Annotated in this window: 40 protein-coding genes, 1 tRNA gene and 4 pseudogenes; 28 read left to right on the top strand and 17 right to left on the bottom strand. The window is 41.5% G+C overall.

Going from position 1 to position 42,018, the window contains the following annotated elements; translation table 11 throughout:
- Window positions 1–318: 318 nt before the first annotated feature.
- Together O9324_RS08675 and O9324_RS08670 are read left to right on the top strand one after the other, a co-directional pair.
- Window positions 319–606: a BrnT family toxin gene (locus tag O9324_RS08675; RefSeq protein WP_288139967.1), complete on the top strand. Its 288-nt coding sequence runs from the start codon at window positions 319–321 to the stop codon at window positions 604–606.
- A complete protein-coding gene (locus O9324_RS08670; protein WP_288139966.1) occupies window positions 584–808 on the top strand; it encodes a hypothetical protein in 225 nt (74 codons plus the stop codon). Before O9324_RS08675 ends, O9324_RS08670 begins: the two co-directional genes overlap by 23 nt.
- Before the next feature lie 642 nt (window positions 809–1,450).
- Here O9324_RS08670 and O9324_RS08665 read toward each other — a convergent pair.
- Window positions 1,451–2,002 (bottom strand): REP-associated tyrosine transposase, encoded by a 552-nt coding sequence (locus tag O9324_RS08665; RefSeq protein ID WP_288139965.1) that lies wholly within the window; start codon window positions 2,000–2,002, stop codon window positions 1,451–1,453.
- Between the two features lie 374 nt (window positions 2,003–2,376).
- Here O9324_RS08665 and O9324_RS08660 point away from each other — a divergent pair, with 374 nt between their 5' ends.
- The 6 genes from O9324_RS08660 to O9324_RS08635 all read left to right on the top strand — a co-directional run bounded on the left by O9324_RS08660 (window position 2,377) and on the right by O9324_RS08635 (window position 5,272).
- The gene (locus O9324_RS08660) at window positions 2,377–2,652 is read left to right on the top strand and encodes a hypothetical protein (protein ID WP_193955894.1); all 276 of its coding nucleotides are present in this window, start codon (window positions 2,377–2,379) and stop codon (window positions 2,650–2,652) included.
- Window positions 2,653–2,659: 7 nt separating this feature from the next.
- Window positions 2,660–2,869 (top strand): DUF2283 domain-containing protein, encoded by a 210-nt coding sequence (locus O9324_RS08655; RefSeq protein ID WP_260442120.1) that lies wholly within the window; start codon window positions 2,660–2,662, stop codon window positions 2,867–2,869.
- Window positions 2,870–3,315: 446 nt separating this feature from the next.
- Window positions 3,316–3,510, top strand: a complete 195-nt coding sequence (locus tag O9324_RS08650) for an NAD(P)H dehydrogenase subunit NdhS (protein ID WP_002766960.1) — start codon at window positions 3,316–3,318, stop codon at window positions 3,508–3,510.
- 2 nt (window positions 3,511–3,512) lie between these two features.
- On the top strand, window positions 3,513–4,187 hold the full coding sequence (locus O9324_RS08645; RefSeq protein ID WP_287735881.1) for an HAS-barrel domain-containing protein: 675 nt from the start codon (window positions 3,513–3,515) through the stop codon (window positions 4,185–4,187).
- Window positions 4,188–4,778: 591 nt separating this feature from the next.
- Entirely contained in the window at window positions 4,779–4,994 is a 216-nt protein-coding gene (locus tag O9324_RS08640; RefSeq protein WP_287628234.1) for a hypothetical protein, read from the top strand.
- Window positions 4,991–5,272: a type II toxin-antitoxin system RelE/ParE family toxin gene (locus O9324_RS08635; RefSeq protein ID WP_287628232.1), complete on the top strand. Its 282-nt coding sequence runs from the start codon at window positions 4,991–4,993 to the stop codon at window positions 5,270–5,272. The genes O9324_RS08640 and O9324_RS08635 overlap by 4 nt, the downstream gene beginning before the upstream one ends.
- Window positions 5,273–5,329: 57 nt before the next feature.
- Here the strand turns inward: O9324_RS08635 and O9324_RS08630 are convergent, their stop codons facing one another.
- On the bottom strand, window positions 5,330–5,665 hold the full coding sequence (locus tag O9324_RS08630; RefSeq protein ID WP_288139964.1) for a hypothetical protein: 336 nt from the start codon (window positions 5,663–5,665) through the stop codon (window positions 5,330–5,332).
- 294 nt (window positions 5,666–5,959) lie between these two features.
- Between O9324_RS08630 and rpe the strand changes: the two genes are divergently transcribed.
- Window positions 5,960–6,667, top strand: coding sequence for a ribulose-phosphate 3-epimerase (rpe, locus tag O9324_RS08625; RefSeq protein ID WP_287628230.1), 708 nt, complete (start codon window positions 5,960–5,962; stop codon window positions 6,665–6,667).
- A 48-nt stretch (window positions 6,668–6,715) separates the two neighbouring features.
- On the opposite strand, the gene hisN is transcribed toward rpe, so the two are convergent.
- On the bottom strand, window positions 6,716–7,522 hold the full coding sequence (gene hisN, locus O9324_RS08620) for a histidinol-phosphatase (RefSeq protein ID WP_288139963.1): 807 nt from the start codon (window positions 7,520–7,522) through the stop codon (window positions 6,716–6,718).
- A gap of 338 nt (window positions 7,523–7,860) precedes the next feature.
- On the opposite strand from hisN, the pseudogene O9324_RS08615 reads away from it, so the two are divergent.
- From O9324_RS08615 to hypF, 3 genes and pseudogenes are all read left to right on the top strand, one after another.
- A pseudogene (locus tag O9324_RS08615) lies at window positions 7,861–8,119 on the top strand (hypothetical protein).
- 52 nt (window positions 8,120–8,171) lie between these two features.
- Entirely contained in the window at window positions 8,172–8,846 is a 675-nt protein-coding gene (locus O9324_RS08610; protein ID WP_287628227.1) for an ATP-dependent Zn protease, read from the top strand.
- Between the two features lie 49 nt (window positions 8,847–8,895).
- Window positions 8,896–11,160 (top strand): carbamoyltransferase HypF, encoded by a 2,265-nt coding sequence (gene hypF / locus O9324_RS08605; RefSeq protein ID WP_288139962.1) that lies wholly within the window; start codon window positions 8,896–8,898, stop codon window positions 11,158–11,160.
- A gap of 240 nt (window positions 11,161–11,400) precedes the next feature.
- On the opposite strand, the gene O9324_RS08600 is transcribed toward hypF, so the two are convergent.
- Window positions 11,401–11,691, bottom strand: coding sequence for a hypothetical protein (locus O9324_RS08600; RefSeq protein WP_002766975.1), 291 nt, complete (start codon window positions 11,689–11,691; stop codon window positions 11,401–11,403).
- A gap of 484 nt (window positions 11,692–12,175) precedes the next feature.
- Here O9324_RS08600 and O9324_RS08595 point away from each other — a divergent pair, with 484 nt between their 5' ends.
- Complete coding sequence (locus O9324_RS08595) at window positions 12,176–13,906, top strand: diflavin flavoprotein (protein WP_288139961.1); 1,731 nt, start codon at window positions 12,176–12,178, stop codon at window positions 13,904–13,906.
- 72 nt (window positions 13,907–13,978) lie between these two features.
- Here the strand turns inward: O9324_RS08595 and O9324_RS08590 are convergent, their stop codons facing one another.
- The gene (locus tag O9324_RS08590; RefSeq protein ID WP_002766976.1) at window positions 13,979–14,461 is read right to left on the bottom strand and encodes a PIN domain-containing protein; all 483 of its coding nucleotides are present in this window, start codon (window positions 14,459–14,461) and stop codon (window positions 13,979–13,981) included.
- On the bottom strand, window positions 14,448–14,732 hold the full coding sequence (locus O9324_RS08585; RefSeq protein WP_002766977.1) for a UPF0175 family protein: 285 nt from the start codon (window positions 14,730–14,732) through the stop codon (window positions 14,448–14,450). Before O9324_RS08585 ends, O9324_RS08590 begins: the two co-directional genes overlap by 14 nt.
- A gap of 292 nt (window positions 14,733–15,024) precedes the next feature.
- Here O9324_RS08585 and O9324_RS08580 point away from each other — a divergent pair.
- Together O9324_RS08580 and bchH are read left to right on the top strand one after the other, a co-directional pair.
- Window positions 15,025–15,306 (top strand): annotated as a pseudogene (locus O9324_RS08580) (flavin reductase family protein); the annotation flags it as partial.
- Window positions 15,307–15,687: 381 nt separating this feature from the next.
- Window positions 15,688–19,353 (top strand): magnesium chelatase subunit H, encoded by a 3,666-nt coding sequence (bchH, locus tag O9324_RS08575; protein ID WP_288139960.1) that lies wholly within the window; start codon window positions 15,688–15,690, stop codon window positions 19,351–19,353.
- Window positions 19,354–19,608: 255 nt separating this feature from the next.
- Here the strand turns inward: bchH and moaC are convergent, their stop codons facing one another.
- Complete coding sequence (moaC, locus tag O9324_RS08570) at window positions 19,609–20,109, bottom strand: cyclic pyranopterin monophosphate synthase MoaC (protein WP_288139959.1); 501 nt, start codon at window positions 20,107–20,109, stop codon at window positions 19,609–19,611.
- A 43-nt stretch (window positions 20,110–20,152) separates the two neighbouring features.
- On the opposite strand from moaC, the gene O9324_RS08565 reads away from it, so the two are divergent.
- Window positions 20,153–20,226, top strand: a tRNA-Arg gene (locus O9324_RS08565).
- Window positions 20,227–20,417: 191 nt separating this feature from the next.
- Window positions 20,418–21,731, top strand: coding sequence for a tetratricopeptide repeat protein (locus tag O9324_RS08560; RefSeq protein WP_353851694.1), 1,314 nt, complete (start codon window positions 20,418–20,420; stop codon window positions 21,729–21,731).
- 15 nt (window positions 21,732–21,746) lie between these two features.
- Here O9324_RS08560 and O9324_RS08555 read toward each other — a convergent pair whose 3' ends face one another.
- The 4 genes from O9324_RS08555 to O9324_RS08540 all read right to left on the bottom strand — a co-directional run bounded on the left by O9324_RS08555 (window position 21,747) and on the right by O9324_RS08540 (window position 23,013).
- Complete coding sequence (locus tag O9324_RS08555) at window positions 21,747–22,160, bottom strand: type II toxin-antitoxin system VapC family toxin (protein WP_002766983.1); 414 nt, start codon at window positions 22,158–22,160, stop codon at window positions 21,747–21,749.
- On the bottom strand, window positions 22,157–22,420 hold the full coding sequence (locus tag O9324_RS08550; RefSeq protein ID WP_002766985.1) for a hypothetical protein: 264 nt from the start codon (window positions 22,418–22,420) through the stop codon (window positions 22,157–22,159). Before O9324_RS08550 ends, O9324_RS08555 begins: the two co-directional genes overlap by 4 nt.
- A 60-nt stretch (window positions 22,421–22,480) precedes the next feature.
- Complete coding sequence (locus tag O9324_RS08545) at window positions 22,481–22,732, bottom strand: hypothetical protein (RefSeq protein WP_002774365.1); 252 nt, start codon at window positions 22,730–22,732, stop codon at window positions 22,481–22,483.
- 86 nt (window positions 22,733–22,818) lie between these two features.
- The gene (locus O9324_RS08540) at window positions 22,819–23,013 is read right to left on the bottom strand and encodes a hypothetical protein (protein ID WP_194033199.1); all 195 of its coding nucleotides are present in this window, start codon (window positions 23,011–23,013) and stop codon (window positions 22,819–22,821) included.
- A gap of 228 nt (window positions 23,014–23,241) precedes the next feature.
- Between O9324_RS08540 and O9324_RS08535 the strand changes: the two genes are divergently transcribed.
- Together O9324_RS08535 and O9324_RS08530 are read left to right on the top strand one after the other, a co-directional pair.
- On the top strand, window positions 23,242–23,400 hold the full coding sequence (locus O9324_RS08535; protein ID WP_228008570.1) for a type II toxin-antitoxin system RelE/ParE family toxin: 159 nt from the start codon (window positions 23,242–23,244) through the stop codon (window positions 23,398–23,400).
- Window positions 23,397–23,726 carry a helix-turn-helix transcriptional regulator gene (locus O9324_RS08530; RefSeq protein WP_288139957.1) on the top strand — a complete coding sequence of 110 codons (330 nt, stop codon included), beginning with the start codon at window positions 23,397–23,399 and terminating at the stop codon, window positions 23,724–23,726. Before O9324_RS08535 ends, O9324_RS08530 begins: the two co-directional genes overlap by 4 nt.
- 138 nt (window positions 23,727–23,864) lie before the next feature.
- Here O9324_RS08530 and O9324_RS08525 read toward each other — a convergent pair.
- Together O9324_RS08525 and O9324_RS08520 are read right to left on the bottom strand one after the other, a co-directional pair.
- Window positions 23,865–24,233: pseudogene (locus O9324_RS08525) on the bottom strand (DUF5615 family PIN-like protein).
- Window positions 24,224–24,472, bottom strand: coding sequence for a DUF433 domain-containing protein (locus O9324_RS08520; protein WP_002743172.1), 249 nt, complete (start codon window positions 24,470–24,472; stop codon window positions 24,224–24,226). Before O9324_RS08520 ends, O9324_RS08525 begins: the two are co-directional and overlap by 10 nt.
- Before the next feature lie 280 nt (window positions 24,473–24,752).
- On the opposite strand from O9324_RS08520, the gene O9324_RS08515 reads away from it, so the two are divergent.
- The 4 genes from O9324_RS08515 to O9324_RS08500 all read left to right on the top strand — a co-directional run bounded on the left by O9324_RS08515 (window position 24,753) and on the right by O9324_RS08500 (window position 29,680).
- Window positions 24,753–25,841, top strand: a complete 1,089-nt coding sequence (locus O9324_RS08515; protein WP_288139956.1) for a tetratricopeptide repeat protein — start codon at window positions 24,753–24,755, stop codon at window positions 25,839–25,841.
- 307 nt (window positions 25,842–26,148) lie between these two features.
- On the top strand, window positions 26,149–26,325 hold the full coding sequence (locus O9324_RS08510; RefSeq protein WP_288139955.1) for a type II toxin-antitoxin system MqsA family antitoxin: 177 nt from the start codon (window positions 26,149–26,151) through the stop codon (window positions 26,323–26,325).
- Window positions 26,326–26,399: 74 nt separating this feature from the next.
- Window positions 26,400–29,399: a tetratricopeptide repeat protein gene (locus O9324_RS08505; RefSeq protein WP_502846578.1), complete on the top strand. Its 3,000-nt coding sequence runs from the start codon at window positions 26,400–26,402 to the stop codon at window positions 29,397–29,399.
- Window positions 29,400–29,509: 110 nt separating this feature from the next.
- Window positions 29,510–29,680 carry a hypothetical protein gene (locus tag O9324_RS08500; RefSeq protein ID WP_287628103.1) on the top strand — a complete coding sequence of 57 codons (171 nt, stop codon included), beginning with the start codon at window positions 29,510–29,512 and terminating at the stop codon, window positions 29,678–29,680.
- A gap of 19 nt (window positions 29,681–29,699) precedes the next feature.
- On the opposite strand, the gene O9324_RS08495 is transcribed toward O9324_RS08500, so the two are convergent.
- The gene (locus tag O9324_RS08495) at window positions 29,700–31,208 is read right to left on the bottom strand and encodes a serine/threonine-protein kinase (RefSeq protein WP_288139954.1); all 1,509 of its coding nucleotides are present in this window, start codon (window positions 31,206–31,208) and stop codon (window positions 29,700–29,702) included.
- 661 nt (window positions 31,209–31,869) lie between these two features.
- On the opposite strand from O9324_RS08495, the gene cruF reads away from it, so the two are divergent.
- Both cruF and cruG read left to right on the top strand, forming a co-directional pair.
- Window positions 31,870–32,784 carry a gamma-carotene 1'-hydroxylase CruF gene (gene cruF, locus O9324_RS08490; RefSeq protein ID WP_288139953.1) on the top strand — a complete coding sequence of 305 codons (915 nt, stop codon included), beginning with the start codon at window positions 31,870–31,872 and terminating at the stop codon, window positions 32,782–32,784.
- Window position 32,785: 1 nt separating this feature from the next.
- Entirely contained in the window at window positions 32,786–33,976 is a 1,191-nt protein-coding gene (gene cruG, locus O9324_RS08485) for a 2'-O-glycosyltransferase CruG (RefSeq protein ID WP_288139952.1), read from the top strand.
- A gap of 311 nt (window positions 33,977–34,287) precedes the next feature.
- On the opposite strand, the gene O9324_RS08480 is transcribed toward cruG, so the two are convergent.
- Complete coding sequence (locus tag O9324_RS08480; protein WP_287628107.1) at window positions 34,288–35,292, bottom strand: glycoside hydrolase family 10-like protein; 1,005 nt, start codon at window positions 35,290–35,292, stop codon at window positions 34,288–34,290.
- Window positions 35,293–35,689: 397 nt separating this feature from the next.
- Window positions 35,690–36,124, bottom strand: coding sequence for a peroxiredoxin (locus O9324_RS08475; RefSeq protein WP_002761836.1), 435 nt, complete (start codon window positions 36,122–36,124; stop codon window positions 35,690–35,692).
- A gap of 197 nt (window positions 36,125–36,321) precedes the next feature.
- On the opposite strand from O9324_RS08475, the gene O9324_RS08470 reads away from it, so the two are divergent.
- Complete coding sequence (locus O9324_RS08470) at window positions 36,322–38,118, top strand: N-acetylmuramoyl-L-alanine amidase (protein WP_288139951.1); 1,797 nt, start codon at window positions 36,322–36,324, stop codon at window positions 38,116–38,118.
- Window positions 38,119–38,719: 601 nt separating this feature from the next.
- Window positions 38,720–40,816 carry a phosphate acetyltransferase gene (gene pta / locus O9324_RS08465; RefSeq protein ID WP_288139950.1) on the top strand — a complete coding sequence of 699 codons (2,097 nt, stop codon included), beginning with the start codon at window positions 38,720–38,722 and terminating at the stop codon, window positions 40,814–40,816.
- A 235-nt stretch (window positions 40,817–41,051) separates the two neighbouring features.
- On the opposite strand, the pseudogene O9324_RS08460 reads toward pta, so the two are convergent.
- Window positions 41,052–41,258 (bottom strand): annotated as a pseudogene (locus tag O9324_RS08460) (IS200/IS605 family transposase); the annotation flags it as partial.
- A gap of 168 nt (window positions 41,259–41,426) precedes the next feature.
- Here O9324_RS08460 and O9324_RS08455 point away from each other — a divergent pair.
- The coding region (locus tag O9324_RS08455) for an RNA-guided endonuclease InsQ/TnpB family protein (RefSeq protein WP_288139949.1) at window positions 41,427–42,018 on the top strand (592 nt) is incomplete at its 3' end.

Raw genomic sequence — 42,018 nt, 5'->3', positions numbered from 1 at the left:
GCGATCGCTGATCTTGTAGGGTGCGTTAGGCGGCGATAATCTCTGGCAAAAAAACAAATTAACAATCCGCCGTAACGCACCAACTTCACCATTAAACCGGTGCGTTACGCTTTCGCGCTTCGCACCCTACGATTCATGTTTCTGTTTTAGTGCGATCGCCGATCTTGTAGGGTGCGTTAGGCGGCGATAATCTCTGGCAAAAAAACAAATTAACAATCCGCCGTAACGCACCAACTTCACCATTAAATTGGTGCGTTACGCTATCGCTAACGCACCCTACGATTCTGTTTAGGGGGAGATTGAACTAGAATTGAGTTTATGAACTTACAATTTGAGTGGGATAACGCCAAGGCAAAACTTAATCTCAAAAAGCATGGCATCAATTTTGAAGAAGCCAAGGCTGTTTTTCGAGATCCTTTAGCCTACATTTTTGATGATGAGTGGCATTCGGTCGGTGAAAAACGAGAAATTATTATCGGACACGATGACAAGAATCGTCTTTTAGTAGTTTGTTTTACTGAAAGAAATCAAATGATTCGTATTATCAGCGCACGTTTAACAACCAAAAAAGAACGACAAGACTATGAAAAATATACAGGATTCTGAAACCAAACAAAATTTACAAGATGACCTACTTCCTGAATATAACTTTGATTATACTAAGGCTCATCCTAATCGTTTTGCTTCTCAGGTAAATGAAATAAAAATAACTGTCACCTTAGAACCAGATGTCGCTAAAGTTTTCAAAAATTCTGAAGATGTAAACAAAGCACTGCGAGCTATCTTATCCGCTATCCCTGAAAAATAAGATCTTGTAGGGTGCGTTAGGCGGCGATAATCTCTGATAAAAAACTCAAATTAACAATCCGCCGTAACGCACCAACTTCACCATTAAATTGGTGCGTTACGCTATCGCTAACGCACCCTACGATTCATGTTTCTGTTTTAGATCTTGTAGATTTATGTTTTTGTTTGAGCGCGATTGCCGATCTTGTAGATCTTGTAGGGTGCGTTAGGCGGCGATAATCTCTGACAAAAAAACAAATTAATAATCCGCGCCCCACGCACCAACTTGATTATTAAACCGGTGCGTTAGCGATAGCGTAACGCACCCTACGATTCATGTTTTTGTTTTAGTGCGATCGCCGATCTTGTAGGGTGTGTTAAGCGGCGACAATCTCTGACAAAAAAAACAAATTAATAATCCGCGCCCCACGCACCAACTTGATTATTAAATTGGTGCGTTACGCTATCGCGCTTCGCACCCTACAATTTATGTTTTTGTTGGCGGCGATTATCTCTGATAAAAACAAATTAATAATCCGCGCCCCACGCACCAACTTGATTATTAAATTGGTGCGTTACGACGGATTGCTAGATCTAAGCAAAAGCAAAGATTATTACCGTCTAACGCACCCTACATTTTATTACTAGAATATTGATAATTAAATCACTCATCCCAAATTGCTGTTGGTATTTCTTTTATTCCATCGCTCCCCCAATTAGGCGGATAAATTCCCTGAGCAATAAACCGATGGATGCTTGAAAACTGCCAATCTTGCGGATTCGCACATAATTCATGTTTTACGGGATTATAATGAATATAATCACAATGCAGAGCAAAATCTATTTCATCTCGAAGCAAATGTTCCCAATAGCGACGCTGCCAAAGATTGCGCTCTCTTCGGTTTATTCGTGACTGAGAAACTTCTCGGTTAATACCTAATTGTTCTGCATAATGCTTGGTGACATACGTTTTAATCAATCGCAATCTCAGAGAAAAATCTTTATCTTCTGGTGGCAAAGTTAACAAAAAATGAAAATGATCTGGTAACAAAACAAAAGCATCAATTGAGAAAGGATGTTTTTCTCTTACCTTTTCAAGAGCTTCTCTGAGAGCCTTCCGTCCAATTTCACTACAGAGCCAGGGTTCACGGTGATAAGTAACTTGGGTAATAAAATAAGTACCGCCAGAAACATTAGGTCTTCTATAATTAGGCATTGTTCTATCTTTAATATATCTCTTTGGTGGTGCGTTACGACGGATTGCTAGTCTAAGTAAGAGCAAAGATTGTCGCCGTCTAACGCACCCTACATTTTACTCTACTGACCAAAAAAACAAATTAATAATCCGCGCCCCACGCACCAACCTTATCATTCTGTGTTACCGAATAAGATATAATTGGGAAGGTGAAAATAGCGCAGTCACCGATCTTGTAGGGTGCGTTCCCTGATGCAACCCTTGTTACTCCATTCGTTTTATGATGGGGAACGCACCACCAAACACGGAATATTCGGTGGATTACGGTGTTGGGGGGTTGGGAAGGAGAATTTAGATTAAAATAGATAACAGATAATTAGCAAAGTCTGCTCATAATGCCGAATATTATCTGGTCAGATTACTTACAATACCGAGCCAAACTGAGAGGATTTGAACTTGCTAAAATAGAAGAGATTCTCAAATACTCTGGAGAAAGGTACTACGATACTGAAACGGGTCGTCTTATTGCCGTAGGCAAGCATGATAATCGTTTAGTAATTATTCCTTATGAATACGATGATAATTTTATAACTCCTGTCACCATTCATGCGACAACACGCCAACAAATTCGATTTCGCCTAACAACTGGGAGATATACTATCCATGAGTAACCCTAAAATGAGATACTTTGAACAAGAAGACATTCTTCATTTAACTATTTCTGATGAACCAGAAGCTAAAAGTGTAGAAATTAATCCAAATATTACCGCTGAACTTAATGATTTAGGAGAATTAATTGGCCTAGAGATTACTAATGCTAGTTCTTTTATCCGAGATTCAATTTTAGAGTCAACCCAAGGAAAAATATTAAATTTGTCCCCCCAATGACTTGTTAAGTGCGATGCCGAAGGCACTGCCTAGCAGTACGCCGATCTTGTAGGGTGCGTTAGACGGCGATTATCTTTGATAAAAAACTCAAATTAACAATCCGCACCCCACGCACTAACTTTATTATTAAATTGGTGCGTTACGCTTAGGAATGGCTCACCCTACGAGTTAGTGCGCTCGCCTGTAGCTGGGGTTGAGGGTTGAATAGAGCAAATTATAAATTATTAAAGCAAAATCGATGAGAACCATTCCCTTAACTTTAGAACAGCTTATTTAAGCAGTACAACAATTGTCGCCTGATCAACGAATTGCGATCGCCTGATCGGGTAGAGAACAGGGACGTATTGCCTAAGACGGATAACAGAAGATAGAGGTAAGTCACGACTCCCTGATCACTAATTTTTGATAAGCTAAGAGACAGTAATTATAATTTCGTCGTCAATCCTATGATTTTGCCAGGTAGTACCGTTCGAGTCAGCAATCCCGATGATACCTACTATAAATTTGAAGGTTTAGCCCAGCGTTTAAGCGATGGGAAAGTAGCCGTTCTTTTTGAGGGGGGCAACTGGGATAAGTTAGTCACCTTTAATCTCTCGGAATTAGAAGAAGTAATTATTGCCCCCGCTAAAGGCAAAAAATAACCATGCGTCCACCCTTACCGCAATTGGCTACGGATAACCGCCATCCCGATCATATCGCCGAAGTTATCGAGACGACGACGACCGAGTTTTTAGCGCAATGTTTGGAACCAGAGGAGTTAAACTTTCCTTTTATGCCTGCTTTTGGTAGTTGGGTAAAAGCCTACGATGAAGAAACGGGTAATAAGATTTTTGGGATTGTCACCTTTGCCACCACTGCACCCATCGATTCGGTACATCGCGCTAGAGCTTTGGGGTTATCTTTGGCTGAATTGCGGGAACAACAGCCGCAGATTTTCGCTATGTTAAAAACGGAATTTCGGGCAACTATTGTCGGTTTTGAAACCCTGCCTGGACAATTTAATGGCAATGGTGCCGGGCGAGGTTATATCTATCAATATATTCCTCCCCGGCCCCCACAAATTCATCAGGCGGTTTATCAATGTGAGTCGTTAGAAGTGGTTTATTTTAGTGAACAATTAGACTTTTTACGAATTTTATTACAGGTCAAAAATACTCCCGTAGAAGCTTTGGCAGCTGCTTCTATCCGTCAGATGTATCAATTGCGTCAAGCCGATCGACAATGGTTAGTGAATGTGGGCAGACAGTTAAGTGTTTTACTTAAGGATGATTATGATCGCTTGCGTTATATTCTCAGTCAAATTCATATTCACGCTTAGATGATGGCGTTGTCAGATCAGAAGAGGAAAGATGCAATGCTCCGGTGCTGATTCGGAGCATCTTTCCATTTGACAAAGCCGATTGTCGGGCTAATTCATGAATTAGCCCTACGCCGATTGTCGGGCTAATTCCACTGCTAAATCGAGCGACTCTTGTTCCCCACTTAAGCCCAACTATCGGCACTATTCGTTCATTAAACACTAATTGTCAAGATGCCATGTAATCTTTCCTCTCAAAGTAATTTCAGTTCCGGTGCTGATTCGGAGCATCTTTCAATTTGACAACGCCAAAAATGGGTTCTTCGTTACTTGGTATGGTTCTATAGAGTGGCATAAATCGACTAAATCCTTATCTGGTAAGAGACTTAATTGATTAGAACGTAGGTTGGGTTGAAGTATGAAACCCAACGCTCGCTCATGTTACGCTACCGCTAACCCATCCTACAAATAATTGTGCCTCCCTACTTAGTTAGTTCTAAATAGTTGACTAGACAAAAAATGTCGATATAATGAATGGTTATGCGGTAACTCTCGCTATTTTTAGCCTTGATTGTAAATTCTAGATAGTTTAATTGATCGCCCCTTAAGAAAATGGCAATACAAACAACCTTTGCAGAGATTCTAGAAGCAGCCGAGCAACTTCCCCTTGAAGATCAAGAAAATCTCATTCATATTTTACAGAATCGTCTTCGAGATCAAAAAAGAACGGAATTGGTTAGAGGTGTTCAAGAAGCTCAACAGGAATTTGCACAAGGTCAATGTCAACCCCTGACATCTGAACAAATCATGGAGGAAATCCTTTCGTGAATTTTGTTTTATTACGCTCGAATATATTTATTAGAAATGCTCGAAAAATTGTGAAAAAACAGGCTTTTTTAGTTCAAAATCTCCAAGAAACTTTAGCTTTATTATCCGTAGATCCATTTCAACCTCGATTAAGAACACACAAATTAAAAGGGGAGCTTAAAGACTCTTATGCTTGTAGTGTCGGCCATGATTTAAGAATTGTCTTTAAATTCGTTGAATATGAGCAGAAACAGGCAATTCTTTTAGAGTCAATTGGGACTCACGATGAAGTTTATTAGTGCGGATGATTATTGCGCTCAGTTTGGAGAAACCGAACCAGAATCAAGATAAAAAACCTAAGATGCGTCATTAACAGATATTTCAGCTTTTTTGAGTGCAATTTGCCATTCTAAGTCAGCTATTTCTCGATCGAGTTCAACAATTTCACTATTAACTTGCTTTAAATCGGCGATAATTTCTTGTTTACTGCGTTTTCTACCGTAGATAGCCAGTTCATCCTCTTGTAATTTCTCAAGGATAGAGTCTAGGGAAGCGGTTAAATCGGCTGAGGGATTGTCCATAATACCTAAACGCATTAAGACCTGTACTGCTTTGAGAACGTCTTGCTGATAAGCTTCTCTAGAGGGGTAATCTTGGGGGTTTTTGAGATTTAAAGCGTCAATGATATTCATATTCGAGGTTATGAAGGTTAAATGCGAAACTGTGATTATGTCACATTTATATAGCTTAAGTTTCTAATAAATTCCCTAACAGGGATGGCAATATATTTTATTTTAGAGTAGAAATGATTGATTGTCAGTAGCGGTTATTGCTATACAACAATCACAAATTTTTGTCTGTTACAATTTATACAAAATGCCCTGGGATTACCCCGCCTGAAAACTCAAATCCGATTAGTGATCACTGGTCACTGATTGCTGATAAGATTGTTACGAAAATATAAACACGAAATTCTATAGTTAGCCATGACCCAAAACGGAAGCTCGAAGTCGATCGTAGTCTCTCCCTCGATCCTATCGGCGGATTTTAGTAAATTAGGAGCCGATATCGAGGCTGTGGATAAGGCAGGAGCCGATTGGATTCACGTTGATGTGATGGATGGTCGTTTTGTCCCGAATATCACCATTGGACCCCTGATTGTCTCCGCTATTCGTCCCTATACGAAAAAACCTTTAGATGTGCATTTAATGATCGTGGAACCGGAAAAATATGTGGCTGACTTTGCGAAAGCTGGTGCTGACATTATTTCTGTTCACGCTGAACATAATGCTTCTCCCCACCTCCATCGTACTCTTTGCCAAATCCGCGAACTCGGTAAACAAGCGGGTGTGGTATTAAATCCCTCCACTCCCTTAGATTTAATCGAATATGTGCTGCATTTGTGCGATTTAGTCTTAATTATGAGCGTTAACCCCGGTTTTGGTGGCCAGAGTTTTATCCCAGAAGTTGTCCCAAAAATCCGTCAATTACGCCAAATCTGCAATGAAAAAGGCTTGGATCCCTGGATTGAAGTGGATGGCGGCTTAAAACCGGCTAATACTTGGCAAGTTCTCGAAGCGGGTGCTAATGCGATCGTAGCAGGTTCGGCGGTATTTAATGCCCCTGATTACGCAGCGGCGATCGAAGGTATCCGTAACAGCAAACGTCCCCAACCTCAATTAGCCACCGTTTAATTGCCGCAGGGGTGGGTTAGCTGTTGATTAATTATCTTAGTATTTGCACTAACCTACTCTGCTGATTTGTTCTAAAACCTGCCGCCATAAACCCGAATTAGAGACGGCTAAAACTTCGCTAGAATCAGCTTGTAGGGGATTACCTGACCAATCGCTAATTATTCCGCCCGCACCTTCAATAATCGGGATTAAAGCACAAAAATCGTAGTATTTCAGGTCTGATTCTAGGATTACCATCGCCATGGCAGTGCAGCCAGTGGCTAACATCATATAGTTATAACAATCACCCCCAAAAGCGCTACGTTTACAGACGCTTTGCATCTGACGAGCGATCGCTTGCTGTCGTTCTGTGATAAACATTAAGGGAGTGGTGGAGGCTAAACAGGCATTTTTTAAGGCAAGTTCCCGATCTTGACAGTAGGGATTAACAATCATCTGGTTATTATAAAGACTCGCTTTTCCCTTCACTCCTAACCAGCGATCGCCTAAAATCGGTTGATCGACAATTCCTAAAATCGGTTGATTTTCTGCCACTAGGCCGATTAAAGTCCCAAAAATCGGTAATCCCTTGACAAAAGAGGATGTGCCATCGATCGGATCCAATACCCAATAACGACCACTTTGGGAGGGAATATTGGTTCCTTCTTCCCGAATAACCCCATCTTCGGGTAATTCTCGCCGAATAATCGCCACCATCGCCTCCTCAGCTTCTTGATCGGCGATTGTTACTATTGAGGAAACTTGATCGAGTTTGGTTTCGGTTTCTAGATGAGGCTGCCGAAAATAGCGCCGGATAATCTCTCCAGACGCGTCCGCTAATTGATGAGCTAGTTGGATAGTGCGATCGATATTCATGAGCGGAAACAATACAGCAGAATTTAGAAGACAGGAGACAGGAGTAGGGAGTGGGGAGGTGGGGAAGTGGGGGATTTAGCGGAAATTTCCCGATCACCCTCAATCCCTATTGCCTCTTGGATAGTGCGATCAATATTCATCAATAAAAGTTATCCATACAGGAAAACGATAATGTTTATTTATGGTAAAGGGAAGTGGGGAATTGGGGAAGTGGGGGAAATTTCCCTATCACCCTAAATCCCTATTGCTGCGTCGAACCTAGAACTATCAATGGGGAACAGCTTGATTTTGACTCCATCTCAAGACGAGAAAAAATTAATCTATTAGGAGTTTAGCTGATGACGGCTTTTACGGAAAATGACCTAAAAAGGTTAGAAGATTTGATTATCAATGGACAAAAAGCGATCGAAACTCGTTTAACCTCTTTGGAGAGTGGACAAAAAGCGATCGAGAATAGCGTCGGAGAGATCAAAAGAGAAATTCAAGAAAATCACGGGTTTAAATGAAAGAGTGCAACTCATCGAGGCATCCGTGGGAAAAATACCCGATTTAGCCGAAAAAATTGGGGAAGTAAAAAACTGGATTCGGGGAAAATAAAACTAGGCAATGTAACATAGTATTAAGCATTTGTATCTTTTTATTAATTTTTATGGAACAGACAGCCTTAAATCTGATCGCGATTACCGTTTTTTCGATCACTCTTTCCGTATTTGTCACTCCTTTGCTGTCTATTTCGCCTTTTGTCCCCGCTTTGGCTACTTTTAGCCTCTTGGGATTAGTTACGGTTGATACTCTCACCTTTAATAACCGGGGCGTGACTTTACTACTGGATGCTCTTTCTCCCAGTAAACACCGTCAAAGAGTTATTCACCACGAAGCCGGACATTTTCTCACCGCTTATATTTTAGGCATTCCGATCGCCAGTTATAGTTTGACCGCTTGGGAAGCCTTTCGTCAAGGCCAGGAGGGAGTCGGCGGTGTTCAATTTGAACTAGCAGATTTAGAGCAAAAAGTCAAGAACTTTACCGATTTTCCCGCTTTTTTAGAGAGAATTTCTACGGTGTGGATGGCGGGAATTGCTGCCGAAACCTTAGTTTATGGTAAAGCGACAGGGGGAGAAAGCGATCGATTTTATCTGCAATCGGCCTTAAAATTAGCGGGGGTTCCTGAGAATAATTATGCTCAAAAAGAGCGCTGGAGTTTATTACAGGCAAAAACTCTTTTAGAAAAACAACAGACTGCCTATCAAGCTTTAGTGATAGCTATGGAAAAAAGGGCCAGTGTGGAAGAATGCTGTCGGGTGATTAGTGAAAGTTTAGTATAACGGGAAAAGTAATCAGGGATAGATTTGATGATTTCTCCGTTAAATTTTTATGAATAATCAGAGCATTCAATCCGATCAGCGATTAGCTTTAATTGTGCGCGGAGCAGTACAAGGAGTCGGTTTTCGTCCTTTTGTTTATCGATTAGCAACGGAATTAAACCTAACTGGTTGGGTGAATAATACAGCAGCGGGAGTTTTTATTGAAGTCGAGGGCGATCAAGAAAAACTAGAAACTTTTTTGACTCGATTATCTTTAGAAAAACCCCCTCGATCGCTAATTGAAAATATTGAGGCTCAATGGTTAAATCCTGTCGGTTATCAAAACTTTAGCATACGCCAGAGCAGCGGCGGTAAAAAAAATACAATTGTTCTGCCCGATTTAGCCACTTGTCCCGATTGTTTAGCCGATATTTTTGACCCAAATAATCGTCGTTATCGCTATCCTTTTACTAACTGCACTAACTGCGGCCCTCGCTACAGTATTATCGAGAGTTTACCCTATGATCGCAGTGCCACAACCATGAGGGGTTTTAATCAGTGTCCCCAATGTCAAAGGGAATACGAAAACCCTCTGGATCGCCGTTTTCATGCCCAACCGAATGCCTGTCCTCGTTGCGGACCCCAAATCAGTCTTTTAGACAGTCAAGGCTCTGTATTAGCGGAAAAAGATCAAGCTTTAATCGCCACCGCTAGAGCAATTAAACAGGGAAAAATTATAGCGATCAAAGGGTTAGGAGGATTTCACCTAGTTGTCGATGCAAGAAATACGGAAGCAGTGCAAAAATTGCGACAACGTAAACAGCGACCGGATAAACCTTTTGCCGTGATGTATCCTAATCTTGAGTTAGTGAAAAACCACGGTTATGTCTCTTCTTTAGAATCCCAATTATTGCAGTCTCCTGCTGCGGCAATTGTCCTGATTAAACAAAGAAAAAATTATCTTTCTGCTGCCGTTTCTCCGGGTAATCCCTATCTAGGAGTCATGTTCCCCTATACTCCCCTACACCATCTTTTATTAGCAGAATTAGGCTTTCCTATTGTGGCAACCAGTGGTAATCTAGCCGATGAACCTATCTGTATTGAGGAAAAAGAAGCTTTAGAAAAATTAGGAACCATCGCCGATTTTTTTCTAGTTCACAATCGTCCCATAGTTCGACCAGTGGATGACTCTATTATCAGGGAAATGGCAGGAAAAGCGATGATTTTGCGGCGAGCGCGGGGATATGCTCCCTTTCCCGTTAAAGTTAATGAGGGAGATTTTCCCCCGATTTTGGCCGTGGGAAGTTATTTTAAAAATACCGTGGCTATCTACCAAAAAAATCAAGTTTTTATCAGTCAACATATCGGCGATTTAGATACAGTTAATGCTGTTAATCATTTTGAAAATATCCTCGATAGTTTAAAAAAATTATACGATTTTGCACCCGAAGTTATTGCCTGTGATGCTCATCCAGAATATCTAGCAACTAAGTACGCTTATAGCTTAAATTTGCCCGTTATTCCCATTCAACACCATTACGCTCACGTTTTATCCTGCATGGCAGAACATCAGCTACAACCTCCGGTTTTAGGGGTTGCTTGGGATGGAACGGGATACGGTTTAGACGGCACAATTTGGGGGGGAGAATTTATCCATATCACTGCCGATTCTTGGCAGCGAGTCGCCCATTTTAAACCCTGGCCATTACTGGGAGGAGAAAAAGCGGTTAAAGAACCCAGACGAGTAGCTTTAGGATTACTAGAAGTTATGGAAAATACTGATAGGATAAAATCAGCTTTTAGTGAACAGGAATGGTCGATTTTTAGGCAAATGTTAACAAAAAAAGTTAATTGTCCTTTAACTTCTAGTGTCGGGCGTTTGTTTGATGGTGTGGCGGCGATTCTAGGTTTATGTTATCAATTAAGTTTTGAGGGACAAGCAGCAATGCAGTTAGAATTTGCCCTTGAGGACATTAAAACGGAGGAATATTATCATTTTTCTTTGTCCGCCGACTCCCCCACAGTTATTGATTGGAATCAGATAATTTTAGGAGTTGTTGAAGATTTAGAAAAACAAGTACAAATCGGCATAATTGCCGCTAAGTTTCATAATAGTTTATGTGAGATTATTGTAGAAATTGCTCAGAAAATAGGTAGAGAAAAAATTCTCCTGACGGGAGGCTGTTTTCAAAATCGTTATCTGACGGAAAGAACAATTAATCGCCTACAAGCTTCGGGATTTCAACCCTACTGGCAGCAAACTGTTCCCACTAATGATGGTGGTATTAGCCTTGGTCAAATTATCGGAGCTTTTTCTCAACTTAAACAGTTCTAGATAAGTAGGTGGGTGGAATTAAATATAAGATGAACGTAGGTTGGGTTGAAGTATGAAACCCAACGCCCGATTATGTTACGCTACCGCTAACCCATCCTACAAATAATTGTGCCTCCCTACTTAGGACAAAATTAACTTCTTGGTTAGGACAGGCAAGAGGTAGTTATAAACCACAGAGACACAAAGAACACAGAGAGCCGATTTTTTTCTAGACTGTTGGGATTGTCGAAAATTGAGATTTTAGCTTAAACGATGCCACTCGACGATTTTATTGCCTACTTTCAAAATAATTGCTTGACCTAAACCCAGTTCTTGTGTCACATTAACTAGATGGGCGAAATTTTGATGAGTGATTGCTAGTCCCTGCAAACAGGCTAGAAAATCGAGACAGAGAACCGTAGAAAATTCCCAAGTTTGTCGGTAAACACGGCAATTATCCGGTAAAAAAGCCACAAGAGTGCGAAAATGACTCAAAGCGGCTTTCTCAAAATTGGCGCTAGTGCAGTCAAAAGACGAGTGCTGATAGCTCATAAAAACTTTGCCTGATAGGGAGAGAGCAGGGTTTCCCCCAGACTAGCACTTCCCTTCTGGGGATCACCTTCCCTTTAGAATTTCTCAATAGACTGGCAAATCCCCCCAGAGGAGTATTCTTACCCGCGAACAAATTGCTAGAAGCTAGGTTTCTTCCCGGAGATGGTGTACTTTAGATATTGATGTCCTTCCGGCTGGCAAGATAACCTGTAAATTTCCCCACTCGTCCCTAGAACGTAGGTTGGGTTGAAGCATGAAACCCAACCCCCGATTATGTTACGCTACCGCTAACCCATCCTACAAATAATTGTACCTCCCTACTTAACCTGTAAATTTCCCCACTCGTCCCCAGCGATAAAAGGCTGTATTTAGTTAAAAATCAAGTGTTGACTTTGATGCCAAACTTGCCTAGTAAAAAATGATGACAGCCTCAAGTTGCCGCTTAACTAATTGACTACTTAACTGATAACTGGTAACTAAGATTATGAATAATGCAATTGTCAAACCGAGAGATGTACAAGTAGCACCGATTGCCGTCGATACTTTTGTTTTTCGTTCCCGCACTTGGGACCGGTTAAAATTCGAGATCGAATACGGATTACAAAAGGGAACCACCGCCAATAGTTATCTGATTAAAGGTGAAAAGGTCGCTCTTTTTGATCCACCAGGGGAATCATTCTCGGCCATATTTTTAGAGGCTTTAACTAAAAGAATCGACCCGAAAACTATTGATTATATTATCCTCGGTCACGTTAACCCCAATCGTGCCGTCACCCTCAAGGCACTTTTAGAAATTGCGCCTCAAGTCACTTTTGTTTGTTCCAATCCGGGGGCAATTTCCCTGAAAAAAATTCTTGAAACCGAAGCATTAAATCTGTTGGTTGTCAAGGGGGAAGAAATATTAAATTTAGGAGCAAACCATCAATTAGAATTTATCCCCACTCCTAACCCCAGATTTCCCGATCAACTCTGTACCTACGACAGCAAAACCGATATTCTCTACACCGATAAATTATTCGGAGCGCACGTTTGTGGCGACCAAATTTTTGATGAGGGTTGGAGCGTTTATAACGAAGATCGGCGTTATTATTTTGATTGTCTCATGGCTCCCTATGCCAGCCAAATTAGCAACGCTTTGGAGAAATTAGCCGCTAAATCGCCCTTATTTTATGCTGTTGGTCACGGTCCTCTGGTGCGTTACGGGATGCACGAATTGACCCTTTCCTATCAACAATGGTTAGCAGTACAAAAGTCCCAAGAGTTGACAATCGCCCTGATTTATGCTAGTGCCTACGGCAACACCGCCACCCTCGCTCAAGCGATCGCCATGGGGATCACGAAAGCGGGAGTAGCAGTGACGGCGATTAATGCCGAGTCCGCCGAACCGGACGAGATCAAAACGGCGATCGAAAAAAGTGTCGGTTTTATCTTTGGTTCCCCCACTTTGGGAGGACACGCACCGACTCCCATCCAAACCGCCTTGGGGATTACCCTAGCAAATGGCGATAAAAGCAAGCTGGTGGGGGTTTTTGGCTCCTACGGTTGGAGTGGGGAAGCGGTGGATCTTTTGGAAGGTAAATTCCGGGATGGCGGTTATCGCTTCGGTTTTGAGCCAATTCGGGTTAAATTTAAACCCACGGAGGCAATTTTAAAGACCTGTGAGGAAGCGGGAACCGATTTCGCTCAAGCAGTCAAAAAAGCTCGCAAAAGCAGACAACCGAAAACTAATGTTAACCAATCCCAAAGCGATCGGCGATCGCAAGCCCTGGGCCGTTTGGTGGGTTCTCTCTGTATCGTCACCTGCGAATTGGGAGAATTGCGCGGTGCCATGTTAGCCTCTTGGGTATCGCAAGCGACGTTCACTCCCCCCGGATTGACTATTGCCGTAGCGAAAGAACGAGCGATCGAGTCTCTGCTTTATAGCGGTACGCCTTTTGTCCTTAATATCCTCCAAGAAGGTCAACATTTGGCTTTAATGAAGCATTTTCTTAAACCTTTTACTCCAGGAGAAGATCGTTTCGCTAATATCGAAACCACTAAAGCTGAGAACGGTGGGCCGATTCTAGCCGAAGCGCTCGCTTATCTGGAATGTCGGGTAGAACAACGAATGGAATGCGGTGATCATTGGCTGCTTTATGCGATCGCAGAAAAAGGCAAGGTTTTACACCAGGGTTTAACCGCCATCCATCATCGCAAATCCAGCAGTTATTATTAACTCATGGTGACGGGCAAGGGATCGCAAAAAACAAGGGTTTCGGCCGATCCCGAAAGTGAACAATACTCTCCCCTATCCTTCTGCTACTGTTTGTAAAACAAGATCAATAAATTTCTGGCTGTAGTATATGCCTTGTTGTTGCATCGTTTCTATGTAAGGTTTGACTGCAGCGATCTTTCCCAACTGTTTTGCTTTAATTAAAATACCGATCGAACCTGTAATTGGAATATTGAGAGATTTACACACCTGACGAGCAGCTAATTCATCGATAAGCACTAAAGAGGCTTTTTGTTCTAGTGCAAGGACGATGACTTCTGATTCTCCTCGATCTAGAGTCGGTAATAGTAAGGAAACCTGCTGTTGAGAGGCGATTTCTCGGACAGAAATCCACTGTTCTCGTAATAGATCGATCGAGCCAGTTTTGTCTTGATCGTAAGTGCTGATTTCAAGAGCTACTGCCTTAGGAATAACGATGCTTTTAACTATTTCTTGTAAAAGACCGAGTTGACCAATTCGCGCAAAAGCGATGAGGGGAGTAGCGTTACTTACAATCATCAGGCTCCAGTTTTTCTATTCCCTTTAATTCAACCGCTAACGCCGATTCGTCATAATCAAACAATACAATCCCTTTTTTAGACAAAATATCCATAAATTCTAGGCGATTAATTCTCGCTAATTCCGCCGCTTTTCCTAAAGAAAGTCGCTTTTCTTGAAAATAATAAATAGCGGCCAGAAGTTTAATTTCTTGACCGAGTTCATCAATTCCTATTTTTAAAGCGGCAAGAACATCGGGAGAAAATTCTAGATTTAATGTTTCATTTTTCATTCTAAGTACCTAGTTAAAAATAAAGTTAACTTTAGAGACAAGGGAACTCCGGAACAGGGAACAGAAGGGTTTCTGACTTTTTTTAAGATGTCTCTTAATTATTACAGCTTACAGCGTTTCTCATAAGGATGGCAGCAATTCTCATTTTGAAACGATTTTGCGTTGTTTCAGCGATCTAGAGATTCGTTAAGAATTATTAACCCCTCTAGGTGCAAGGGTTTTAATGTCATGAAACCTTAAAATGAGAATTGCTGATAATACCTCCCATCGACTCTACCCACTTTATATCCATTTTGTCCTTAATATCCGGCAAGAAGGACAACATATAGCTTAAATGAAGCATTTTCTTAAACCTTTTACTCCAGGAGAAGATCGTTTCGCTAATATCGAAACCACTAAAGCTGAGAACGGTGGGCCGATTTTGGCCGAGGCGCTCGCTTATCTGGAATGTCGGGTGGAACAACGAATGGAGTGCGGTGATCATTGGCTGCTTTATGCGATCGCAGAAAAAGGTAAGGTTTTACACCAAGGTTTAACCGCCATCCATCATCGCAAATCCGGCAGTTATTATTAATTTGTCGTTATGATCATTTCAGGGGGTGTTTTCAGGCAGGATAACCCACCCTGATTGGTCTAATCTAATACTAAATCAGGCTACATATCAGGATAGACACTCCCGCAAGTGCAGTGACTCTTAAATTATTACAGATGTATCAGCGGCTGCGTGTAAGCATCCCACCGAAAAACTAATGCGCGGGGGGTTTGGGGGCGGCGCCACGCCCCCAACGGGGGGTTTGGGGGGTAGAACCCCCCAAAGGCTTGGATTGAGTGATAAAATCGCAAGTAATACGGCCATCCGTTGAGTATAAGCTACATATCAGGAGAGGCACTCATGCAAAAGGGGGAATAAATAATCAGTTTTTAATAACCAGATTTAGTATAAAAATATATTCTTATGAAAAGCATTGTTTTAATTGTTGGCTTTGAAACCTTTAACACCAATTTATATCGGCAATCGGGCCTGTTGGCTAGTTCTAAATGTCCCGATTTAGAAGTAAAAGTATTCAGCGATAAATCCTTGACTAGCGAACCGGAAATAGTCGAGCAAGCTTTAGCCACTGCTGACGTTTTTTTTGCTAGTTTGATCTTCGATTACGATCAAGTTACTTGGCTGCGGCAACGAGCGGCACAGATTCCCATTCGCTTAGTTTTTGAGTCTGCTTTAGAGTTAATGAGTTTAACCCGTTTGGGAGAATTTGCCATCGGGGATAAACCCAAAGGAATGCCAAAACCAATTCAATTTATCTTGAGTAAATTTTCCAGTGGCAAGGAAGAAGATAAGTTAGCCGGTTATCTCAGTTTCCTTAAAACTGGTCCGAAACTACTGAAATTTATTCCCGCTAAAAAAGTTCAAGATTTGCGTAATTGGTTAATTATCTACGGTTATTGGAATGCGGGAGGAACCGAAAATGTGGCCGCTATGTGTTGGGTAATTGCCCAAAAATATCTAGGATTAAAAGTACAGGAAATACCCGAAGTTATCGAAACTCCCAATAAGGGACTATTACACCCAGATTATCAGGGTTATTTTCTCACTCCCCAAGAATATTTGACCTGGTATAAAAAAAATAAATCCCTTGATCAACCAGTGGTGGCACTGCTGCTTTATCGGAAGCACGTTATCAGTAAACTACCCTATATTAATCAATTAATCCGTCATTTTGAAACGGCTAATTTAATTCCCCTACCCGTGTTTATTAACGGAGTGGAAGGTCATACAATTGTTCGGGATTGGTTAACCACAGACTACGAAATTCAGCAAAGAAAAAAAGGAATCATTGAAACTCCTTCTTTAAGTGAAGATGCGGTGACAGTAGATGCAATTGTTTCGACGATTGGCTTTCCTTTGGTGGGGGGTCCTGCGGGTTCTATGGAAGCAGGAAGACAGGTAGAAGTGGCTAAACGAATTCTGTCGGCTAAAAATATTCCTTATCTTATCGCTGCCCCTTTATTGATTCAAGATATTTATTCTTGGACAAGACAGGGAATCGGTGGTTTACAGAGTGTGGTTCTGTACGCTTTACCAGAATTAGACGGGGCAATTGATACAATTCCTCTGGGGGGATTAGTGGGGGAAACTATCTATTTAATCCCCGAAAGATTACAGCGTTTAACTGGACGTTTAAATAGTTGGATTAAGTTACATAAAACCCCTCCCCAAGAACGCAAAATAGCCATCATTCTCTATGGATTTCCCCCGGGTTATGGGGCAGTTGGTACGGCAGCTTTATTAAATGTTCCCCGGAGTTTAGTTAAGTTTTTACAAGCTTTACAAGCGCAGGGTTATAATCTGGGAACGATTCCCGAAGACGGGGAAGAAATTATTCAAAAAGTTAAGTTTGCCGATGATGAAAATCTCTCTAAACAAAATCGTTTATCGATAGAAACTTTAGAAAATTGGCTAGGTTATCTGTTAACTTCTCGCATCGAAAAACACTGGAAATCCCTAAAAGATGCGGGGATAAAAACTATTGGCGACCAATATCATTTAGGGGGAATTGAGTTAGGTAATATCTGGATTGGAGTGCAACCACCTTTAGGAATTGCTGGGGATCCGATGCGGTTAATGTTTGAAAAAGATTTAACTCCTCACCCTCAGTATGCAGCCTTTTATCAGTGGTTACAAAAAGATTTTAAGACCGATGCGCTCGTTCATTTTGGTATGCACGGAACTGTCGAATGGCTGCCCGGTTCACCACTAGGAAATACCGGTTATTCTTGGTCAGATATTTTATTAGGAGATTTACCCAATTTATATATTTATGCCGCTAATAATCCCTCGGAATCTATCCTAGCTAAACGTCGCGGTTATGGGGTGTTAATTTCCCATAATGTGCCTCCCTACGGACGAGCGGGATTATATAAAGAATTGATGATTTTACGAGATTTGATTGCAGAGTTTCGAGAAAATCCTGAGAAAAATTACGCTTTAAGAGATAGTATCCTCCAAAAGATTATTGATACAGGTATCTCTAAAGATTGTCCTTTTCTGGAAGCAGAAAAACAGGGAATAGAATTCACTTTAGAAAATGCCAAATTATTTAGCCGCTATGCACTAACCGATTATTTTGTCAAGGTGTATAATTACCTACAAATCGTCGAACAAAGACTATTTTCTTCGGGTTTACACACCCTAGGAACTGCTCCTAATCAGGAAGAATTAAAAGGTTATCTTGATGCTTATTTTACCGATTTATCTGAGCGAGAATTTCAGCAAATTATCGCTGATGAAGCAACCAATGAAAAGGTTAAAGAAGGCATTACTATTAAAAATTTATTAGGACAAAATAGCGAAGAATTAACTAATCTTTTGCGGGGATTAAATGGCGAATATGTACCACCGGCACCGGGGGGGGATTTACTCCGGGATGGTGCGGGAGTTTTGCCCACAGGACGTAATATACACGCTTTAGACCCTTACCGGATGCCTTCCCCCGCAGCCTACACTCGCGGACGAGAAATCGCCAAAAAACTCCTAGAACAAAACTTAACCGAAAAAGGAAAATATCCCGAAACTGTAGCAGTTTTACTCTGGGGATTAGATGTGATTAAAACTAAGGGTGAATCCCTGGGTATTCTCTTAGAATTAGTCGGTGCGGAACCGGTGAAAGAGGGAACAGGAAGAATTGTCAGGTATGAATTAAAACCTTTAGGGGAAATTGGACACCCGCGCATCGATATTTTGGCTAATTTATCGGGAATTTTTCGAGATACTTTTATCAATATTATCGAGTTATTGGATGATTTAATGCAGCGGGCAGCCGAGATAGAAGAATCGGAAAATGATAATTATATCCGTAAGCACTATTTAGCCTTAAAAAGTCAAGGAATTGACAATGCCAGCGCTCGTTTATTTTCCAATCCTGCCGGGGATTTTGGCTCTTTAGTTAATGACCAAGTAGTGGAGGGAAATTGGGACAATGACAACGAATTAGCGAAAACTTGGGAAAAGCGTAATGTTTTTAGTTATGGTCGTCAAGATAAGGGACAAGCGCGACCAGAAGTGCTACAACAGTTATTAAAAACCAGTGAAAGTATTATCCAAGAAATTGACTCGGTAGAATACGGTTTAACCGATATTCAGGAATACTACGGCAACACGGGAGGATTAAAATTAGCTGCAGAAAAACAAAGCGGTAAACCGGTGATGACGAGTTTTGTCGAGAGTTTTTCCAATGATACAACTCCCCGCAAATTAGAGGAGGTTTTGCGCTTAGAATACCGCAGTAAACTACTCAATCCTAAATGGGCCAATGCCATGGTTAATCAAGGTTCCGGTGGGGCCTACGAAATCTCCCAAAGAATGACCGCTTTAATTGGTTGGGGCGGTACGGCTAATTTTAGTGACGATTGGGTGTATGATCAGGCAGCCGATACCTATGCTTTTGATGCAGAAATGGCGGAAAAATTGCGTCAAGCTAATCCCGAAGCTTTCCGCAATATTGTCGGTAGAATGTTAGAAGCACAGGGTCGCGGTTTTTGGCAAGCAGACCCCGATAAATTAGAGAAATTACAGGAATTATATCAATTGACCGATGAAAAATTAGAAGGGGTTACTTAGGGTTGGCTGAATAAATCTAAAAACCTTGTTGGATAATATCTTTAGGCTTTTTTGAAATCAAAAAGTGCCAGCGATTGGAGTGATTGGGGGGAAAATTCAGGTACTTTTCCCCCGAAACTTAGGTAATTGACTCCCTGAAAATTGGTACAACCCCACACCCCACACCCCACCTACCCCCCCGATGTCGGGGGGGGTTGGGGGGGTCACACCCTGACACCAGGAAAAACTTTTTGCCGCAAACCCTACTTAGAGTTTTCATCGCAACAGGGAATCCTTGGCATAATCTGATTTCCCTCCTGTTTTACTCAGCAGACGGATATTTTCAATCAGGATTGATTTTTCTAAAGCTTTAGCCATATCGTATAAAGTCAAGGCTGCCACCGATACTGCCGTTAAAGCCTCCATTTCTACCCCAGTTTCCGATTTTGTCACCACTTCTGCCCGAATTTCGTAACCGGGTAACTCTGCTTTCGGGATAATCTGAACATTGATTTTTTGCAGGGGTAAGGGATGGCAAAGGGGAATTAAGCAGGAAGTTTGTTTGGCCGCCATAATTCCCGCTAGTCTGGCCGTCCCTAAAACGTCACCTTTAGGCGCATTTCCCTGTTCTATGGCTTCAAAAGTCGTTTTTAGCATTCTCACTTGTCCTAGGGCGATAGCAGTGCGTTTGGTGGGCATTTTCTCCGATACATCCACCATCTGGGCCTGGCCTTGGCTGTCGAGATGAGATAATTTTTCTTTACCCTCTTGCGTCATTGAATGAACCTGTGCTATAGTGGTTTACTGTTGGGAAAAACAAGGGCTTGTAGCTTAGTGGATTAGAGCGTGTGGCTACGGACCACAAGGTCGGGAGTTCGAGTCTCTCCAAGCCCGTTAGATACAATGGCATATACTACAGGAATTAGGGGCCTATGGTTCCTAATTCCTTTGCTTTTTTACCCCATCTCCCCATCTTCCCACTTTTCTATACTTTTTAAACAGGATTTAGCATCATCAGCCAGTTTTGCTGGAGTATTTTTTACCCTCAAACAGTGAAAGAAACTAAACTTTTAGGATTGTATAATATGAATTTTCCCTCACCTGCGCCGACACCCTTTCAAGTTGCTTTAGAGCGTTACCAGAATGCTCTAAATTATTTAGATACTTCTCATAAGAAATCTCTGAAAAAAGAACAGGCTTTAGAAATTCTTACCGCCAGAGATGCTCTTCAGAAACGAATGGAAGCCGAGGCGGAAATTTCGGTTGATATGTGGTCAAAATTAATCGAACAAGATAATAGATTAAAACAGAAGAGTTACAAAGTAAATCAGGTTCTTGATTTAGCTGAATATCGGGAGACTTTTCCTATTTCTGCTCAAGCTTGGTGGTGGCATTTAGAAAGCAGGGAATCTCTGCATCCTTGCAATCGCTTTGATTGGCTATTGAGAATCGGTAAACTGGTTTTATTAGGGGTTAATTTTACATTAATCGGAACGATTGCTACTCGGTTTCTTAGTGGGGGTTCAGGTTTGCTAGAAATAGGAGGTGTTATTTTTTCGACTTTCATTTCTTTATTACAAACTGAAAATGCTCTCACACGAACGCGCCAGAAGGGTTTTGTTAAGTTAATGAAATTTCTTGGGATTGCTGAACATTGGTATGAAGAAATACAGTTTTCTGTAACAGTAATAGTCTTTGCTTTTCTCTTGGGAATTTATCTAAATTTCTCTTGGTTTTCTGAGTTTTATAAGCAAACAGGAAGCCGTTTACAATCTCCTCCGCCAGCAAGTCAAGAACTTCCTAATTTAGCCTCAGCCGAAGAGAAGTATTTAAAAGCAATTGAGTTAAACCCAGATAATTTAGATGCTCATTATAAGTTGGCAACACTTTATGAAGAGTTACAGGATTTGACTAATGGGAAGAAACACTATTTAATTGCGGCAAAAGGTGGTTTTATAGATGCTTATAATAATCTCGCTTATTGGTATCTGCGCGAGAATAAGAATGCAGAAGCGGTAGAGTTACTGGAAAAAGCTAAGAGATTATTAGCAGAAAAAGATGAAAAGTTAGACCAATTTACTGAAGATGAGAAACGCAATTTAGCATTACAAAAATATAGTATTTATAAAAATCTAGGCTGGGCCAGATTTAAGCAAAATCGCAGTGAAGATGCAATTGCTAATCTTTTAGTTGCTATTGGTATCGCTGAAAATCCAGCTTATCAGAAATTTATCCGCAATCCCGGTGCTGCTTTTTGTATTTATGCTCAACTTTTAGAGAAAGAAGACAAGAAATTATCTCAGGAAAATTGGCGTAAATGTATTAAGTTAGCCGAAGGGAGGGTAATTAATACAGAGGAGGAGCAATGGTTATATGAAGCGAGAAAAAAATTAAAGTGAAGTAAAGTTTAGTGACTATTCTCTGAGTAATGCACTAAATCCTTCTTGCTGAAAATGCTTATCAAAGGTTAAGATTTCATTGATTTCTAGTTGTCTCATAATCTGCATTGAAGCACAATCAGTTAAACTGTAACCTTTGTCTAATCGTCTTTGGTAAAAATCAAAAGCTTGCTGAAATTGTTCACTGGTTTGGGGAATGATTTCTATACTAGAATCGTTTTTCAAATCGTTGGTTAAGTTAATAGCAGATTGGCGTAGATAATCTCCTCTTCCTGACAATGCGTTAAGTAATTCTGTCAAAATCATTTCGCTAGTAATTCCTGTAAATTTTCCTAGTCTTACTGTCATTAGTGTGGCAAGTTCATGGAGATTGTCTCTATAATCAGCGAGTGCTTGCAAATAGGATGTATCTAAGAAAATTTTTCTCATTCTTCCTCATCTTCTCTTGGTGCGCCGTACATATAGTGTTCAAAATTACGCGCAAAGTCTGTAGGTAAGTGTTTTCGCCATTCTGATTGGGGAACAAGTGCGCCAATTTCTGCAATTCTTTGCCAAAAAGGTTTTTTGCGGAATTCGGGATCAGCTTGAAGTTGAGCGAATTTTGCTTGTAATTCAGCTATTGTCGGAAGTTCCTCTATTGTCGGAATTTCTTCTGTGCGAGTGGGATTGTTTGGGGGATTCATAATCATTTAGTGGGATTGGTTTACTACATATATTATAACTTTGAATTGACGTTAGTTCTGTGTTTGTTATTCTTCCTCATCTTCTCTCGGTGCGCCGTACATATAATGTTCCGCGTTACGCGCAAAGTCTCTGGGAAAGTGTTTTCGCCATTCTGATTGGGGAACAACGTTACCAATCTCAACAATTCTTTGCCAAAAAGGTTTTTTGCGAAATTCTGGGTCATTTTCTAGTGCATCCCATTTAGCATCGAGTTCTTCCATTGATAACTCAGGCTCTTCGGATGTGTTAGAGGTTGAATGATTGTTTAAGTTAGTCATGATTAAAGTTTCCTTTTAGATTAAAGAGAATAAGTTAATAATAACCTAAATTATCTGGTCAGGTAAATGTTTTGCGAAAATTTGTTTCATTCTTCCTCATCTTCTCTTGGTGCGCCGTACATATAGTGTTCAAAATTACGCGCAAAGTCTGTAGGTAAGTGTTTTCGCCATTCTGATTGGGGAACAACGTTACCAATTTCTATAATTTGTTGCCAGATAGGTTTTGCTAAAAATTCTGGGTCATTTTCCAGTGCATCCCATTTAGCATCGAGTTCTTCCATTAAATCGTCTGATTCTACAGTTGAGTGAGGTTTTTGTTTGTCCATACTTGATAAGAAGTGATAGTTTGTTTTTATCATAGCATTTTTGAGTTGGAGCGAGGTACGGAGATTATCGAGGGGAATTAACCACAGAGACACAAAGAACACAGAGATTATTCAGCGATATTATAATTTATACTGATGATGGCAAGAGAGCCGAATGTTTAACTGAAAGCTTGACATTGTTTTATGTGGCGTGTTTTATTTGCCTTTGATCCTCATCGACAAGCAATTTTACTTGTTGGGGGGAACAAGTCAGGTAACAAAAGATGGTACAAAGAAAATATTCCTATAGCAGATCAACGTTATCAAAAATATCTGGAAAAACTTAAGGAAGAAAAGTTATGAAAGAATATACTAACTTCTCGGAAGAATTTAATAAACTTGGTAAAGAACGACAAGCAAGTATTAAAGCAAGAGCTTCTCAAATTTATTTAGAGGAACTTACGCTTAAGTATTTGCAAGAAAAACTAAGTTTATCTTCATCAGAATTGGCAGAGCATCTTGAAGTACAGCAATCAATAGTACCTAAACTTAAACAAGAGCAAAATCTAGAGCTAAATACACTGCGCGAAGTAGTTAACGCCTTAGGTGGAACTGTCGAAATTATTGTCAAAATTCCCAACAAAGAACCTATAATTATTGGTGACTATTCAGAAACGAAGTGTAATTAACCACAGAGACACAGAGGACAGGGAGATTATTTGCCAATGTTATAATTTGTACTCAATAATAAAGGTGTTCGCTTTTGGAACACAATATTTAAGATGGAATTAACGGGAAGACTCCATGAACGCTATAAAGCAAAAATCTTAAATTGGTAAAAGTCTAATCCGAAAAATACGATCTGTTACTGACACAATTGCTCCCGTCTTTAATGCTTTTGTACAATCTCGTAAAACTATAGTTAAACGCTGATTAATTAGATTGTAGTTTTCATTGCCTAAACGGAATAGGATGACACTTGGTAAATTATCACCACTAATAGCGAGAAGTTGAGAAAAATCTAGATCGACAGTTAAAATTATCCGCTTTTCTCTTTTTGCTTTGGCAAGAATTTCCTGATCAGATAAAGTTTGTAAGCCTTCATCTCGAAGATGAATGACATCATAACCTTATTCTCTTAACCATGAGACTGTACGCAGAGAAATCCCCATATCGGCTAGAAACTCTATCTCCATTGCTCGATTAATTCAAAATGATGAACTTGTTCTCTGGCTAACCAAGAAGCATATAATAAACATTGGTGAATATCTTCTCTTTCTAGGTCAGGGTATTCCTCTAATATTTCCTCTATCGGCTTTTCGTTAGCAAGTAGATTAAGAATTAAAGAAACAGGAATACGCATTCCTCGAATACAGGCTTGACCTGCCATAATTTTGGAGTTAAAAGTAATTCGGTCTAATTGTTTTAAGGTCATATAGTTTCCAGAAATATGAAGATGATACCTGTGGTAATTTTATTATAGCTAATTCTATAGTTGCGAGTGGAAGTGGGAAATTACTCCTTCAGTGAGGGTGCAAAGCTTGTCTCCAACCCCATAGGGAAGATTAGGGAATGGTGAGGTTTTAAGTTGTAGTAGTATAGTATAACAAGTTAGACGAGAAAACGGGTTTTTTGAAAAAACCCGTTTTCTGAAATTTTATGACTAAAGTTCAACAACGAACCTAATTAAAGCCAAACCCCAATTGATTCAACCCATGAATAAATTTCTCAAACTCTTTACCCCCATTTCCCTGATATTAATTACTGTAGGATTTCCGGCGGCGACTTTTAGCAACACTGTTGGAGTTAACACGATTTTTGAGGTAAAGGGGAAAGTTACCGTTAAAAAACCACAATGGAAGAAACCGCTTCCTGCTTCCGTCGGACTTACCCTCAGTTTTGATGATAAGTTAGAAGTGGCAGCTAACGCTTCGGTTAAGGTTTATTGTAGTAATCTCAAGCAGTGGACGGTTAAACCGGGAAAGTATATTGTTTCTAATGGCTGTCCTCGGGGAAATCCTGTGATTCCACTTCCCAATAGTAATAATCTTACCCTCCGTCCAACAGGAAAAACAGAGAAAGTTTTAGCAAAATTACCTTATCTAATTACTCCTCGTCAAACGAATATTCTCACCAATCGTCCTCCCCTGCGGTGGAATGCGGTTCCGGGTGCAACTAATTATACTATCAAAATAGATGGGGTTAATTGGGAAACGCAGACAAATAAAACTGAGATAGTCTATCCCGGTGAACCTCTTCTGGAAGCAGGAAAGCGATATCGAGTAATCATAGAAGCTGATAATGGTGCGTCTTCTAGACGTGATGATGAAAACGTCGGGTTTACAGTATTAGATGAACAGACTCAAAAAACGGTTTTAGATGCTGTTAAAGCTGTTCAACAGCAGCAATTATCCCCAGAGGAAGCAGGGTTAGTTTTAGCGCATCTTTATCGAGGTTATGGGTTGTATGGGGATGCGGTTGAGGTATTAGAAGGATTGGTCAAGCAAAATAGTCAGGTTGCTACGGTTTATCAACTGTTAGGAGATACTTACCTTAAGATAGGGTTGCCTCAGTTGGCAAAAAAACCTTATGATAAGGCGTTAAAACTGGCAACAAATACGCAGAATTTGTCAGGACAAGCGGAGATACAAGCGGGTTTAGGAATAGCTTATCGTCTCTTGGGAAATAAGAATGAGGCGATACAGTGGTTAACCAAGGCGAAGGGGACTTATAATCAGTTAGGAGATACTTCGCAGGTTCAGGAATTGGATAAAACAATTAATGACATTTTAAGGAGGGAGTAAGGATGAAAGTTAAATTATGGATAATAGCTACTACTTTGAAGTACAATTAATATTTGATGTGGAACGGGATCATTATCAGTGGATGAATGTAGAATGGGAAGGTTTCGCTTGTTCCAAGTCGCTTGTTCCAAGGCTCTGCCTTGGAACACAATATTTAAGGCTCTGCCTTAAATATTGTGTTCAGGTAGAACCTGAATAAAGCGTTCCCAGGTAGAACCTGGGAACGAGATGATGGTACTTAAAACAAATTCTCCTTATTACAAATACGTCAACAAATATGTATGAATTATTTAATTAGGAGATAATTATGTTTGTCTGTCATGTATGTGGTGCAAACGATGCCGAAGAAAAATTAGTCGATGAAACTTTTAGAATTGATGGCAGCCTAATCTTAGTTGAAAAAATCCCCGCTCAAGTATGTTATAATTGTGGTGAGGTTGTTTTTAGTAGTGAAACAGCAGAAAAAATCAGAATTTTACTATAGCGAAAGGCTCAACCCGACAAATCTATTCAAGTTGATGTTTTTGCCTATCAATAAACTCTAGGGATAAAAAACCAATGAAAGTATCAATCAAATCAGGGATAGCGGTTGTCGTCATTACCGGGATGATGGGATTATCGGGAGTCATGTTAAACCCAACGGTGGGACAGGTGATTTCTCAGGTTTCACCGCAAGATAAATTAGCCGAAGCAGAGAAGCTAACTCAGCAAGTTATTCAATTGTATCAGCAGGGGAAATATAACGAGGCGATTCCCCTAGCAGAACAAGCTTTAGCTATCTATAAACAACAATTAGGAGACAACCATCCCGATACCGCACAAAGTCTCAACAATTTGGCTGCACTTTACTATTCCCAAGGAAGATACAGCGAAGCTGAACCCCTCTTCAAAGAAGCCTTAGCTATCAGGAAACAACAATTAGGAGACAACCATCCCGATACCGCACAAAGTCTCAACAATTTGGCAGCACTTTACGAGTCTCAAGGAAGATACAGTGAAGCCGAACCCCTCTTAAAACAAGCCTTAACTATCAGGAAACAACAATTAGGAGACAACCATCCCGATACCGCACAAAGTCTCAACAATTTGGCAGAACTTTACAGGGTTCAAGGAAGATACAGTGAAGCCGAACCCCTGTACAAACAAGCTTTAGCTATCTGGAAACAACAATTAGGAGACAACCATCCCGATACCGCCACCAGTCTCAACAATTTGGCATTACTTTACTATTCCCAAGGAAGATACAGCGAGGCCGAACCCCTTTACAAACAAGCCTTAGCTATCTACAAAAAACAATTAGGAGACAACCATTCCAATACTGCACTAAGTCTCAACAATTTGGCAGAACTTTACAGAGTTCAAGGAAGATACAGTGAAGCCGAACCCCTCTACAAACAGGCTTTAGCTATCAGCAAACAACAATTAGGAGACAACCATCCCGATACCGCCATTAGTCTCAACAATTTGGCAGGACTTTACTATTCCCAAGGAAGATACAGCGAGGCCGAACCTCTCTTAAAACAAGCATTAGCTATCCATAAACAACAATTAGGAGACAACCATCCCGACACTGCTTCCAGTCTCAACAGTTTGGCTGCACTTTACAAGTCTCAAGGAAGGTACAAAGAAGCTGAACCCCTCTACAAACAAGCCTTAGCTATCAGGAAACAACAATTAGGAGACAACCATCCCTCTACCGCCACCAGTCTCAACAATTTGGCAGGACTTTACGAGTCTCAGGGAAGGTACAAAGAAGCTGAACTCCTCTACAAACAGGCTTTAGCTATCTTCAAACAACAATTAGGAGACAACCATCCCGATACCGCCACCAGTCTCATCAATTTGGCTTTATTTTACCAGTCTCAAGATGATATTCCTCAAGCAATTAATTATCGAACCCAAGGACTTGCAGTACAAGAATACAACCTCTCAGAAAATTTAAAAATGGGGGATGACAAGCAAAAACAAGATTATATGGCAAAGGTTTTAGGGACGACTAATGGGGTGATTTCCCTCAATCTTCAAGCTGCACCGAATAACCCAGAAGTAACCCGTCTCGCCTTGAAAACTATCTTAGAACGTAAAGGACGAATTTTAGATGTTTCAACCAATAGCTTACAAATTCTCCGACAACGTACTGATGACCTCGAAAGTCAACAATTATTAACTCAACTGATTGAAGTTCGGACTCAACTATCTAATCTGACTTTTAAAAAGCCTGATGATTTTCCCTCAGAAGAAATTTACCGTCAACAACTTAACGAAGTTACCGCAAAAGCAAAAGAAATAGAGGGTAAAATCGGTGTTCGTAGTGCCGAATTTCGTAGCCTATCCCAACCCATTACCCTGGAAGGTATTCAAAAACTAATTCCTGCTGATGCTGCTTTAGTTGAAATAGTCCGCTATCAACCTTATAATCCTAAAAATGATAGTTTTGGCATTCCTCGCTATGCTGTTTATATTCTCTATCCCAATGGTGACATCAAAGCCAAGGATTTAGGAGAAGCTAAACCGATTGATGACAAATTAATTTACTTCCGTGACAATCTTGCAGACGCACAAACTCCTATTCCTCAACTGCAAAAATCAGCGCGTCAACTTGATGAGACATTGATGCAGCCTATCCGTCAATTATTAGGCAATACTAAAACAATTCTGCTTTCTCCTGATGCTGCACTTAATTTAATTCCCTTTGAAGCTTTAGTAGATGAAAATAATCAATACTTAGTGGAAAATTATCATATTACTTACCTCACTTCTGGACGAGATTTCCTGCGCCTAAAAGATAAATTTGCTAGTCAACAATCTCCCCTTATTGTAGCTGATCCTTTCTACGGTAAAGCAGGGGAAAAAGTCGCTCTCACTCGTTCCATCGACCTGTCTGAGTTTACTTTTCCCGGTCTTCCGGGTACAGAACAAGAAGCTAAAGCGATTAAAAATATCTTACCTCAAGCCACTGTTTTAACTGGTTCTCAAGCCACAGAAAACGCCGTCAAACAAGTTAAAAAACCAAATATTCTCCACATCGCTACTCATGGTTTTTTTAAACCGGAACGTAATTTGGGCGAACGTAATTCGGGCGAACGCAATTCGCCCCTACAAGGTGAACGTAATGTGGTTGAAAATCCTTTATTGCGTTCTGGGTTAGTTTTAGCAGGAGTTAAAATCGGTCAAAGTGCAGGAGATGATGGGGTTTTAACTGCTTTAGAAACTACCAATTTAAACTTAGTCGGAACCAAATTAGTTGTCCTTTCCGCTTGCGATACGGGGAAAGGAGATATTAAAATCGGTCAGGGAGTTTATGGATTGCGCCGTGCTTTAGTTATTGCGGGAAGTGAAAGCCAATTAATTAGCCTTTGGAAAGTATCTGATGATGCAACTAAAGATTTAATGGTCGCCTATTATGGACGCTTAAAAAAAGGAGAAGGACGCAGTGAATCTTTAAGACAAATTCAACTAGGAATGCTCAAGGGTGAGAAGCAAAAACATCCTTTTTATTGGGCAAGTTTTATTCCTTCTGGTGATGCAACTTCGATGGAGTTTAGTTCATATCCATAAACACAATGCAATATTTGCTATCACCCAACTAAAAATCATGAAAAATACTGTCACTCTAGAAGAAATACTCCAATTAACCAAGCAACTTTCCTCATGCGAGGGTGTGGCCTGTGGAAAATCTCGATCGCCTGTTGGTTCGAGGCTGTAATTGGTTAAAAAACTATTTGATTGTCAATCCTCAAATGCTGGCTAAATTATCGACCTGCCAAACGCCTGAGCTCACCCAGCCTAGTGCGAGTATTTTAATGAAACAAAGCGAAGCCTTAGCTAGACAGGGTTAGTTAATACCCCCCTGATTTTTTAGGGCTGCCCGGCCAGTTCCGACTCTAATTTGGCTAGAATCTGGGGTTTAAGTTGCTCGAGTTTCTGTTTTAGCATCCGCTTGCTAATTTGCGAGCTGCCACCTTGGCCCGATTGACCATCGGTCAGCCATTGCTGCAAAATTTGGCGTTGATTGGCGGGAATATTAACGGTGATCACATTTTCACAGATGTTGCTGCCTTCGAGGGGGAAAAATAAAATCCAGTATTGACCGGCTTCGGCGAGGGTTTTGGTCATTTTTTGACCTTGGGGGGTTTTTAAGTCCAAATAACAAGGCAACCAGCGGGGGCTCCATTGACGATGATAGAGGACAGTAATCCAGAGAATCATCGGGTGAGGTGTGGGTAAAAAGAGGAATTGATTATAACGGACACTAGCAACCCGGACGGCGATATCTTCTCGATCCAACATTACCCATAAACCGGGAAAAACGCCGTCAGCAGCCTGGAGACAGCGTGAGAAGACAATTTTTTGGCGCGGTTTATCCTCGGGCCAACTGGACTTGAGACAGATATCCCTCGCATTAGCAGCAGAAACAATGGTTTGATTGAAATCAGGAGGGGTTTTGATTTTGCTGGTGTAATCATCGGTTTTTGTGGCTATTTCATTTTTGACTAGGGATTCAAGTCGTTCGAGACGTTGTAGTATATCTGTAACACTTGACGGGCGATCGCTGGGTGCTTTGGCCAAGCAGCGCAGGATTAACTGTTCTAATTCTGGCGGTAATTGCAAGCTAGAATTAAAGGAACGGGGTTCGGCGTAGTGGTGAACCTCATACCAACCGCCAAAGGAGGGATTATCGGGAAAAAGGGGCGTTTCTCCCGTGATCATCTCGTACATCACAATCCCGAAACTGTAGATATCGGAACGATGATCGAGTTCTTTACCTTCCATCTGTTCCGGGGAACAATAGGCTAAGGTTCCCATAAACGATTGGGTTTGGGATTCTCCCGATTGGATGAGTTTAGCGATGCCAAAATCGAGAATTTTCACCAATTCCCCTAATCCTGAGTCCTCAATCACCATAATATTGCTTGGTTTGATGTCCCGGTGAATAATCGGACACATCTCCCCTTGGAAGATAATACCCTTATGGGCGCATTCTAGGCCGAAACAAATCTGACGGGTGAGATTGAGAAAGCGCGGGAGGGGCAGCGGCTGATGTTTGATGATTTCACTCATGCTCTCCCCCGGCAAAAATTCCATGACGTAGAAGGGGACTTCCTTGTCATCTACACCATAATCACGAACTTTAACAATATGAATACTTTTTTCGCCTAAAAGTGCCGAAATAGTCGCCTCTCGCTCGAAGCGCTCACGCATTCTTTGGTTGAGGAGAGTTTGCGAGAGGAATTTCACGGCGACGGTTACGCCACCTAATAGTTTATCTTCTGCTCGATATACTTGTCCCATGGCGCCGCTACCGATCAACTCGACCAGTTGGTATCGATTGGCAAGTAAGCTACGATGTCTAGATTCTGCCGACATAGCTAGGCTACTGTGTTAATTATAGTGAGTCTGGTGGAGAGAGTTTTGGTTCTTCGTTACTTGGTCTGGTTCGAGCAGGGGGCATAAATCGACTAAATCCTTATCTGGCAAGAGACTTAATTGATTAGCTCGTTCTAGATCGAAAACAATTGGCAAAAATCGCAGCCATGTCTTTCTATATAAGGGTTTTATCCCTTATAACCGCCGTCCATTACATAACACAAACCGAAGAACCTTTTTTTCGGGCTAAAAGCATCATTTTTAACATATATTTATTTTCAGGCATTTTTAGTCATTGCCCCTTGCATAATTAATTTTTGGGGGTTGAAAAAATGAAAAAACTAAGTATAAAGTACCACAAAATCTCTAAATAGACAATTTGATTGATTATTATTCGTTCTTGATTCTCCTGACTTGAAAGAGGGTGTGGGGTGTGGGGTGTGGGGTGTGGGGTGTAGGGTGTGGGGAAGGAAACCTCTTTCATCTGTGGGGGTGAAAATTTTTTCATCGGGACTGCCTAGGGACTCCTAAACCACCACTACAGGAAACTCCCTAACCCCTGTAAAACTTTTTTGCCGAAAGTGACCGATCTGGGTAATAATTCTTTAATAAAGATTTGTAAACTTGAAAATGATTATCCTTTCGCAGTGCTAGAGATTTAATGAGACGACTAATTGCGATCGAAAAAGCTCTGCTCATCGGTCATATTGTATCGATGGCTTTTGGACTAGCGGGATTGTTGCTAGTTCTGCCCCATCCCGAATTTGTGGCCAATTTACCAGATTTTGGCAAAACCTTCTTTGCTTGGTCAATGGCCGGCGGGGGTGTGGTGTATATGGTGTTAGGAATGGCAGCCGTGGCTGTTTATGCCTATCGGACTCTAGGAGTGTGGCACTGGTTAGGATTCATGGTTCCCGCTATCAGTTTATCCCTTTGTAGCGAACTATTAGGAACCAGTACCGGCTTTCCTTTCGGTCATTATCGTTATCTTTCGGGCTTAGGTTACAAAATTGCAGGTTTAGTACCCTTTACTATCCCCCTATCTTGGTTTTATCTCGGTTTTAGTGCCTATATTATCGCTCGTGTTGGTTTATCCACTCTTGCTTTACCCCAATGGCTACAAAATCTAGGAGCGATCGCTATCGGGGGGGTATTATTAACTTCCTGGGATTTTGTCCTAGATCCGGCCATGAGTCAAACTACCATCCCCTTCTGGATTTGGGAACAACCGGGGGCTTTTTTTGGGATGCCCTATGAAAATTTTGCCGGTTGGTTTGGCACGGGTTGTGTTTTTATGACGGTGGCCACTTTAATCTGGCAAGTGCAACCGGTGAAACTGCCAAGTCAAGATTTAACCCTGCCTTTTGTGATGTATTTGGGTAATTTTGGCTTTGCTACGGTCATGAGTATGGGTGCTGGTATTTATCCGCCGATTTTCTTAGGATTACTCACCGGTATTCTGCCTTTAATACTCCTCTATAATCGCGCCAAGACTGTTGCTTCCGGGCAAACAGTGCCGACAAGCGAAGTAACAACCCTAAAAATCCCCGTTGTTTCGGTGAGAGGAGCCAAATAAGTTGTTAACTGAGATAATTCTCGGTGCATTCTGCCTGGGGCTACTGCTGTCTCAGGCTGTTGCCTTTTTTATCCTTCTTTCCCGTCTGCTAAAAGGAGCGCGTCGTCGTCCTCCCCTGACTCCCCAACCTCCCACCCCGGAGATGTTAGGGACGGTAAGCGTGATTGTGCCGACGTTAAACGAAGTGGCCAGGATTGACGGTTGTTTACAGGGATTGAGTCAACAGAGTTACGAAGTGCGAGAAATTCTGATTGTCGATAGCAATTCCCAAGATGGTACGCGGGAAAAAGTTAAAGAGATAGCGGCAAAAGACCCCCGCTTTCGCTTGAAAACCGATTATCCTTTGCCTCCTGATTGGGTAGGTCGTCCCTGGGCGTTACACAATGGTTTTTTGTTTAGTTCTCCTAAAAGTGACTGGATTTTGGGCATTGATGCCGATACGCAACCTCAGGCAAATTTAGTGGCTAGTTTGGTCAAAGCTGCGATCGCAGAAGGTTACGATTTAGTTTCCCTGTCGCCGCAATTTATCCTCTCCTATCCGGGAGAATGGTGGTTACAGCCGGCTTTATTGATGACTTTGCTCTATCGCTTTGATGCGGCCGGAGTGCGCGGGCAAGATCCCGAACGAGTCATGGCCAATGGTCAATGTTTTCTCTGCCGGCGGTCAGTTTTAGCGGCTTTAGACGGTTATAGCGGGGCAAAAGGTTCTTTTTGCGATGATGTCACCCTCGCCCGTCTAGCGGCAACGAAAGGCTATCGGGTGGGATTTCTCGATGGGGCGAAGTTAATTCGCGTGCGGATGTACGAAGGACTCAGGGAAACTTGGCGCGAATGGGGCAGATCTCTTGACCTCAAAGATGCCTCCTATCAGGGGCAATTATGGGGCGATTTAGCTTTATTAGCTCTTACTCAGGGATTACCGATAATTATCACACCTTTACTGCTCACAGCTTTGTTTTTTGGCTACGATTTCCTGAGTTTAAAAATTGTCTTGACTTTAAACCTGCTGCTGTTATTGATTCGTTTTGCCCTTTTATTGGCTGTTTCTCCTAGCTACTATCGCGGCGAAAAAGTCAATCTATCTTCAGGATTATTTTGGCTATCTCCCCTAGCAGATCCGCTGGCAGTTATCCGCATTTTTATCTCTGCTTTTACCCGTCCCCAAAGTTGGCGCGGTCGAGTGTATCAGTGAATTGGAAAATAAACATTGGGTGTATGAGGCTCCTCTAACGGTAGATTGATTCATGAATCAATCTACTATGAGAGCAAAAACCTGTACTCCCCTACTCCCTAGCTTACCTCATAAGCCATTAAGAGTAGCAAAAAAAAGAATTAGATTCGGAGAATGAATCAGCCCCAGTATTAAGGGTAGGGTTGATTCATGAATCAACCCTACTATGAATCAGCCCCATAGAAGGCAGGGGGAGATCGAAGGCAAAATCTATCTTCTATGTAATTAGAACCACTTACTTAGAACAGCCTTAATTATACTAGCCTTTTCACTTAAAACCGGGGAATATGATTAAAAAGATGACGCATGACCACAAATTCCCAACAAAATAACGAATAGCCATAACCCTGCTGCTCCACCGTCCTCATCTGAGCCTGTAAACCCTTTAAGGAAAAATCAGGATTCCAACCCGCGTATAAACCCACCCCCACCGGCACATACCGGGAAGCTGTCGCCAGTCCCGATCCCGAAAGACTTGCCGCCACCTGATTGGGAGTTTTCCGATAGATCTGTAGGACCACCTCATCCACAATCCCTTGACGCACCCAAGCCAACCAATTTTGATTATATTTATTCACCGCAAAAGAGTGAGGATTAGGCGAAAGACTCACCACCAACTTGGGATTAATCGCCTTGACATGATCGTGCAACTTGCGGGTTAAATTCGTTAAAGCTTGACTTTTATTGCCAAAAACACGGGGAACCGCCCAATGATCATCTAACTGAATCCCCGCCAAATCTTTTTCTTTTAAAATATCTTCCATATTGCCCAAAAGATAGGCTTGCACCTGCGGATTCGCTGGATCTAACCAGACATTCGTTTCCACCACCGTCTTCCCTGTGGGCGTTTTTAATAACCAATCCGGATGCTTTTTGGCAATGGGATCCTTAGGCGACAGCATCAAACCATACTCAAACCAAGCAAATGGCTTCAAACCCTGCCGTAAAGACTCCTTAACCGCTGCCCTCCAGGGATTGCTCAACGGCGGCACAAACAACCAATTCGTCGGACGTTGGGAAGTCGGATAAAGCGTTCCCCTCAACCCATAAACACTAAAATACACCCGATCATAACCCGATCGCGAAAGATGATTTAACACCTCATCTAAGGACGTAGTATGATGTAACAATATCGTGCCAATATTGGTTAACCAAACCCCCTTCATCTGCTCATTTTCCACTGCCTTTCGGGGAGCCGCTCGGTGAGTAACCAACAACAAAAAAGCCACTCCAGCAACAATCCCAAACCCCTTTAGGTACTTGCTAAACTTAACCATGATTGCCGATTAATCCCACCAAGATATTTGATAATAGCATTATTGTAGTCCGATTTTTGATATTCAGTTCCTCATCAGCAGGCCTTAAATAGGGCTTGCGGCAAAAATTAGGGGCGAAGCATTCGGATAGGAAATCTACGGTTTCAGCGATAGGTTATCGCCCGAATGCTTCGCCCCTACAGGACTCAAAACCTTGCACCTGTTTCGCAAGAAAAGCCCAAAACCCTTGCCTCGCCTACATTTCACATTTATTCAGCAAGCCCTATTTCGTTAGTTTAAGTTTATCAGGGTGATCAGACTAAATCCGGTTATTAAAAACTGATTATCAGTGAACTAAAAAATAGATACCGGGTGTATTAGGCCCCCCTAACACACCCAGAAAAGATTTTAGGAAAAATTAACCGACGACACAGAGAATATCCGATGCGTGACTAGCGGTATTCACTTTGTCATCCACATGGCTAATTTTGCCTTCTGCATCGATGATATAGGTGACGCGCTTAGAATAGCCACCCCCATCGACATCATAAGCTTTGGTGATAGCACCATCGGTATCTACGAGCAATTGGAAGGGTAAACCGTATTTTTCTTTAAATTGTGCATGGGAACCCTGGTCATCCCTGCTCACCCCGAAGACTACTATTTCCTTGTCTTGGTATTGTTCGTAGTTATCCCGGAAGCTTTGCGCTTGCTTGGTGCAGCCGGGGGTATCATCTTTGGGATAGAAGTATAAAACTACGACTTTACCTTGAAAATCCGACAGGGAAACGGTTTTTCCAGTATCGTCGGTGGTGGTAAAGTTCGGTGCGATTGTTCCAACGGTTAAAGCCATAACTCCGATTCCTTTACAAAAGTTAATCTATATTGATCATAAGGGATGAGGGTCAAAAACAGGGAGAGGGGAGAAGAAGTCAGAGCATTTGTACTGAATTTTCCCGATCAGTTTAAATACAGTACAGCTTAGAAGACGAACAACAAACCTTTAGAATTTGTCTTAGGATAATATTTGTCAGCTAAGAGGGGGATAATATGGGGACATTCTGGTTAAAAGTGAGAACTTTTGGGCAAAATATCTTAATTGGTTGGGGTTTAGTGCTATTAATCGGTTTTTATCACAGTATCAGCGCTAAATCTACCTCATTGATGATTGTTTATCCTCCCGATAATCATCAAACCACGGCCGCTAGAATCTTTTTTATTGGCTCTGCTCCTCCATCGGGTCAAGTTTTGCTCAATAATCAACCGATTCAACGCAGTGCTAAAGGATATTTTGCCCCTAGTTTTCCCCTAGAAGTTGGCGAAAATAATTTCACTATTCGCTATCAAAACCAAACTATTAATCGTCAAATAATTCGTCTAGATACTCAAGCAGTTATTCCCCAAGGATTAGCTTTTGCTGATAACTCTCTCAGTCCTGCTGTCCATAGGACGAGGTTAGTGGGGGAATGGATTTGTTTTAGTGCGATTGCCACTCCCCAAGCTCAGGTTTCTGTGCAGTTAGGAGATAAAATTCTGCCTCTTTTACCCCAACCTCAAACCACAAAACTGCCTAGTAATGCCGCAGTTTTAACTAATCTTAATCAAGCGAATTCCGAGGATAAAACTGGTTACTATCGAGGTTGTCAGCAGTTTAAGCAAGAGGCTAACTTAGGAAAACCTATTTTTACAGCACAATTAAATAATCGCTCGATTAGCCAACAAGGTCAAGGAGAAATTAACATTATTAGCGATCAAAATTTACCGGTGATTGAAATTATAGTTGCGGAAGGGGTAGCGCGCACGGGGCCGGGTAGTGATTATTCCCGTTTAACTCCTTTACCCCAAGGCACAAAAGCGAGAGTCACCGGGAAAGAAGGGGATTGGTTACGGTTAGATTATGGTGGTTGGATTTTAGAGCAAGAAACCCGTTTAATAGTTAATGAGGTCTTAGATAATGCTAATATTCGCGGTCTCTCTTCTCGAAGTATCAATCAAGCAACGGAAATTATTTTTCCCCTCTCCCATCCTGTACCCATCGCCGTGGCACAAGAGGATGATAAATTTATTTTGACCCTTTATAATACCATTGCCCAAACCGATACAATTTTTCTAGTGGATAATCCTTTAATCAGACGTTTAGATTGGCGACAAATTAACCCGACTACGATAGAATACACTTTTAATCTTAACCAAAAACAACAGTGGGGTTATAGTCTTCGTTACCCGGGGACAAATTTAATCTTAACCCTGCGTCATCCCCCGGAAAAAAGTGATAATTTACAGGGCAAAGTTATTTTATTAGATCCCGGACACGGAGGTAAAGAAACCGGTGCTGTCGGTCCGACGGGTTACACAGAAAAAGAGATTAATTTGCTTATGTCTAAATTAATTAAACGGGAGTTAGAAAAATTGGGGGCAACAGTTTATTTAACCAGAGAAACGGACATTGATTTATCCCTACCGGCACGGGTAGAGATGATTAATAATCTGCAACCAACCCTAGCAATATCAGTTCACTATAATGCTTTACCTGATGATGGAGATGCCTTAAATACTCAAGGAATTGGCATATTTTGGTATCATCCCCAAGCAGCGGATCTATCGGTTTTTCTCCACGATTATTTAACTAAAAATCTTAACCGTCCTTCCTATGGAGTATTTTGGAATAATTTAGCTTTAACTCGTCCCTATAGTAGTCCTTCATTGTTATTAGAGTTAGGATTTATGAGTAATCCTCAAGAATTTGAATGGATTACCGATACTCAGGCACAAAAACAATTAGCGCAAGTTTTAGCCGCCGGAATTAGCCAATGGTTTCAACAATCTGGGGTAATCGCTTCTAGTTAAAATTTAATGGCAATCCGAGGGAGATAAGCTTAAGTAGCTGGTTATAATTAAATTAAAAATGGATTTTAGGTTCGATCCCCCCTGCCCCCCTTGATAAAGGGGGTGCCGATAGGCGGGGGGATCCCCCCTGCCCCCCTTGATAAGGGGGGTGTCTGACAACTTTTAACGCCTACCTACTTAAATCTTTATGAAAAACCAAGCCTTAGCTGGAAAGCCGGTGATAGGATTTTCTGGAGTCTTTATTGTAATCTGAGGAAATTAAATCAAGTTCATGGAAAAAATGTTACCAGTGAACAGCAATCGGACAAAATAACTGCTAGATTACAAGGTATAGTCCATCACTCTCTGGTAGATATTCAAACAGCGATCGCTCTGTGAGAAAAATCTCTGGATTAGCCAACAACTAAAGATAGTTTACCTGAAAATTTCCCAACAATTCACGCCCTTATAGACAACTTGCTCGCAGCCCCCCTTATTAAGGGGGGATTAAGGGGGGATCAAAACCACCTTATTAAGGGGGGATTAAGGGGGGATCAATTGCCCACCTCAAGGTTGGGGTGAGTGAATTAAATTCCACCCTCGTTATTATTCTTCTCTACCCATGACTAACTCTTTATATATCAGCACGACGGCAACGGGAAGCGGTAAAGCGTTAGTAGCTTTAGGAATTATTGACTTAATTCTCCGCAAAACTAATAAAGTTGCTTTTTTCCAGCCAATTGTTCTCGACTGTTCCCAAGGTCATCGGGACGAAGACATTGACTTAATCCTCAATTATTTTAAATTAGAACAAACCTACGAAGAGGCCTTTGGTTTATGTTATGACGAAGTTAAGGATTTATTGGTACAACAAAAATTTGATGAAATCATCGAAAGAATTATCAAAAAGTTTAAAAACTTAGAAAAAAAATATGATTTTATCCTCTGTGAAGGTTCCGATTACCTGCAAGAAAATTCCGCCTTTGAATTTGAACTAAATACAGAAATTGCCAAAAATCTCGGCCATCCCATCTTAATATTAGGTAATGCCCACAATCGCAGTATCGAAGATGCCCTTAGTCCGATCCTGATTTCCTGCGACACCTACCAAGATAAAGGTTGTACGGTGATTGGGATTATTATCAATCAAGCTGAAGAGGAAAAAATAGGGGAATTACGGAAAACCCTGACTAAAATTTTTCCCCCCCAAGAATATGCTCTAGGAGTGATTCCCCACAATGCCAAACTGAGCAGCCCGCGAGTGGCAGAAATCGCCCAACAATTACAGGCAAAAGTTCTCTACGGACAGCAGAGATTAGACAGTTTAGCTAGTAACTTTCTGGTGGTGGCCATGCAGATGCAAAATGCCCTAGAGCGGTTAAAAGAAGATAGTTTAATTATCACCCCTTGGGATCGCGGCGATGTGATTATCGGGATGTTACAGGCCCACCAATCGGCCAATTATCCCCAATTAGCCGGTATAGTCTTAACAGCAGGTCATAACCTCAATCCTTCGATCGCCCGTTTAATTGAAGGTTTGCCCGATCCCTTACCGATTCTCTCCGTCACCACCGATACCTACACCACGGCCGAACGCATCCACCAAGTGCGGACCACCCTGACCTCGACCGACTACGATAAAATTAACCTCAGTCTGCAGCTTTTTCACAGTAACATCAATCTCGATCGCCTAGAAGCGCAAATTCACACTTTGCGGACCCAGGGGATTACCCCGAAGATGTTCACCTATAATCTCGTACAACAGGCCAAAGCGCAAAAACGGCACATCGTTTTGGCCGAGGGTACTGAACCGCGCATCCTCCAGGCAGCCACAGTTTTAATCGAACAGGATATCGTCGATTTAACCCTCTTGGGACAACCGGACGAGATCGAAATAGTGATTAAAAAACATGGTATCACTCTCGATCTCGATCGCCTGCAAATTATTAACCCCGTGGCTAGTCCCCATTTTGAAAGCTATGTGCAGACCCTCTACGAAGCGAGAAAAGCCAAGGGAATGAACCTCGATATGGCCCGGGATTATGCTCAGGATGTCTCCTATTTTGGCACTTTAATGGTGTATCAAGGCGATGCTGATGGTATGGTATCGGGGGCAGTGCATACAACTCAACACACGATTCGGCCTGCACTCCAGATTATCAAAACTAAGCCCGATTGTGCGATCGTCTCCTCGGTCTTTTTTATGTGTCTAGAGGATCGAGTCTTGGTCTATGGGGATTGTGCGGTGAATCCCGACCCCAGTGCCGAGGAATTAGCCGAAATCGCCCTATCTTCTGCCGAAACCGCCCAAAAATTCGGAATTGAACCGCGAATCGCCCTGCTTTCCTATTCTTCGGGTCAATCGGGCCAGGGAGAAGACGTGGAAAAAGTACGACGAGCGACCAAAATCGCTAGGGAAAAACGCCCCGATTTGAAGCTAGAAGGGCCGATTCAGTACGATGCGGCCGTGGATAAGGAAGTAGCTGCCCAAAAAATGCCGGGGTCAGAGGTGGCGGGCCAAGCGACGGTGTTTATTTTTCCTGACCTGAATACAGGTAATAATACTTATAAAGCCGTACAGCGGGAAACAAAAGCTTTAGCGATTGGTCCAATCCTACAGGGATTAAAAAAACCCGTCAATGATCTCAGTCGCGGTTGTACCGTTCCCGATATTATCAATACGGTGGTAATCACAGCCATTCAATCCCAATCTTTTTGAGTTATCAGTTAGAAAACGGGTTTCTCAAAAAAACCCTTTTTCTGGAATATGCTTATACCATTTCTCTAAATGAAAACTACACATCGAATTTAAGTCACCCTTTTTAAGGGGGATTTAGGGGGATTAAACTTCTGTAGTCAGACTTTGGAGAATTGGTATTATTTCCTCCCGACCGGGCCAGAGCGGGAATCAAAACTATCTCAATGGAGCGAGATGAATCGCGACCAGAATAAAACTAACGCGGTAGCGTTTCCACTTTCGGGGAGTTTTGGTTCTCGACGTATTTTTTTAGTTGTTCGACAGTAACGTCGCCACAACTAGCCACGAAATAAGCTCCCGTCCAAAAATAGGGTTTGTTGTCGAAATACTCGGCCGCCAAATACGGAAATTCTTGTCTAATTAAGCGACTACTAACTGTTTTAAGGTTAGCGATTAGTTTGGTCCATGATTGTAATTATAGCGTTTCCTGTTCGCAAGAGATACATTATCGATGGTGAAAAGCTTAATTAGCAAAGGTTAAACTGTGCCACACAGGTGTGAGAACCGCTATAGTTGATATCCTAGGCAGTAAGTGTTATAATTTAACTATACATCACGCTCACGAAAGACAGTGATAACGCTTACCTACCAGTACAAACTAAAGGTAAACAGACAACAGGAACAGGAGATAATCCACATTCTTGATGTTTGCAAAAGCGTTTATAATTACGCTCTTTCAGAACGGAAAGATTGGTTAAACTCTCGAAAGTGTCTTGCGGATCACTGTTCGCTAGTTTCCGAGTACATAATTCCTGCGGATGAACCCTATCCTAATTACTTCGTTCAAGCTAAAAATCTAACGGAAGCTAAAAAAGTTTACCCGATATTAAAGACGGTTAACGCTCAAGTTTTACAGCAAGTCTTAAAAACTTTAGATAAGGCGTTTAACCAGATGAAATCGAAAGGCTTCGGCTTTCCTAGATTTAAGAAAAAGATGCGGAGTTTTGTTTTTCCTGCGCTGTCAAAAAGCTTTCTAGGTGACGAATACTTAAATTTTCCACAATTGGGAAAAATTAGAATCAGGCAATCTAGAGAATACCCGTCTGGGTTCGAGCCTAAACAAGCTCGAATTATCCAAAAAGCGTCGGGATTTTACGTTTCGGTTTCCTTCCAATCTACGGAATTAGTTCCCGATATGACAGTGGGGAAAACCTGTTTAGGAA

Origin of the sequence: Microcystis sp. LE19-84.1B, from assembly GCF_027531875.1 — a bacterium.
GTDB classification, from domain to species: domain Bacteria; phylum Cyanobacteriota; class Cyanobacteriia; order Cyanobacteriales; family Microcystaceae; genus Microcystis; species Microcystis panniformis.
This window is presented reverse-complemented; position numbering and strand designations above follow the sequence as displayed.

Excerpts from the sequence above, each read along its gene's own strand:
- O9324_RS08675 (WP_288139967.1), top strand. The coding sequence starts at position 319 with ATGAACTTACAATTTGAGTGGGATAACGCCAAGGCAAAACTTAATCTC.
- O9324_RS08670 (WP_288139966.1), top strand. The coding sequence starts at position 584 with ATGAAAAATATACAGGATTCTGAAACCAAACAAAATTTACAAGATGAC.
- O9324_RS08665 (WP_288139965.1), bottom strand. The coding sequence starts at position 2,002 with ATGCCTAATTATAGAAGACCTAATGTTTCTGGCGGTACTTATTTTATT.
- O9324_RS08660 (WP_193955894.1), top strand. The coding sequence starts at position 2,377 with ATGCCGAATATTATCTGGTCAGATTACTTACAATACCGAGCCAAACTG.
- O9324_RS08655 (WP_260442120.1), top strand. The coding sequence starts at position 2,660 with ATGAGATACTTTGAACAAGAAGACATTCTTCATTTAACTATTTCTGAT.
- O9324_RS08650 (WP_002766960.1), top strand. The coding sequence starts at position 3,316 with ATGATTTTGCCAGGTAGTACCGTTCGAGTCAGCAATCCCGATGATACC.
- O9324_RS08645 (WP_287735881.1), top strand. The coding sequence starts at position 3,513 with ATGCGTCCACCCTTACCGCAATTGGCTACGGATAACCGCCATCCCGAT.
- O9324_RS08640 (WP_287628234.1), top strand. The coding sequence starts at position 4,779 with ATGGCAATACAAACAACCTTTGCAGAGATTCTAGAAGCAGCCGAGCAA.
- O9324_RS08630 (WP_288139964.1), bottom strand. The coding sequence starts at position 5,665 with ATGAATATCATTGACGCTTTAAATCTCAAAAACCCCCAAGATTACCCC.
- rpe (WP_287628230.1), top strand. The coding sequence starts at position 5,960 with ATGACCCAAAACGGAAGCTCGAAGTCGATCGTAGTCTCTCCCTCGATC.
- hisN (WP_288139963.1), bottom strand. The coding sequence starts at position 7,522 with ATGAATATCGATCGCACTATCCAACTAGCTCATCAATTAGCGGACGCG.
- O9324_RS08610 (WP_287628227.1), top strand. The coding sequence starts at position 8,172 with ATGGAACAGACAGCCTTAAATCTGATCGCGATTACCGTTTTTTCGATC.
- hypF (WP_288139962.1), top strand. The coding sequence starts at position 8,896 with ATGAATAATCAGAGCATTCAATCCGATCAGCGATTAGCTTTAATTGTG.
- O9324_RS08600 (WP_002766975.1), bottom strand. The coding sequence starts at position 11,691 with ATGAGCTATCAGCACTCGTCTTTTGACTGCACTAGCGCCAATTTTGAG.
- O9324_RS08595 (WP_288139961.1), top strand. The coding sequence starts at position 12,176 with ATGAATAATGCAATTGTCAAACCGAGAGATGTACAAGTAGCACCGATT.
- O9324_RS08590 (WP_002766976.1), bottom strand. The coding sequence starts at position 14,461 with ATGATTGTAAGTAACGCTACTCCCCTCATCGCTTTTGCGCGAATTGGT.
- O9324_RS08585 (WP_002766977.1), bottom strand. The coding sequence starts at position 14,732 with ATGAAAAATGAAACATTAAATCTAGAATTTTCTCCCGATGTTCTTGCC.
- bchH (WP_288139960.1), top strand. The coding sequence starts at position 15,688 with ATGAAAAGCATTGTTTTAATTGTTGGCTTTGAAACCTTTAACACCAAT.
- moaC (WP_288139959.1), bottom strand. The coding sequence starts at position 20,109 with ATGACGCAAGAGGGTAAAGAAAAATTATCTCATCTCGACAGCCAAGGC.
- O9324_RS08560 (WP_353851694.1), top strand. The coding sequence starts at position 20,418 with ATGAATTTTCCCTCACCTGCGCCGACACCCTTTCAAGTTGCTTTAGAG.
- O9324_RS08555 (WP_002766983.1), bottom strand. The coding sequence starts at position 22,160 with ATGAGAAAAATTTTCTTAGATACATCCTATTTGCAAGCACTCGCTGAT.
- O9324_RS08550 (WP_002766985.1), bottom strand. The coding sequence starts at position 22,420 with ATGATTATGAATCCCCCAAACAATCCCACTCGCACAGAAGAAATTCCG.
- O9324_RS08545 (WP_002774365.1), bottom strand. The coding sequence starts at position 22,732 with ATGACTAACTTAAACAATCATTCAACCTCTAACACATCCGAAGAGCCT.
- O9324_RS08540 (WP_194033199.1), bottom strand. The coding sequence starts at position 23,013 with ATGGAAGAACTCGATGCTAAATGGGATGCACTGGAAAATGACCCAGAA.
- O9324_RS08535 (WP_228008570.1), top strand. The coding sequence starts at position 23,242 with ATGTGGCGTGTTTTATTTGCCTTTGATCCTCATCGACAAGCAATTTTA.
- O9324_RS08530 (WP_288139957.1), top strand. The coding sequence starts at position 23,397 with ATGAAAGAATATACTAACTTCTCGGAAGAATTTAATAAACTTGGTAAA.
- O9324_RS08520 (WP_002743172.1), bottom strand. The coding sequence starts at position 24,472 with ATGACCTTAAAACAATTAGACCGAATTACTTTTAACTCCAAAATTATG.
- O9324_RS08515 (WP_288139956.1), top strand. The coding sequence starts at position 24,753 with ATGAATAAATTTCTCAAACTCTTTACCCCCATTTCCCTGATATTAATT.
- O9324_RS08510 (WP_288139955.1), top strand. The coding sequence starts at position 26,149 with ATGTTTGTCTGTCATGTATGTGGTGCAAACGATGCCGAAGAAAAATTA.
- O9324_RS08505 (WP_502846578.1), top strand. The coding sequence starts at position 26,400 with ATGAAAGTATCAATCAAATCAGGGATAGCGGTTGTCGTCATTACCGGG.
- O9324_RS08495 (WP_288139954.1), bottom strand. The coding sequence starts at position 31,208 with ATGTCGGCAGAATCTAGACATCGTAGCTTACTTGCCAATCGATACCAA.
- cruF (WP_288139953.1), top strand. The coding sequence starts at position 31,870 with ATGAGACGACTAATTGCGATCGAAAAAGCTCTGCTCATCGGTCATATT.
- O9324_RS08480 (WP_287628107.1), bottom strand. The coding sequence starts at position 35,292 with ATGGTTAAGTTTAGCAAGTACCTAAAGGGGTTTGGGATTGTTGCTGGA.
- O9324_RS08475 (WP_002761836.1), bottom strand. The coding sequence starts at position 36,124 with ATGGCTTTAACCGTTGGAACAATCGCACCGAACTTTACCACCACCGAC.
- O9324_RS08470 (WP_288139951.1), top strand. The coding sequence starts at position 36,322 with ATGGGGACATTCTGGTTAAAAGTGAGAACTTTTGGGCAAAATATCTTA.
- pta (WP_288139950.1), top strand. The coding sequence starts at position 38,720 with ATGACTAACTCTTTATATATCAGCACGACGGCAACGGGAAGCGGTAAA.